We start from the raw sequence: 55413 nt of genomic DNA, 5'->3' as shown, positions 1-55413 counted from the left end.
GACGGGCTTGCGGACGCTCTGCTGCGGACCGACGAGTACCTGACGCACCCCGTCTTCCACCAGCACCGCTCCGAAACCGCCATGCTGCGCTACCTGCGCCGGCTGGCCGACCGGGACTACGCGCTCGACCGGGGCATGATCCCGCTGGGTTCCTGCACCATGAAGCTCAACGCGACCACGGAGATGGAGCCGGTCACCTGGCCCGAGTTCGGGCAGCTGCACCCCTTCGCGCCCGCCGAGCAGGCCGGGGGGTACCTCACCCTCATCCGTGAGCTGGAGGACCGCCTCGCCGAGGTCACCGGGTACGACAAGGTGTCCCTCCAGCCGAACGCCGGGTCGCAGGGCGAGCTGGCCGGCCTGCTCGCCGTACGCGGGTACCACCGCGCCAACGGGGACGAGCAGCGCACGGTGTGCCTGATCCCGTCGTCCGCGCACGGGACCAACGCCGCGAGCGCGGTGATGGCGGGCATGAAGGTCGTCGTCGTCAAGACCGCCGACGACGGCGAGATCGACGTCGAGGACCTGCGGGCCAGGATCGAGCAGCACCGCGACGAGCTGGCGGTGCTGATGATCACGTACCCGTCCACGCACGGAGTGTTCGAGGAGCACGTCTCCGAGATCTGCGCCCAGGTGCACGAGGCGGGCGGGCAGGTCTACGTCGACGGGGCCAACCTCAACGCGCTCGTGGGGCTCGCCAAGCCGGGGCACTTCGGCGGTGACGTCTCGCACCTGAACCTGCACAAGACCTTCTGCATCCCGCACGGCGGCGGCGGTCCCGGCGTCGGTCCCGTGGCGGTGCGGGAACACCTCGCGCCGTACCTGCCGAACCACCCGCTCCAGCCCGAGGCGGGCCCGGAGACGGGGGTCGGCCCCATCTCCGCGGCGCCGTGGGGTTCCGCCGGCATCCTGCCGATCTCCTGGGCGTACGTCCGGCTCATGGGCGGCGAGGGGCTGAAGCGGGCCACGCAGGTGGCGGTGCTCAGCGCCAACTACATCGCCAAGCGCCTGGAGCCGCACTACCCGGTGCTCTACACCGGCCCCGGCGGGCTCGTCGCGCACGAGTGCATCATCGACCTGCGGCCGCTGACCAAGTCGACCGGGGTGAGCGTCGACGACGTCGCCAAGCGGCTGATCGACTACGGCTTCCACGCGCCGACGATGTCGTTCCCGGTGGCCGGGACGCTGATGATCGAGCCGACCGAGTCGGAGGACCTGACCGAGCTGGACCGGTTCTGCGAGGCGATGATCGCCATCCGTGCGGAGATCGAGAAGGTCGGCTCCGGCGCGTGGCCCGCGGACGACAACCCGCTGCGGGGCGCCCCGCACACCGCCGGGACGCTCGCCGGGGAGTGGGAGCACGCCTACAGCCGTGAGGAGGCCGTCTTCCCGGCCGGGGTCTCGGTCGCCGACAAGTACTGGCCGCCGGTGCGCCGCATCGACCAGGCCTTCGGCGACCGGAACCTGGTCTGCTCCTGCCCGCCGCTGGACGCGTACGAGGACTGACCGGCGGGCCGGTCGTGTGAGGGGCTCCGTGGTGCGGGGCCCCTCCCGTCATTCGGCGGCGAGGGACACCTCGGTCGACTTGATCAGGGCGATGACGGGGGTTCCGGCCGCCAGGGCGAGGTCGTCCGCGGCGTCCCTGGTGATCGCGGCGGTCAGTTCACCGCCCTCGACGGTGATCCGCACGGACGCCATCGCGTCGCCGGTGGCGACGTCCGTGACCGTGCCGGGGAGCCGGTTGCGGATGGACAGGCCCTCGACGGGGGCGGTGGCCAGCGAGACCTCCGTCGACTTCACCAGGGTTCTCTAGGGTTTTGATGGCTGTGGTGTGACATTGCGCCTGTTGCTGTCGTTTGAGTTATGACGACGGTTCTCGGGGGGTGTGGCTCTTGTAGTGGATCGTTGCGATCGACATACGGAGCATGGGAACAGATGTACGGAACATTCCTTGTCTTGATGCCCTCGGGTACTCGGTACTGGACCGTGGTGGACGACGAGCTGGAGGTCGTCCAAGAGGCGGACCGCTTCCTGAGGGAGCTGCGCCTGGCTCGGGGGCGGGCAGAGACAACGACGAAGGCGTACGCCGAGGGGGTGACCTTGTTCCTGCGCTGGTGCGCGGGCACAGGCCGGGACTGGTCGACAGCGGCCCGGGACATGGGGCTGTTCATGGTGTGGCTGCGGTGGGCGCCGGGCAACGGTGGCCACCGCCAGGGCGTGGTCCCGGGGCCGGGCGGCAAGCCGGTCCGAGGGGATGCGCGAATCAACAAGGTGCTGACCGCAGTACGGATGTTCCTGCTTCACGCGGTGGTCAACAAGGTCGCGCCAGCCTGGGTCCTTGAGCAGCTCTACGAGCTGGGGGATGACCGTGACCTGCCGGTGGAGGCACGGGGCGAGAGCGGTGGGATGCGGTATCGGCTGCGGGCCCGGCACCGACTGCAGGAGCCGGAGACGGAAGTGGACCGGGCCAGTGACGAGGAAGTCGTGGCGATGCTGCGGGCCTGTCGGTCAGCTCGGGACAGGTTGATCGTGCTGCTGCTGTCCCGGGTGGGGCTGCGTCCGGGCCAGGTCGCGGGGCTGCACCGCTGTGATGTCCACCTGCTGATGGATTCGCGCTCGCTGGGGTGCGATGTCGAGGAGGCCCATCTGCACGTGATCCGGCGGGAGAACGTGAATGGCGCCTGGTCGAAGTCGAGGAAGTCGTGGGTGATGCCGGTGGACTTCCTGGTGGTGCAGGCCGCCGACCAGTACGCGGTGGAGCGTTACGAGATCCTCGGGGAGGGAGAAAACAACTTCCTTCTGGTCAACCTCTTCCGCCCGCCATTTGGCTCGCCGGTGACCACCGGCGCGATCGGAGAGCTGTGCGAGTCGCTGTCGGGACGGGCGGGGCTGGGCCGCCAGGTTGGGCCGCGGATGTGTCGGCATGCGATGGCCAGCAACGTCGTGGATGCCGGCGGCACGCTGGATGAAGTCCAGGCCCTGCTGGGCCAGAAGAACCCGGCGTCACCCCGTCCCTACCTGCATCCGGACCGCTCACGCCTGCGCGCGGCCGTTGAGCGCGTGCCCTCGCCCCGCCTGACTAAGGAGGAGGGCCGGTGAACCTGGCACTCGCAACGCCCCAGCACGGGGCGGGAGGAGACACAGTCACCGCTGGGCTCATGGGCGCCGTCCAACCGGAGTTTCTGCAGCTGCTCAGCTGGGATCCTCACGTCCGGGTTGTGCTGCTGCCTCGCTCGCACCCGCAATTCAGCGGCGAGGACTGCCTGGTGGCTGGCTGCGACAAGATGTCGTACTTCGCCCACCAGAAGGGAATGTGCACCGGTTGCACCGAGCGGTGGAAGAAGAGCGACCTGCCCTTCGACGAGTTCGTCACCATCAGGCGATCGGGCCGGATGGTCGGCTTCTCCCCTTGCCAGGTCGCGCACTGCGAGCGGCCGGGCAGACGCGCGACACTGCTGTGCTCGTCGCATGACTACCAGAGGCGCAAGGTCTACGGGCTCACGCTGGAGGACTTCCTCGCTCACCCCGAAGTACAGCCGCTGCCCGCTCTGGGGCCTTGCCAGGTCGCTGCCTGTGACCGGCAAGGCGAGACCGGGAGCGGGTACTGCCTGCCTCACGCCGACCAATGCCGTGACCTCCGCCAAGCAGGCGCCTTGGGGGACGAGGATCTTTGGCGGCTGACCACCCCGGCCATCGCAGAGTCCCGCAAGGCCAGTCTGCGCGGGCTGCCCGACCAGGTGGTCGCCGAGATCCTCTACGGCCTCCAGGAACGGATCGCCCAGGGGCTCCTGCACAAGGACTACCTGCTGCGCAATTTGTCGAACAACGCCCGTGTCCAGCAAATCACTTCACTCGATGAGCTCGACCTGGACGTCCTCACCCGCACCGACAGGACCCAGGCCAGGGGCTTCCTCAAGCACATCCGCCGTTTCGGCCTGAGCCCGGAGACCGAACGCCACAAGGACGTCTGGGACGCGAGCGTCTTCGGCCTCGGCGGCACCTTCTCCTTCACCGGGATCACGCAGCCCTGGCTGAGGGAAGGAGCCAAGGCCTGGGCCCTCGACGACATTCCCCGACGCCGCGGAAAGAGTGCCAAAACCACCGTCCAACGCACCCTGAAGTCGCTGAGCCGCTTCTCCACGAGCCTGCACCTGAGCCGGGACGACCACGGCGTGGACCTGCCTGTGCTCGGCCGCGTCGACATCACTGCCTTCCTGGGCCGACTGGGCTTCCTCCACGAACGCGGCGACATCTCCGGCTGCACGCAGTACATGACCGTCCGCGACACCCGACGCGTGCTGACCCGGCTGAGGACCCTGGGCCTGACCAAGCCCGGCCAGCCCCTGCACGGCCTGGCGGACGACTTCGCCCTCCGCCAGGAGGACATCCCCGACGACCCCGAGGACTCCGAAGCTGGCCGCGACCTGCCCGCGGAAGTCATGCGGCAGCTGTGCGCCAACCTCGACTCCCTTGAGACCATCAGTTCCACAGGCGTCCGTACGGCCATCGAGCTGATCATCGACACCGGCAGGCGTCCCAACGAGATCTGCAAACTGCCATGGCACTGCCTTGACCGCGAAAGCGACGGCAGCCCCGTCCTTGTCTACGACAACACCAAGAACCTTCGGCACGCTCGCCGACTACCGATCCCCGGCGCGACCGCCGCGCTCATCGTCAAGCAGCAAGAGCGCGCCCGAGCGCGCTTCCCCGACACCCCGGCTGACAAGCTCAAGCTCTTTCCCGCCACCCTGGCCAACCCCCACGGCACGAAGGCGACAACCTACGAGTTGGTGTCGGCAAGGCACCGAGCCTGGGTGAAAGGCCTGCCCGACTTCCTGGTCCCCACCGTGATTGTCGAAGACGGCAACCGGGTCACCACGATGCTGCCCTTCGACAGGAACAAGATCTACCCCTACGCCTACCGACACACCTACGCACAACGGCATGCCGACGCCGGCGTCCCCCAGGACGTTCTGCAGTCGTTGATGGATCACCGCGAAGCCAGCACCACGCAGCGGTACTACCGCGTCGGCGAGAAACGCCGGCGCGAAGCGGTCGAGCGGGTCACCACCATGCAGTTCGACCGGCACGGCACACGCGTCTGGCGTCAGGCCAAAACCCTGCTCGACTCCGAACACGCCCGCCGCGCCATCGGTTCCGTCCAAGTCCCCTACGGCACCTGCACCGAACCATCCAACGTTGCGGCCGGCGGCCACGACTGCCCCGTGCGCTTCCGCTGCGTGGGCTGCGGACACTTCCGCACCGACGTCTCCTACCTCCCCGACCTTGAGGCATACCTGGCCGACCTGCTGCGCAACCGTGAACGTCTGGCCGCCTTCGCCAACGCCGACCCCTGGGCCAAGGCCGAGGCCACACCATCGGACGACGAGATTGCCCGTGTCCGCCGCCTGGTTCAGCGGGTGCGCCAGGACCTCGACGACCTCACCGACGAGGACCGGGCCCAGATTCGCGAGGCAGTTGCGCTGGTCCGCCGCAGCCGCGGCGTCTCCCTGGGCATGCCGCGCGTCCGCCAGCCCCTGCCCGACCTTCGCCCGGAGAGAACCGTATGACAAGCATGACCGACGGGCGGCGGGCCGACTCGGCCCGTCGCCGCGAACGCGTTCTCAAAGCCCTCGATGTCCTGCTGCGAAGCGACCAGGACATCACAGTCTCCGGACTGGCCCGCGCCGCACGAGTGGACCGCACCTATCTCTACCGGCACCCCGACCTCCTCGAACGCGTCCACGCCGCCGCCGCGGCCCCACCGGAAGAGGGCCGGATCGCGGCCGTCAGCCGGGCCTCGCTGCGGGCAGACCTGACCAACGCGCTGGAGCGGAACAGACGGCTGACAGTCCGCGTCCGGCAGTTGGAGAAGCGTCTGTCCGAGAGCCTCGGTGAATTCGCATGGAAGGAATCTGGCCTTGGCGCGTCCGCCGACATCGACCAGCTTCAACGCCGCATCACGTTGCTCGAACAAGACCTGGCTGACATAAGGGGCCAGCTCGAAGAGCGGACCGAGGAACTTGATGCCTCGCGGGCGGCTAACCGAGAACTGACCCGGGCACTGAACCAGACCCGCTGACGCATCTGCGGCAGAGTGGTGACGGGCCGTTGTCGGCGTACACCTGAATTCCGTACGCCGGCAACTGGCTTCGCGAACGGGCTGAGCGCTGGCCCCGCAGCACTAATCCGCACCTGATCGTCACGCAGGTCACCGCCGTCGACCCCAACGGCCCTCCGGTGTCCAAGGACGGGCTGCGGTTGATCTTCAACAAGTTCGGGATCCAGCCCCGGACGCTCCGCATCGACCGGCTGCTCGATGAGGCACACGAAACTGCCGACCCCGTGCACTTGATGCGCGTCTTCGGATTCTCCGACACGACCGCATTGAAGTACGTCAGAACAGTCCACCCCCACCGATTCGGGTCAGAGCCAACCGTGGTTCTGGATCACTTTCATTCTGTGTCAAGTTCAGGTGTGTTGCCTTGGATAGCGCTACGAGATGTTGCTCTGAGCGCGAGTCATCCTGGCGGCCAATCTGCTCTCCGACGTGACCGCAAACATCACCGGCGTCGACTACGTCATCGACGACGGCGCAGTCAAGGCGCTCTGCCCTCGAAGCGGGTCCGGCGAACACAGGAGGAGGCTGCTGACCGCACGCACCCGTGCGGGAGCCGAGCACCGTCACAGCTCCGGATGACGCTTCCACCAGTCCGTCGCCCTCTCATAGCGCGCCGCGACCGACACCATCCGCGCGTCGGCGTAGAGCGGCGCGACGATCTGGAGCCCGACGGGCAGCCCTTCGGCGGTGAATCCGCAGGGCAGCGACATGGCGGGCAGTCCGGCATGACTCGGTGACTCGGTCATGCGGTGAAGATTGATCCCTGGGTGAGGGACGTCGTGCCCGTCCACCCGGGCGGGGCCCCCTGTGTCTCCGACGTGGGGGAAGGCGGGGACCGGAGTCGTGGGGCAGACCAACACGTCGGCATGCTCGAAGACACCGGCATAGGCCTCATAGATGCGGGTCTTGGTCTCCCGCAGCGCGGAACTGACCCGGGCGGCTGGGAGGGACCTGGCGCGGGCGACGATGTCCTCGATCAGCGGCCAGATTTCCAGGCCCTGCGCACGCATCTCGTCGGCGACCATGACGTACTCGGGACCCCAGTAGTCGACGAAGTACTCGAGAGGGTCGGGCAGCTCGATCGCCGTTTCCTCCACCACCGCACCGGCGGCCCGCAGGTCGTCCAGCGCGGCGGTGAAGACCTTGCGGGTCTCCGGGTCGACGGGCCCCAGTCCGAAGTCGACACTCGCCGCCACCCGGACACCGGTCAGGTCACCGTCCGCCCTCGCCGCCTCGGCGTAACACTCACCGGTGGCCGGGAGGGCGAACCGGTCGCGCGGATGCGGACCCACGGTGGCGTCGAGCATGAGGGCTGCGTCCACCACCCGGCGGGTGAGTGGCCCCTCGGTCGTGTCGGGGTCGGTGTTGCCCGCGTGCGGAATGCGGCCGACGGACGGCTTGATGCCCACTGCTCCGCACAGCGAGGCCGGGACGCGGATGGACCCACCGCCGTCGGAGCCCCAGGCCAGGGGGCCGATTCCGGCCACTGTGGCGGCCGCGGCCCCGCCGCTGGACCCGCCGGCCGCGCGAGTGGGGTCCCACGGAGTGCCGGTCGTGCCGGTGAGCTTGCTTTCCGTGACGCCCAGCAGTCCGAACTCGGGCGTGGTCGTCTTCCCCAGCAGGATGGTCCCGGCCGCCTTGAGCCGGGCCCAGGCCGGCGCGTCCTCCGACGGCACGTGATCGCGGTAGGCCACGCACCCGTAGGTGGTGCGCACCCCGGCGGTGTCGGTCAGGTCCTTGACGGTGATCGGTACCCCGTACAGCGGTGGCAGGTCGTCGCGCGCCGCGAAGCGTCTCTCGGCCTCGCGGGCCTGCTCACGGGCGGTGTCCGCGGTGACCGTGACCATCGTGTTCAGGACACCGTCCACCTGCTCGATGCGTGCCAACGCTGCATCCACCGCCTCGACCGGTGAGACGTCCTGGCTGCGATAGAGGCGGCCGAGCTCATCGGCGCCGAGCCACAGAATGCGGTCGTCCACCATCATGCGCCTCCTGAAGACATTGTGAAACGGTTGCTATATGAACGCCCGGCCGGGTCGATGTCAAGAGCCCGTCCCTGGCGAAAGTTACGAGCGGGAAAACCCGGAGATTGCGCATTGCCTGTTGTACATCACTCGCTATACATTCGCCGTCAACTGGCTCGAAAGCGGCCACAGGCTGCGACGAAGGGGCGACCCGATGGCTACACGACACATCCAGAGGACCGCGGTGCTCAGCCTCGTACTGGCCGCGGCCACGCTCACGGCGTGTTCCGGCGCCCCGTCGGGCGGGCAGAAGCCGGTCTCCGCCGACGACCTGGTCCCCGCGCTTCCCGCCGCACAGGGGGACGTGGACCGGATCACCTGGAACCTCACAGGTGGCGAGCCGGACACGCTGGATCCGGCCAACGCGGTGACCACACAGAGCGGTCAGGTGGTCCGCAACCTCTGCGACTCCCTGCTCACTCTGGACGCGAACTTCAACCTCAAGCCCAATCTGGCCAGTTTCCGGCAGGAGTCGGCGACGAAGCTCGTGCTCACGATCCGCCGGAACACCAAGTTCTGGGACGGGTCCACCGTCACCGCGGAGGACGTCGCCTACAGCCTGCGGTGGTCGGCCGATCCGTCGAAGGTCTTCAGCTTTCTCTTCGCCAACGTCGACTCGATCAAAGCGACCGCCGCCGACAAGGTGACCGTCACGTTCAAACGGCCGGACGAGATGTTCACCAGCGAACTGGCCAACATCGTGGTGCTGAAGAAGACGTTCGCCGAGAAGGCCGGTGCCAAGCTCGGCACCCCGGGCGGCGGCCTGATGTGCAGCGGGCCGTTCAAACTCGACAAGTGGACCAGCGGCGACAGCATCACGATGAGCCGCAACGACGCCTACTGGAACCCCGACCGGCGCCCCTTCGCCAAGTCGGTGAAGTTCACTTTCGTCACCGACGCCACCGCCCTCGCCCAGTCGCTGAACGCCGGCGAGATCGACGGCGCCTACGAGCTGTCCGCCTCCTCGGTGCCGGCTCTGCAGAAGTCCAAGAAGGGCCGGCTGGTTTTCGGCCTGTCCTCCCAGTCGATGAACATCTACGTCAGCCGCCCGGACGGCGTGATGGCCGACCCCGACCTGCGCGCCGCCCTCCAGCGGATGATCGACCGCCAGGGCCTCGCGAAGGCGCTGTACCACGGGGCCGCCACCCCCATGTACACCATGATCGCCCCCGCGGCCTGGCCGACCGCCCAGCGCGCGGTGTACGAGAAGGCGTACAAGTCCTTCGAGACCTCGCGCTCCTACGACATGGACGCGGCGAAGAAGCTGGTCAAGGCCTCCTCCTACAAGGGCCAGGAGATCGTCCTGGCGATCGCCGCCGGCGACGACGCGCAGTCACGCATCGCACAGCTGCTGCAGCAGCAGGGCCGCGAAGCCGGCCTCACCATCAAGATCCAGAGCATGCAGCCGCTGGTCTACGCCCAGGCCGGCTACGACGCCACCAAGCGCAAGGGCGTCGACCTGTACCTGTCGTCCAACTTCAGCGCCGCCCCTGACCCGTTGGAGACCATCGGCTTCCTGTATCTGCCCAAGCAGACCTACAACTACGTCGACTACGACGACCCGAAGGTCATCAAGCTCTTCGACACGGCACGCAGCACCTTCGACGGAGCGAGCCGAGCCAAGACGATCGTCGAGATGCAGGGCATGTACGAGAAGGCGAACACAGTGATCCCGCTCGTCTCGACGAACACCACGACCTTCCTCAACGACCGGCTCACCGGGGCGATCACCTCGTTCGCCTACTGGTCCATGCCGCAGATGGCCTACGTCGGCGCCGCGAAGAAGTAGGAGCGACGACATGTCCGTGTCCACCTCCACGTCCGCGGGCGGTGCCCGGGCCAAGGTCCGTGTCCCGGGCCTGGCCATGACGATGACCTACGTGGCGGGGCCCCTCGCCACGATCCTCTGCGCCTCCTTCCTCCTGTTCGCCCTCCTCGGCCTGGCTCCCGGCGACCCGGTGGCCCAACTGCTGGGCCCGCATGCCTCGGACGCCGCCCGCGCCGCGACGCGGAGCAGACTCGGTCTGGACGACCCGCTGCCGGTGCGCTACTGGCACTGGCTGACCGGCGCCCTGCACGGAGACCTCGGCACGTCACTGACCTACCGGCAGCCGGTCTCCGACCTGCTCGCGCCCCGCCTGCTCACCACGTTCCTGTTGGTAGGCATGTCCGCGGTCCTCATCCTGCTCGCGGGCCTGCTCCTCGGGGGCATCGGCGGGACGAGCCCGCGGTGGCGCCCGCTGGTCAACGCCCTGACCGGGCTGGGCATCGCCGTCCCCGCCTTCGTCGCCACGACCATCCTGATCGCGGTCTTCGCGGTGAACCTCGGCTGGTTCCCCACCAGCGGCGCGGGCAGCGGCTTCACCGACCGGCTCTGGCACCTCGTTCTCCCGGCGGTCGCCCTGTCCATCGGATACGCCGCCTACCTGGCCCAGTTGACCTCCAGCGCGATCGGTGAAGAGGCGGGGGCTGAGCATGTGCTGACCGGCCGGGGCCGGGGACTGCCCCGCGCCTTGATCTTCCGGCGGCACATCCTGCGCAACGCGGCCCTGCCGATCCTGACCGCCTCCGGCCTGACCATGGCCGGACTGGTGGCCGGCTCGGTGGTGGTGGAGCCCGCCTTCGGTATCGACGGCATCGGCTCGCTGCTGATCAAGAGCGTCTCCGCGAAGGACTATCCCGTGGTGACCGCGGTGAGCGCGCTGATCGTCACGGTCTTCGTCGTCGTCACCACGCTGCTGGACGCCGGTCAGCACCTCCTCGACCCGCGCCTGAGGAAAGGACGCTGACCCATGGCGACACTCACAGCTCCCCTCCGCCTGCGCAGCACGGGGCCCAGGCGCTACGGCGATCCGCTGCTCCTGATCTCGGCAGTACTGGCCACAGGCTTGGTGGTCCTGGCGGTGATCGGCCCCTGGATCGCGCCCTACGACCCGGCGGCCACCGACATCCTCGCCGCGAGCCAAGGCCCCAGCGGCGCGCACCTGTTCGGCACCGACTCGCTGGGCCGTGACATCTTCTCCCGGGCCCTGACCGGAGCCCGGCTGAGCTTCGCGGGCCCGGGGATCATCGTGCTGGGCAGTGCCGGTCTCGGCACGCTGCTGGCGCTCGCGGCCGCCTGGTACGGCGGCTGGATCGACCGACTGCTGAACCGGGCACTGACCTTGCTGTTCGCGATTCCCGGCGTGCTGGTGGCCGTCGTCGCCGCGGCCGTCTTCGGCGCCGGCTTCTGGGCACCGGTCCTGGCCCTGACCCTCGTCTACACGCCGTATGTGGCCCGGGTGGTGCGCAGCGTCGCGGTACGGCAGCGGCAACTGCCGTATATCGAAGCCCTGGAACTGGCCGGACTGTCGACCTGGCGGATCTGCGCACGGCATCTGCTGCCCAATGTGACGCCGATCGTGCTGGCGCAGGCAACCATCGGCTTCGGGTCGGCTCTCGTCGACTTCGGCGCGGTGTCGTTCCTGGGGCTCGGCATCCAGCCGCCCGAGGCGGAGTGGGGGCTAATGGTGGCCGACGGCCGGTCCGAGGTGCTGGACGGCGCCGTGCAGCAGAGCCTGGCGACGGGCCTGTGCATCGTGGTCACCGTGGTGGCGTTCAACGTGCTGGGCGAGCGCCTCACCCAGCGGTTCGGAGGGAAGCGATGAGCACCGTGGTCCGGAAGGAGCCGAAGAACGCCACTCCGCTGCTGGAGCTGCGGGGCGTCGGCATCACGGCCGGGGACCGCCGCGACCGGCGCACGCTGGTCCGCGACGTGGACCTGACCGTGGAAGCCGGCGAGACCGTGGGCCTGGTCGGCGAATCAGGCTCGGGCAAGTCGATGCTGGTCAAGTCCGCCATGCGGCTGCTGCCCCGGCATGCCGTAACGTCAGGGCGGATCGACTTCGAGGGGCGTTCGGTGCTCAGGTTCTCCCGCCGCGAGCTCGCCGCCTACCGGTCCCGGGACGTCGCGCTGATCCACCAGGATCCGCGCGCCCACACCAACCCGCTGCGCACGGTGGGCGACTTCCTTGTCGAGGGGGTCGTGGCGGCCAAGCTCCTCGCCCCGCGCGACGCACGTGACCGCGCCTGCGCGCTCATGGCGAGCGTCGGCATCACCGACCCCGAGCACCGTCTGACCCAGTACCCGCACCAGCTCTCCGGCGGACTGCTGCAACGCATGATGATCGTGGCGGCGCTGCTGCCCTCCCCCAAGCTGGTCTTCGCGGACGAGCCGACGACGGCACTGGACGTGACCGTGCAGTCGGAGGTGATGGCGATCCTCCAGGAGCAGATCCGGGAGCGGAACCTCGGTCTGCTGTTCATCTCCCACGACCTGGACCTGGCCGCCGCCGTGACCGACTCGCTGGCCGTGATGTACGCGGGCACGATCGTCGAACGGGGGGCCACCGCGGAGGTCCACTCCCGTCCGCTGCATCCGTACACGGCCGGCCTGCTCGCCTGCCGACCCAGCGCCAGGGCCGTGACGCGGCTGCAACCGATCCCCGGGCGGCCGGTCTCGGCGTACGAGGTGGGCCCGGGCTGCGCGTTCGCCGCGCGATGTCGCTTCGCCACCGAGGAATGCCGGACGGACCGGCCTCAACTGCGCACTGTGGAGGACCGGTTGGTCGCCTGTCATCGAGTCGAACAGATCGGCGCTGAGTTCGCCCAGGCGGTGCGCTCATGACCGGGACCGTCACGCCTCCTGCCCTCGTCGTGGAGGGTCTGCGCAAAGAGTTTCCCGCCCGGTCCCGGGACGGCAAGGCGGTCGTCGCCGTCGACGACGTCAGCTTCACCCTGGAACGCGGTGGTTCGCTGGCCGTCGTGGGCGAGTCCGGCTCCGGCAAGTCCACGACCGCGCGCATCGTCGCCGGACTGGACGCGGCCACCGCGGGGACGGTCACCGTCACCGGCAGCCGCGGAAAGGCCGTACGCCCCGTGCAGATGGTGTTCCAGGACCCCTTCGCCTCCCTGGATCCCCGCCAGCGCATCGGCGCGGGCCTGACCGAACTCCTGCGCGTGCGCATCGGGCTCGGGCGCACCGCCGCCCGGGACCGGGCGGTGGGCCTGCTGGGCGAGGTCGGCCTCGACGAGCAGCACGCCGACCGGCTGCCGCGCGACCTGTCCGGCGGCCAGCGGCAACGTGTGGCGATCGCTCGGGCGTTGGCGCTGCAACCGGAGATCCTGATCCTCGACGAAGCCGTCGCCGCCCTCGATGTCAGCGTGCAGGCGCAGGTGCTGAACCTGCTGTGCGACATCCGCGAACGCACCACGGTGGCTTTCCTGTTCGTCTCTCACGATCTGGCGGTGGTACGGCAGGTGACCGACCACTGCCTGGTCATGCGGCACGGCCGCGTCGTCGAGCGGGGCCGTACCGCCGAAGTGCTCGATCACCCCCAAGACCCCTACACACAGGCACTGTTGGACGCGGTGCCCAGGCCCGGCTGGCAACCCCGGCGTCGCTCCGTCTGAGCGCGTCGGCCCGCCGTTGTCCGAGCGGACGTACGCCTTCGTAATAAAGCAGTCGATACATAAAGGAGCACGATCATGGGCATCATCTCCGTGGAGGGAGCCACGAGCCTGAGCGTCCCCCACCCCTCCCAGGCGCCGGCCCTGCTGGGCGGGACGTTCATCACGCCCTGGTTCGTCGTCGACGACGACCGCACGAAGGACTTCGAGAAAGCGTCGTACCACGAGGAGTACCAGCACGCCTACGGCGGCGAGGACGGATACGGCGAGGGCCTGGTGGAGGGCTTCCACCTGCTCAGCCTGCTCGACATGCTGTGCAACCGCTCCCTGTGGTGCGAGGGCCCGTGGATCGCGTGGAACTACGGCCTCGACAACGTGCGCTTCGTCTCCGTGATCCGCACCACCGACCCCTTCCGCGTGCACGGCCACGTCCGCGAGGTCATCGACCGCGGAGACCAGGGCCACCTCCTTGTCACCGACCTGCGCGCCGAGGTCAGGGGCCGGGAGCGGCCCGGATTCGTCGCGACATTTCGCGTCCTTTGGTCCACCTTCTGACCGTCGTAGAAAGGCATTGACCATGGAACTCAACGCACACCAGCAGCATCTGCTCGACAAGACCATCCCCGAGGCCCTGGACTATGCGGCCGAACAGTGGCCGGACAACCTCGCGCTCACTCACATCGAGGGCGGAGGCCCCACGCTGACGTGGGCGGAACTGCGCGAGCGGATCAGCCGGGTGCGCAGCGGCCTCGAACGTCTCGGCGTCGCCCCCGGTGACAAGGTGGGCATCATGCTGGGCAACCAGGTGGAGTTCCCGCTGACCTGGCTCGCGGTCATCGAGGCGGGCGCGGTCGCGGTGCCGATGAACCCCAAGTGCACGCCCCGGGAGATCGACTTCGTGCTGAGCGACGCGGGCGCGCGCTGGCTCGTGGCCGGTGCCGGGGTCGTGACCGGCAACTTGGCCGAGGGCCGCGTCGGTCCGGTACCTGCCGAACGGATTGTCGCCGTGGGCGAACCGGTCGCCGGCGCAAGGGACTTCGCCTCCCTGACCTCGCAGGCTCCGACGCCGCGTACCCACCGACCCGATCCCGGAGACGTGGTCAACATCCAGTTCACCTCCGGCACCACCGGACTGCCCAAGGGATGCCTGCTGACCCACACCTACTGGCTCCACGTCGGCGTCTACTTTGCGGCGATCGGCGACGCACAGCGGATCCTCGCGGACCACCCCTTCTACTACATGCAGAACCAGGCCTATCTGATGATGGCGCTCACCGTCGGAGGGGGCCTGTACGTCACGCCGGGGCTGAGCCGGCGCAAGTTCATGAACTGGCTCGTCGACCACCAGATCGACATGGCGTGGATCGACGAGGGCATGCTCGACTTCCCGGAGAGCGAGGCCGACCGCAAACTGGCCCTGAAGAAGGCACCGGTGGACGCTCTGCCGCCCTCCCTGCACGAGCCGCTGGAGCGGCGCTTCGGCCTGCGGGCGCGCGAGGTGTACGGCAGCACGGAGGTCGGCGACGGCACCTACGTCCCGTACGAGCGCACCGACACCGTCGGCACCGGCTCCATGGGCTGGTGCTTCCCCAACCGCGAGTCGAAGGTCATCGACCGCAACGGTGACGAGGTCGAGCCCGGCCGCTCGGGCGAACTGTGCTTTCGGGGCCCCGGCATGATGCTCGGCTACCACAACCGCCCGGAGGCCAACGCCGAACTCTTCCTGCCCGGCGGCTGGTTCCGCACCGGCGACATCGTCCGCAAGGACGCCGACGGTCAGCACTACTACGAGGGCCGCGTCCGCGATGTCATCCGCCGCAGCGGGGAGAACATCGCCGCCGCCGAGGTCGAACTGCAGATCATGGCCTTGCCCGAGGTGGCCGAGGTCGGCGTCATACCGGTCCCCGACTCGCAGCGCCACGAGGAGGTCAAGGCAGTCGTCGTGCTCAAGCCAGGTGCGACCCTGACCGCCCAGGAGATCGAGGCCTGGTGCCTTCAGGGGCTCGCCCGCTTCAAGGCGCCTCGCTACGTCGAGTTCCGCGACCGGCTGCCGCACACCTCCAGCGGCAAGATCGCGAAGGCGGAGCTTCGTGCAGAGCCGCCCAGTGACCGCGTCGTGGACCTGCGTGCCTCCTGAGGAGGAGCGGCGGACCGACCGGACGCCGGCCGGTCCGGCCGCTCGTTCCCTCCGCTCAGCCGGCAGGGAGTTGTGCGGACGACAGCATCGCGAGGAAGCGCTTCAGCGCGGCGTGCTGGCGCTCGGGCGTCCAGATCTCCGGGTGCTCGACCACGGACAGCGCTATGCCGGACACCCAGACCCGGACCATGTCGACCGTGCCGTCCAGTTCACCGGCCGGCACCAGCCCATCGAGGCCCCGCCTCAGCACCGACCGCATCGCCGGCTCCGTGCGCTCCAGGTGCTGCCGGATCACGGGTTCAGCACCCTGGTGCGTCAGAAGCGCCACCCGGGCACGCTCCTCCGTCAGCGTCTCCTCGGTATCCGGGAGGAACCACTCCAGGGCGACCCGCAGCCGCTCCCACGGGTCCTCGATGCGGTCCAGTTCCTCGTGGATGTCGTCCGCGTCGGCCAGCGTGTACTTCAGCACCGCGTCGAGCAGGGCCTCACGGTTGGCGAAGTAGTGCGTGATCAGCGTGATGGACCCGCCCATGCGCTGCGCGATCTTCCTGAGCGTCAGCTCAGCGAGTCCTCCCTCGCTGAGGGCCTGCCAGGAGGCCGCGACGATGTCGCGCACCCGTTCCTCCGGATCCACATACCGCGGCACCGAGAATCCCCGCCCTTCCGAGCCGACCATCGCCCGACGCGACCGCCACACGCTGTTATATAACAAGCGAAATATATCTCGGGGGTCCGTGAGCTTCACCATCATCCAGACCACGACGTCGGAGCCGCCGTCTGACCACACCCGGGAACACATGGTCGCCGTGCGCGACGGACCCTCCGGTACGCGACCCGCTGGCGTCGCTGGTACGGCAGCGCAACGCCTCGACTCGGCATCGACCAGGCGATCATCGCGGCGGCAGAGACCCGGCCGGAGCCGCGGCCGCAGACTCTCGCGACCGGGGTGATCCCGCGTCGTCCCCAGGTGCGGCACGTCGGCGGCCTGCGGGTCAATCAGAGCCCCACTAGCGTCGGCAAGTCACTCAGTTGCCATCAGAGACACTCCAACCAGCGATAGCACCACAGCTGTTGCACTAGCTAGAGTTCGACCACGAGCGGCTGAGCTGCACAAACCCGAGTTGCACACCACCACGACAGCCTCACTTCCCCAGAGAAGTTGGGCCCGCACGGCGGTGCCCGGCGCGAGGCCGAGGTCGTCGGCCGCCTCGCGGGTGATCGCCGCGGTGAGGGCCTGGCCGCCGGTGAGGCGGACCCCGACCGTCGCCATGGCCTCGCCCGGCGTGACGGCGGTGACGGTGCCGGGAAGCTGGTGGCGGATGCTCAGGCTCATGGCTGCACGGTAGCCCGACGAGCTCCTTATGCCGGGTATGCGTGCGTCTGCGTCGCCTTGACCGCCGCCCATACCGGGGCGCCGGGACGCAGGTCGAGTTCGGCCGCGGCGACCGTGGTGAGGTCGGCCGTCAGGGCGAGTTCGCCGGTGAGGTCCGCGCGGATCTGGTCGCCGTGCGTCTCCAGGCCGGCGACCTCGCAGCGCCACAGGTTGCGGGCGCTGGAGCCGGTGGGGCGTTCGCGGTACAGCGTCACGGCGCCGGGCGGGAAGGCCACGAAGGCCGGGCCGGAGAGCTCTTCCGTGGTCGTGATGGCCGGGCCCGCGTCCAGCCGGACGGTGTGGCCCTCGGCCCGTCCCCGGTAGAGGTTGAGGCCGACGAGCCGGGCGATGTAGTCCGTGCGCGGATGCCGGGCGATGTGGGAGGGCGTGCCCTCCTGGACGACGCGGCCGTGCTCGACGACGACCAGGCGGTCGGCCAGCACCATGGCGTCCAGCGGGTCGTGCGTGACCAGGACGGCCACGGCCTCGAACTCGGCGAGATGGCGCCGGAGCTGGGCGCGCACCTCCAGACGGGTGCGGGCGTCGAGCGCGGCGAGGGGTTCGTCCAGGAGCAGCAGCCGGGGACGGGTGGCCAGGGCCCGGGCCACGGCCACGCGCTGGGCCTGGCCTCCCGACAGGCGGCGGGGCTTGGCGCCGGCACGGTCGGCCAGGCCCATCCGGTCCAGCCACTCGGCGGCCTGGGCACGGGCCTCGGCCTTGCCGGCGCCCCGGCAGCGCGGCCCGAAGGCGACGTTGTCCAGGGCGGTCAGATGAGGGAAGAGCAGGTAGTCCTGGAAGACGACGCCGACCGGGCGGGACTCGGGCGGCGTGGCGTCCAGCGGGGTGCCGTCCAGCCGTAGATGACCCGATGTGAGAGGGGTGAGCCCGGCGAGGGCGCGCAGGGCGGTGGTCTTGCCGGCGCCGTTGGGGCCGAGCAGGGCGACCACGTCGCCGGGGGCGGCGGTGAGCGTGATGTCGAGGCTGAAGGTGCCGCGCCGCACGACGAGGCGGGCGTCGAGGCCTTCGGCGAGGACGCCGGTCGTGGTGTTGTCGTCGAGGTCGGTCACAGGGGTTCGTCCAGGGGTCAGGAGGCCGTCATCCAGCGGTCGCGCAGGGCTGCCAGGACCGTGATGGACACGGCCAGCAGGACCAGGCTCAGGGCGATCGCCGCCGCCGGGTCGTTCTGCAGGGCCAGGTAGACCGCCAGCGGCATGGTCTGGGTGCGGCCCGGGAAGTTGCCCGCGAAGGTGATCGTCGCGCCGAACTCGCCCAGGGCCCGGGCCCAGGCCAGGACGGCTCCGGCCGCGATGCCCGGCGCGATCAGCGGCAGGGTGACCCGGCGGAACGCGGTGAAGCGGGAGGCGCCCAGGGTCGTGGCCGCCTCCTCGTAGCGAGGGTCGGCGGCCCGCAGGGTGCCCTCCACGCTGATGACGAGGAACGGCATCGCCACGAACGTCTCGGCGAGGACGACACCCGTCGTGGTGAAGGGCAGGGTGATCCCGAACCAGGAGTCCAGCCACTGCCCGATGACGCCGCCTCGCCCGAAGGCGAGCAGCAGGGCCACACCGCCCACCACCGGCGGCAGCACCAACGGCAGCGTCACCAGGGCCCGTACGAAACCCCGGCCGGGGAACCGCGTGCGGGCCAGCAGCCAGGCCAGGGGGACGCCGACGACCAGGCTCAGGCCCGTCGCCGCCGTGGCGCAGACGAGTGACAGCCGGAGTGCCTCCCACACCTCGGCGCTCGTCAGCTGCTCGGGGAGGCTGCGCCAGGGCGCCCGTACGAGCAGGGCGAGCAGGGGCAGGAGGAGGAACGCCAGGCCGATCAGGGCGGGTACCAGCAGGGGCACCGGCACCGGCCGGGTCCTGCCGCGGTGGCGATCGCGGCGGGGGCGGCTTTCCAGTGTGTCGGTCACGGCTTGAGGAACCCGGCCTCGGACAGCACCTTCTGGCCCTCGGGGGACCGCACCAGTGCGACGAAGGCCTTCGCCGTCACGGGGTTGGGTGCGTTCTTGAGCAGGGCGATCGGATAGTCGTTGACGGCCTGGGCCGACTCGGGGAAGTCCACGCCCGTCACCTTGTCACCCGCTGCCCGCACGTCGGTCCTGTAGACGACGGCCGCGTCGGCCTCCTTCAGCTCGACCTTCGTCAGGGCGCTCTTGACGTCCTGTTCGTACGAGACGGGGGTCAGCTTCAGGCCGCCGGCATCCAGCGCCTTCTGGGCGGCGGCACCGCACGGCACGGTCTTGTCGCACAGGACGACCTTGAGACCGGCCTTCGTGAGGTCCTTCAGGGAGGAGATCCGGTCGGGGTTGCCGGGCGGCGTGGCGATCTCCAGCCGGTTGCGGACGAAGGTGACCGGCGTGGCCGCCGTGTCCTGCCGGTCCGTCACGGTCGCCATGGTCTTGGTGCTGGCGGCGGCGAAGACATCGGCCGGGGCACCGCCGGTGATGCCGGCGGCGAGGGTGTCGCTGCCGCCGAAGCTGAAGGTGACCTTCGTGCCGGGGTGCTGTTTCTCGAACGTCTTGCCCAGGGCCGTGAAGCTCTCCTGCAGGGAGGCGGCGGCGAAGACGGTGATCGTCCCGGAGGGTTTCGCCGGCGAGGAGCCCTTGCCCGAGCCCGTGGCGGAGGAGCAGGCGCTCAGCGTCAGCAGCGCGGCTGCGCAGACCCCGGCGACCTGGAGGATCCGGCGTGTCCGGTGCGCGGAACGGGTCATCTGGGTGCCACTCCCTCGGTGTGCGGGGGAGGAGCCCGCAGACTCCTCCGATACGTCGATCATACTGACGCATCTGCGAGGGGGAAGTCCGCTGTGGATTCGCATGAGCGAGGGTGAGAGGGACCGTGGGTGTGTATGTGCGTTTCCATGGCCCTCAGACCCGGTCGATATGGACGTTCGTCGACTTCACGCGGGCCGTCGCCTCCATGCCGACCTCCAGGCCCAGTTCCTCGACGGCCTCGCGGGTGAGCAGGGAGACGAGGCGGTGCGGGCCGGCCTGGATCTCCACCTGGGCGGCGACGTCACCGAGCTTGATCGCGGTGACGATGCCGGGGAAGGCGTTGCGGGCCGAGGTGTACGGGGTGTCCTCCTCGGGGGCGCCGGATTTGGCGAGTTCGACGGAGAACGCGGCCAGGTCCCGTCCCTCGACGAGCCGCCGCCCGGCCTCGTCGCGGTGGGTGGTGATGCGGCCCGCGTCCGCCCAGCGCCGGGCGGTGTCCGGGCTCACGCCGAGCAGTCGTGCTGCCTGGCCGATCGTGTAGGACTGCATGCCGGTCACGATAGGGGCGCGCGGCGGGAACGGCGGATGCAGGGTTGGCCGTTGGGTATAACGCGATATAGCGTTAGTTCTCGAGTGGGCGGGCCGGATGCCGTGCCCGGGGAGATCGGGGTGATGTGATGGCGTGGGACCTCTCGCGTACCGGTGGACCGCCCGAAGTAAGGGCCTCGCACGCGGACCGGGACAGGGTGGTGGACATGCTGCGCGTCGCCGCGGGTGACGGCCGGCTGACGTGGGAGGAGCTCGACGAGCGGCTGGAGATCGCGCTGTCCGCCCGTACCGTGGGCGAACTCGCCGTGCTGACCGCTGATCTGCCCGAGGCGGTGGGTGAGTCCGGCGTCGAGGCGCAGGAGGTCGTCCGGATCGCCCAGGAGGGATCCTCGACCCGGCGCGGTGACGGCTGGGTGGTGCCGCGGCGGCTGGAGATCCGGTCGGCGTGGGGCGAGGTGACGCTCGACTTCACCGACGCGGTGATCATCCGGGACACACTGGACATCGACCTGGACCTGCTGGCCGGCTCCCTGAAGCTGCTGACCCGGCCGGGGGTCGTGGTGGACACCGGCGGGCTGGTGACGAACTACTCCCGGATCAAGGCGCGTGGGGCGGCGGCCGACGCTCCGGTCGTGCTGCGCGTGCGGATCACCGGCGAGATCGACTACGGGCAGATCGTGGTGCGCCCGCCCCGCAGGGGCTTCGGCCGGCGCAGACCGCAGGGCTGACTCAGCCCACGTGCACCTTCGGCCGCCGCTTGCGGTCCGGTTCCGCCTCGCGCAGGACCTCGCGGGTCACCGGGGCGACCTCGCCCTGCCCGAAGAGGAAGAAGCGCAGGAGATTGGCGAAGGGGCCCCCTTCGGTCCACTCGAAGTAGATGTGCGGGATGCGGCCGGTCGTGTCGCGGACATACAGCACAAGCGCGGCCAGGGCGTTGGGGACGGAGGAGGACTCCAGGGTCAGGACGCGGTAGCGGCCGTGGAGCACCTCGCCGCGCACGGTCAGAGCCGCCTCGAACTCGGACGGGTCGGTGACCGTCACCTCGACGAAGACGAAGTCCTCCTGTCCGGGTACGTCGTTGTCGTGCCGAATCTGCTCGACCTTGTCGCGGTACTCCGCGATGTCGCGACGGTCGGGCTCGTTGGCGATGAACCGTATCCGGCGGCCGGCCATGTCCCGGACGAAGCGTTCCGCCATGTCGTCCAGCGCCACGCCGGTCACGCGGAGCTCGAACGACCGGGCCAGCCGGGACAGCAGGGAGACCAGGATGATGCCGGCGATGAAGCAGGCGCCGATCTTCACACCGTCCGGACGCTCGATGACGTTGGCGACGGTCGTGTAGAGGAACACCGCGGAGATGACCGCGAAAGCGATGGTCCAGCTCCGCTGCCGGGCCTTGCGGGCGGCGATGGTCACCGCGATCGCGGCGGAGCTGATCAGCACCAGCACACCGGTGGCGTACGCGCCGCCCTGCGCGTTGACGTCCGCGTCGAAGATCCAGGTGACGAGGAAGGCGATCAGTGTGAAGACGATGACCATGGGGCGGACGGCCCTGGCCCAGTGCGGGGCCATCCCGTAGCGGGGGAGGTAGCGCGGCATCAGATTGAGCAGACCGGCCATCGCGGAGGCGCCGGCGAACCACAGGATGGCGATCGTCGAGGCGTCGTAGACGGTGCCGAAGGTGTTGCCCAGATAGTCGTGCGCCAGGTAGGCCAGCGCGCGCCCGTTGGCCTGGCCGCCCGGCTCGAACTCCTTCTCGGGGATGAGGAGGGTGGTGATGAAGCTGCTGGTGATCAGGAAGCCGCTCATGACCAGGGCGGCCGTGGTGAGCAGCTTCTTCGTGTCGCGGATGCGGCCGGCCGGCCGGTCCTCCGTGTCGTTTGGGTCGCCCTCGACGTGCGGCATCACGGCCACGCCGGTCTCGAACCCGGAGAGGCCGAGCGCCAGCTTCGGGAAGACGAGCAGGGCCACGCCGATCATGACGAACACATTGCCGTGCTGGGTGGTGAGGGCGTCGGCCCAGTCGGTGACCACATGGCCCGCGGTGACGACGTGGTAGAGGCCGACGACCACCACGACCACGTTGAGCGCCAGGTAGGCGCCCACCAGGGCGACCGCGACGCCGATCGCCTCCAGGAAGCCCTTGAGGAACACCGCGCCGAGCAGCGCCACGAGGACGAGCGTGATCAGCATCTGGCGGTCGTGCAGGACGCCGGTCAGATGCGGGTTCTCCACGAGGTGGGTCGAGGCGTCGGCGGCCGACAGGGTGATGGTGATCAGGAAGTCGGTGGCGGCAAAGCCCAGCAGGGTCAGCACGAACAGCTTGCCCTGCCAGAAGGAGAGCAGCCGCTCCAGCATCGCGATCGAGCCCTCGCCGTGCGGACTCTCCTCCGCCACCCGGCGGTAGACCGGCAGGGCGCCCGCCAGGGTGACGATCACCAGCACGATCGTCGCGACCGGCGACAGCAGCCCGGCGGCGAGGGCCGCGATGCCCGGCTGGTAGCCGAGCGTGGAGAAGTAGTCGACGCCGGTCAGGCACATCACCCGCCACCAGCGCCGGCCCTGGTGCGGGGGCTCCGGTGCGGCGTGGGGTCCGGTGTGGCCGCCGCCCTTGCCCATGTCGGACAGGCCCTCCAGCATCCAGTCACGCAGGCGACTGGATGCAGAGGGCTCCGTACGGCTGAGTGACGGGTGCTCAGTGGTGGCCATCGACGTGCTCCGATGTGCGGTTCAGCGGGGTTTCCGGCCATCACTGGACGGGCCCGGTCAGCCTAAGCGGAGCGTGATGCGGTGGCCTGTGGATGAGGTCACTGCGGGCGTCAAGCTTCCGTTAAGACCGAGGACCTCGGTCTTCCGCTGGATATCGGCCTTCTTGTCGCCGGAGTCGGCGACACCTACAGTGCGTCTTCGTAACGTTCGCGAAGCCAGTCGAAACATTCGTAGCCTTCCCCGACTCTCGTCGAAGGGACTGGTGCTGCTGGAGGGGCTGTCGCAAGTCACGCCTCGTGCGTCGGCGAGAGATTCACCGTGCACAAGGGGTTGCCAGTGTTTGGCGCCTGTCTCTAGGGTGCGGCATCAACGAAGCTTTCTGGATCTCTTCCGAAACTTTCGATCCAGTGGACGGACGCGGGAGCGCCGTCCCGTACCCAAGGAGCGCATGATGGGCGACCCGGCACTGTCCCGCCGCGGCTTCCTGGCGGCCTCCGCCGCTGCCGGTCTCGGAATGACGACACTGAGCGCATGCGGCGGGGACTCGGGCGGAGGGTCGTCGGGGACGACCACGATCGAGTGGTGGAACATCTCCACCACCGAGCCGGCCAAGACCGTCTGGGCCGCCCTCGCCCGGAAGTTCGAGGCGCAGAACCCCAAGGTCAAGGTAAAGATCGTCCAGATGGAGAACGACGCCTACAAGTCGAAGATGACGGCCCTGACCTCCTCCGGGAAGCTGCCCGACATCTTCCACACCTGGGGCGGCGGCGTGCTCAAGCAGCAGGTCGACGCCGGACTCGTCGAGGACCTCACGGACCGGACCAAGCCCTGGGGCGACGCCTTGCTCCCGGTTGCCAGGGAGCCGTACCTGATCGACGGCAAGGCCTACGGCATCCCGTTCGACATCGGCATGATCGGCTTCTGGTACAACAAGGCGCTCTTCGCGAAGGCCGGCATCAGCGGACCCCCGACCACCTGGAACGGCTTCCTCGACGCCGTACGCAAGCTGAAGTCCGCCGGCGTCACGCCCCTGGCGCTGGCCGGCAAGGAGAAGTGGCCCGGCATGTACTACTGGGCCTACCTGGCGATGCGCACCGCCGGCGCCGAGGCCCTGGAGAAGGCCTACACCGACAAGGACTTCACCGGCGCCCCCTTCGTCGAGGCGGGAGAGCACCTCAAGGAGCTCGTCGGCCTCCAGCCGTTCCAGAAGGGCTTCCTCGGCGCCGCCTACTCCAGCCCCACCGGCCAGGCCGCCGCCGTCGGCAACGGCAAGGCGGCGATGGAGCTCATGGGCCAGTGGGCGCCCGTGGTGCAGGCCGACGCGGGCAAGGGACTCGGCAAGGACCTCGGGTTCTTCCCCTTCCCCGCGGTAGAAGGCGGCAAGGGCGCCATCACCGAGGTGTTCGGCGGAGGCGGCGGGCACGCCCTGCGCCGGGGCGCCCCGCAGGAGGCCGTCGACTTCCTGAAGTTCTTCGCATCCGAGGCCACCGACCTGGAACTGGTCAAGAAGACCGGCACCCTCCCCGTGGTCCCGGCGGCCGAGAGCGCCATCGTCGACCCCAACATCAAGGCCGTACAGCAGCAGTTGAAGAAGGCCACCGGCTTCCAGCTCTACCTCGACCAGGCGTACGCGCCCGCCGTCGGACAGGAGGTCAACGACAGCGTCGCCGCGCTCATCGCCGGTTCCCGTTCTCCGGAGCAGGTCGCCCAGTCGATCACGAAGACCACGAAGGAAGAGCAGTAACCGGCGATGACCTCCACGTTCCTGCCGGACAAACGGACCAGCCGCGACGCCGGCCCCCGGCCCCCGGCCACGGACAGGTCCCGGAGCCGGGCCCGGCGGCGGGCGCTGAACTGGCTGACCGCGGCCGGCTTCCAACTGCCCGCCCTGGTGCTGTTCATGGGGTTCGTCCTGCTGCCGATGCTCTTCGCGCTGTACGCCGCGTTCTTCCGCTGGGGCGGCTTCGGCATGCCCTCCGATTACATCGGCGGCGAGAACTTCACCCGGCTCTTCCAGGACGACGTCTTCCTGGGCGACCTGTGGCGCTGCCTGGTCCTGGTGGTGCTGTCGCTCCTCGTCCAGCTGCCGTTCGCGCTCGCGATGGCCGTCCTGCTCAACCAGCGGATGCGCGGCCGGGCGGTGTACCGGATGCTGTTCTTCGCCCCGTACGTCCTGTCCGAGGCCATCACCGGAATCCTCTTCGGCATGATCTTCGCCCCTGACGACGGCTTCGCCGACCAGGTCCTCGGCAAGGTCGGCCTTGACGGGCTGGGCGGGGAGTGGTTCGCCGATTCGTCCACCGTCATGGCGACGCTGTTCCTGGTCATGACCTGGAAGTACTTCGGCTTCCACATGATGCTGTACCTGGCCGGGCTGCAGGCCGTCCCCAGGGAGCTGACCGAGGCGGCGCTCATCGACGGGGCCGGCCCCTGGCAGCGCTTTTGCAACGTGACGCTGCCGCTGCTCGCGCCCACCCTGCGCATCAGCGTCTTCCTGTCGGTCATCGGGGCCATCCAGCTCTTCGACCTGGTCTGGGTGACCACCGCGGGCGGACCGGACCACCACTCCGAGACCATGGCCGTGACCATGTTCCAGTACGGGTTCAAGCGCTACCAGGTCGGCTACGCCAGCGCGATCAGCGTGGTCATGTTCGGCATCAGTCTCGTCTTCGCCCTCGCCTACCAGCGGTTCGTGCTCCGGCGCGACCTGGAAGGGGCCACGACCACCATGCGGGGAGAGGGAAAGTGACGCACAGTCGGACATCCCGCAGGGGCAGCAACCTCCCCCTGCACCTCGTCCTGGTCCTCGTCGGCGCGGTCATGGCCGTCCCGCTGCTGTACGCCGCGCTCTCCGGCTTCAAGACCACCGACGAGCTCTCCCGCAACCCGGTCGGCCTGCCCGAGTCGTGGGTGACCTCCAACTACACCCAGATCCTCGGCTCGGGGGACTTCTGGCGGCTGATCGGCAACAGCACGCTGATCGCGGTGGGCACGACCGTCCTGGTCGTCGCGGTCTCCGCGCTGTCGGCCTTCTCCTTCGCGCGGTTCGCCTTCCGGGGCCGTGAGGTGATGTTCACCCTGTTCACGATGGGGCTGATGTTCCCCTTCGCGGTGGCGGCCCTGCCGCTGTTCCTGCTGCTGCGCTCCCTGGGCCTGCTGGACAACCCGCTGGGAGTGATCCTCCCGCAGGCGGCCTACGGGCTGCCGATGACCATCATCATCCTGCGCGGCTTCTTCCGGCAGATCCCGGGTGAGCTGGAGGAGGCGGCGACGCTCGACGGCTGCAGCTCGTTCGGCTTCTTCTGGCGGGTGCTGCTGCCCATGGCGCGGCCCGCGCTCGGCACCGTGTCCGTGCTGGCCGTCGTCACCAGCTGGAACAACTTCTTCCTGCCGCTGCTGGTGTTCACCGATTCACAGTGGTGGACCCTGCCGATCGGCGTGCAGCAGTTCCAGGGGCAGTACTCCGCGGAGTACGCCAAGGTCTTCGCCTATCTGGTGCTGGCCATGGTCCCCGCCCTCGCTTTCTACTCGGTCGCCGAGCGTCAGCTCGTCGGCGGGCTCACCGCGGGCGCGACGAAGGGTTGACGCGCGCCCGCGGAACGTACGGCGCACATCCCCCTGCTCCCGGCGCAGCCCGCGAGCAGGGGACTCCCATCCCGATCGTGAGGAGTCGCACCATGCGCAACATCGCCACACGGCTCAGATTCACCGGGGCGCTCGCCGCCGCGCTGATGCTCGCAGGCATCGCCACCGGCCCCGCGGCCCAGGCCGCCGAGGAGCACGGCAAGGAACCGACCCTCGCCGACCTCGCCCAGCGGCACGGCCGCTACTTCGGCAGCGCGACGGACAATCCCGAGCTCGGCGACGCGCCCTACACGGCCCTGCTCGGCAGCGAGTTCGACCAGATCACCCCCGGCAACGGCATGAAGTGGTACGCGACCGAGCCCCGGCAGGGCGTGTTCGACTTCTCCCAGGGCGACGAGATCGTGAACCTCGCCCGCGCCAACCGGCAGAAGGTGCGCGGCCACACCCTCGTCTGGCACAGCCAGCTGCCCGAGTGGCTCACCGAGCGGGAGTGGACGGCCCCGGAGCTCAGGGCCGTGCTGAAGAAGCACATCCAGACCGAGGTACGGCACTACCGGGGCAAGGTGTTCGCCTGGGACGTCGTCAACGAGGCGTTCAACGAGGACGGTACGTACCGCGAGTCGGTCTTCTACAAGACGCTCGGGCCCGGTTACATCGCCGACGCGCTGCGCTGGGCGCATCAGGCCGATCCGCGCGTCAGGCTGTACCTCAACGACTACAACATCGAGGCGACCGGCCCGAAGAGCGACGCGTACTACAAGCTGGCCAAGGAACTGAAGGCCAAGGGCGTCCCGCTGCACGGCATCGGCCTCCAGACCCACCTCGCTCTCCAGTACGGCTATCCCTCCACCCTGGAGGACAACCTCCGCCGCTTCTCCCGGCTCGGCCTCGACACCGCGCTGACCGAGGTCGACATACGGATGCAGCTGCCCGCGACCGCGGAGAAGCTGACCCAGCAGGCCGAGTGGTACCGGGACCTGACCGAGGCCTGCCTGGCGGTGCGCCGCTGCGTCGGCGTCACCCTCTGGGACTACACGGACAAGTACTCGTGGATCCCGGCGTTCTTCCCGGGCGAGGGCGCGGCCCTGCCGTGGGACGAGCAACTGGCCCCGAAGCCGGCGTACTTCGCGCTGCGGGAGGCACTCGGGGGGCGGTAGGGGGATGGGTGGCGCCCCGGTGTACGGGGCGATGTGGGGCGGGGCGCCATCCAGACCGGGTCGGGGGGACTTCCTACGGCCACACCGCGCCGCTTCGGCGGGGGGTGGGCGTGGCTGGGGGGCGGGGGCCGGAGGCCGGCGTGGCCCGGGGGGAGGAGCGGCGTGGCAGGAGGCGGTGCGGGCGGCGTGGCAGGAGGCGGTGCGGGCTGAGGGGGGCATGGCCGGAGGTGGTACGGCGGGGGCGGCGTGGCCGGAGGTGGTGCGGGGGAGGCGCCGTGGCCGGAGGTGGTGCGGGGTTGCCGCAGGCCACGCCTGGCGGAAGGCCGCGGCGGCATTGCGCCGACCAGTGGGGGCGCAGCGCGCCGTGCCGGGGGAGGTGGCCTCGCTGCCGTGGGGGTGTCGGGCCGGAGAGCTGCCCGCAGCCACACCCACGGCGCGAGGGGCCGGCCCCGCCACGCCCCGCGCTTCGCGGTTCAGCAGGGCTTCTTCAGCTCGTACCGCCGCGCCCATTCGTGAGGTGCGTGCCGCCGGAGGTGCCCTCCCCGTTCTGGCCACCGGGGTCGGTTCGTCAGGTGTGTGCCGCCGGAGGTGCCGTGCTGGCCCTCACCACCAGGTGTGTTCCCAGTTCGACCCGAGGGGAGGCCGGGTGATCGTCGTGGGTCGGGTGGAGCACCGTGCGGACGGCCAGTTTGCCCATGTCGGCCAGGGGCTGGCGGACGGTGGTCAGGGGCGGGGCCGACCAGCGGACTTCCGGGAGGTCGTCGAAACCGACCACGCTCATGTCCTGCGGCACCCGCAGCCCGCGCCGGCGCAGTGCCTCGATCGCGCCGAGTGCCATCTGGTCGCTGGCCGCGAACACGGCGGTCGGCGGCTCGGGCAGGCCGAGCAGGGCCTCGCAGGCGGTGAAGCCGGACTCGGGGCGGAAGTCGCCGGGGACGACGAGGGACTCGTCCCTCGCGATGCCGGCGCCTTCCAGAGCCGCGCGGTAGCCGTCCAGCCGGGCCCGTGAGCACAGCAGTCGCGTCGGCCCCGCGATCAGGCCGATCCGGCGGTGGCCCAGGGACAGCAGGTGTTCCGTGGCCGCCATGCCGCCCGACCAGTTGGCGGCACCGATCGTGGGAGCCTCCAGGGCGGGGGAGCCAACCGGGTCGACGACCACCAGCGGGACGCCGAGTATGCGCAGTTCCTCGTGGAGCGTCGGTTCCAGGGCCGAGGTGACGAGGATGACGCCGTCCGAGGCCCGGGCCCGGAGGTTGCGCATCCACTCGCGGGCGTCGCCCGAACGTCCGTGGATGGCCGACACCACCGTGCCGACCCCGGCGGCGTGCGCGACTTCCTCGACCCCGCGGATGATCTCCACGGCCCAGGGGCTGTCGAGGTTGTTGAACACCAGGTCGAGCAGGCCGGCCCGGGTGCCCGCGGCCGCGGGGCGCTTGCGGTAGCCGTGCCGGCGCAGCAGGTCCTCGACGCGGGCCCGGGTCTGCGGTGACACGTCGGACCGGCCGTTGACGACGCGGGACACGGTCGGTACGGACACGCCGGCCTGCCGGGCGATCTCCGTGATCGTGACCTTGCCCCCGGCCACGGCCTCATGTGCTGCCACTCGCCCCACCTCCGTCGAAGGGTGCCCGAAACTTCCAGGAGTCTTCCGGAAAGCGGCCATCCGTGGGAAGGCGTACCGTCCCGTTCATGGCGGTGACGGTGAGTGACGGCCCCCGGACACGCGTCGGGGCCGGTTCGCAGGGTCTCCTGCGGCCGGCCCCTCATATCTGCGGGCGGGAGGTCACGCCGCCCGACGGCCTCAGGCGGCCGTCATCACCTGGCTGGAGGCCAGCGGACGGTGCGGGGCGATGACCCGGCCGTCCGGCAGGAGCTCGCCGGTGTCCTCGAAGAGCAGCACACCGTTGCACAGCAGGCTCCAACCCTGCTCCGGGTGGTGCGCCACGAGACGGGCGGATTCCCGGTCGGCGGAGTCGGCTGACGGGCACGGAGTCTGGTGCTGGCACATGGGTGGGATCTCTCGCTGAGTCGTGGTGGATGGCGTGGCTGAGTCGGCTGTCGTGTCTGTTCCGCGGCTAGAAGTATCGTTCATGGCCGCCCCCCGTTGTGATAAGTCGTCGGAACCCAGTGTTGCCCCACGGGCGTCGATCCGCAGGGATTTCGCGGCACGGCTTCTCACAGCTTAATGACGCATCACCCGCGCGGACGGTTCACCCCAACTGGACTGTCACTTCGGATGGTTCGTGGGGGTCGAATGAGGCTAGTCCGGTCGGGCAGGTGATCCTTTCCGGCTCGTACGAGCTATTGAGTACTCGTATGAGCGAATAAGGGTGACGGGACAAAAGAGCGCGACCCCGCCGCCGGTGAATTCGGCGACGGGGCGCGGAGCGCTTCGGCGTATGGAGAGCTTCGGGGCGCGGCGCTTCAGGCGGGTGAGCCGAGCAGTCGCGTGGGAGCCACCCGGTGGGTGAGCACCGGGAGCAGTTCGGCGACGCGGTGCGGGCGATGGGCCGCGATGCCGGGAGGCGCGGGGGCCAGTGGGACGAGCAGGTCGGTGGCGGTGGGGTGGCCGGCGGCGCCGTCGGCGGTGCAGTCCTCGTGCAGCCAGAGCGTCAGCATGTACAGGCCCGGCACGGACAGCAGGCGGGGCTGGTACGGCTGCGACATCGTCTCGGCCTGGCGCAGGGCGCGCTCGGTGGAGGCGATGTACGGGCCTTCGAAGAAGCGGGAGAAGGCCCAGCCGTCGGGAGTCAGCATGGTCTCCGCCGCGGCCACCGCACGGTCGCCGCTGCGGATCAGGAAACGCCACCCGGCGAGCCGGGTGGCCGCCACACCCTCGGCCGTGACGCGGTCGAGGACATGGACGGGCAGGGGCAGCTCGGGGGTGACGGGTCCCTGGGCGCGGAGCAGGGAGGGGGTCCGGGCCTCGCGGACCACGGTGGGAGAGGAGAGCGCAGTCAGGACGGAACGGAGTGCGGGCGCGGGAGCCGGGGGGACATGCAGCGGCATGGTGGGTCGCCTCTCAGTTCAAGGCACGGTGGCACGAGGGCGGGGGCGGACGGCGCTGTCAGCTCACGGGGGTCGGAGAGGCAGGGGCCGGGGTCTCAAGAACGAGAGGGGGGTGGGCCCGCCGAACATCGCCTCGACGGCATGACCCATCGACCGTGGGCGCCAACCTTCTGCCTTCTTCGCGGAGTTTATACGACACGGGTTCAGGCTGTGTTTCGTCTAGCCGTTTCCGGTGAGTAGAACAAGAGTACATTCGGTCGGCGATACGCGAGAATTATCCCGATTCCCCGCGGGGGTGCGCGGCGATGACCTCGGCGAATGCTCCCACGGCGGTCGGCCCATTCTCGTCGGCGTTTTTCACGAGTTCGCGCAACCCCGAAACCCCGGCCGTCGCGTCATGCCGAGTGAATGTGCCACCGGTCATCCGTGACCAGCGTAGCGGCCGACGGGCCCGCCCGGGACGTTATCGATCGCTTTCGCTGGGCATCCTCCACCTGACCGGGACCCCGGCGGCCGGATCTTCGGCCCGCATCATCCGAGGAGGGACGCTTCGATGGGGGAGAAGGTCGTGGCAGGCGGGTTCGACCTGTCCGATCGCCAGCGCTACCGCGACAAGCTCCGTCGGTGCCTGACGGGCTTGGAGCGACTCCTGGCGGAGAAGCGGTTCGATCGCCCCAAGAACCTCATGGGGCTGGAGATCGAGTTGAATCTCGTGGGCACCGACGGCATGCCGAAAATGTTGAACGCGCAAGTCCTGGAACGTATCGCGAGCCGTGATTTCCAAACAGAACTCGCCATGTTCAACCTGGAAGTCAACATTCCCCCACACCGTGTGGGTGGCCGGGTATTCGACCGGCTCGCGGAGGAACTCCGCACGTCACTGGCATATGCCGACCGGAAAGCCGGTGAGGTCGACGCGGGAATCGTGATGATCGGTATTCTGCCGACCCTCGACCGGGACGACCTGGTGTCGTCGAACCTCTCCGACGTCGACCGCTACACCCTCCTCAACGACCAGATCGTGGCCGCCCGGGGCGAGGACTTCACCCTCGACATCGCCGGCGTGGAGCACCTCAGCTGCACCTCCAAGTCCATCGCGCCGGAGGCCGCCTGCACCTCCGTGCAACTGCACCTCCAGGTCACCCCGGCCCGCTTCGCCGACGTGTGGAACGCGGCCCAGGCGGTCGCCGCCGCGCAGATCGCCGTCGGGGCCAACTCGCCGTTCCTCTTCGGCCGTGAGCTGTGGCGCGAGTCGCGGCCCCCGCTGTTCCAGCAGTCCACCGACACCCGCCCGCCCGAACTCCAGGCCCAGGGGGTCCGGCCGCGCACCTGGTTCGGGGAGCGCTGGATCACCTCGGCGTACGACCTGTTCGAGGAGAACCTGCGCTACTACCCGGCGCTGCTGCCGATCTGCGACGACGAGGACCCGCTGGAGGTGCTCGACCAGGGAGGCGCCCCGTCCCTCGCCGAGCTCGTCCTGCACAACGGCACCATCTACCGCTGGAACCGCCCCGTCTACGGCATCGCCGACGGCGTCCCCCACCTGCGCGTGGAGAACCGCGTCCTGCCCGCCGGGCCCACCGTCGTCGACGTCGTCGCCAACGCCGCGTTCTACTACGGCCTCGTCCGCGCCCTCGCCGAGGAGTCCCGGCCGGTGTGGGCCCGGCTGCCGTTCGAGGAGGCCGCCGCCAACTTCGACGCCGCGTGCAAGGACGGCATCGACGCCCGCTTCACCTGGCCCCGGCGCGGCCGCTACGGCGGCACCGCACAGGTCGACGCGGTGAGCCTGGTCCGCGACGAACTGCTGCCGCTCGCCGAGGCCGGGCTGGACGCGTGGGGCGTGGAGCCGGCCGACCGCGATCTGTACCTGGGCGTGATCGAGGAGCGGTGCCGGCGCAGGGTGAACGGGGCGAGCTGGCAGGCCGCGACCTTCCACAAGGCACTGGACGCGGGCCACCCGAGGGAAGCCGCGCTGGCCGCCACGACCCGGCGCTACCGCGAGCTGATGCACAAGGGGGAGCCGGTGCACACCTGGCCTGTGGGGTCGCCGGAGCCGGTGCCGTTGGGCTGACGCGCCGCCGGGCCGATGTCCCGCTGCCCTCATACTGATCCGACAGGTCGGTGAAGTGGAGGCAGGTGTGCAGGCGGAGGCGAGCCCGGGGGCCGACGATTCCATTCCCCAGCAGCGGCTCTCGTTGCGGATGCTCCGCAACGAGACGCTGCTCGTACTGGCGCTGTCGCTGGGGGCGAGCGCGGTCTCCGCCCTGATCAGCTTCCTCGGGTCGGTCACCAAGCCCGGCGGGCTGAGGGACCAGGCGGCCACGATGAACGCCTCGGCCGCGCCCGGCCGTCCCTGGCTCGACCTGGCCTGGCAGCTCTTCGGGATCACGACGGCCCTCGTGCCCGTCGCGCTCGTCGCGCACTTCCTGCTGCGCGAGGGCGCGAGTCTGCGCACCATCGGGTTCGACCGCACCCGCCCCTGGCCCGACCTCGGCCGCGGGGCGGCGATCGCGGCGGTCATCGGCAGTACCGGGATCGCCTTCTACCTGGCCGCCCGCGGCCTCGGCTTCAACCTCACCGTGGTGCCCGAGGCGCTGCCCGGCGTGTGGTGGAAGTACCCGGTGCTGATCCTCTCGGCGATCCAGAACGCGGTGCTGGAGGAAGTGATCGTCGTCGGCTACCTGCTGCGCCGCCTCGGCCGGCTGGGCTGGACCCCGACGGCCGCGCTGGTGGGCAGCTCGGTCCTGCGCGGCTCCTACCACCTCTACCAGGGCATCGGCGGCTTCGTCGGCAACATGGTCATGGGTGTGGTGTTCGTCTGGCTGTACCGCCGCTGGGGCCGGGTGGGCCCGCTGGTGGTGGCCCACTCGCTGCTCGACATCGGCGCCTTCGTGGGGTACGCCCTGCTGGCGGGCAAGGTCGGGTGGCTGCCGACGGCGTGAGCCACCGGGGGAGGGCTCGTCTCAGGCCAGCAGCTCACCCTCGATGACGGTGACCGCCCTGCCGGACAGCAGGGTGCGCTCGCCGCGCAGTTCCGTGCGGACGCGGCCGGAGCGTGGCGAGGCCTGCAGGCCGGTGAGGCGGGGGCTGCCGAGGCGCTCGGACCAGAACGGGGCGAGCGCGGTGTGGGCGCTGCCGGTCACCGGGTCCTCGTCGATGCCGACGTTCGGGAAGAAGCAGCGCGAGACGAAGTCGTAGCCCCGGCCGGGGTCGTCCGCCCGGGCCGTGGCGATGACGCCGCGCTCGGACTGGGCGGCGAGGGCCTTGAGGTCGGGGGCGAGACCGCGCACCGTCTTCTCGTCGGCGACCTCGACCAGCAGGTCGCCGGTGTTCGGGCCGGTGTCCAGGACCGTGCGCGGCTCGGCGCCCAGGCACTCGGCGAGGCCGTCCGGCGGGTCGATCCGGGTGAGCGGAGCGGTCGGGAAGTCGAGCGTGACGGAGCCGTCCTCGGCGGGCGTGGCGATGAGGACGCCGCTGCGGGTGGCGAACCGTACGGGGCCCTCGTGGGCGCCGGTGGTGTGCAGGACGTGGGCGGTGGCCAGGGTCGCGTGGCCGCACATCGCGACCTCGGTGGCCGGAGTGAACCAGCGCAGCGCCCAGTCGGCCTCGCCGCCCTCGGGGAGGGGGTGGGCGAAGGCCGTCTCGGCGTGGTTGACCTCCAGGGCGACGTTCTGGAGCCGGGTGTCGTCCGGGAAGGCGCCCGCGTCGTTCAGGAGAACGACCCCGGCCGGGTTGCCGGAGAAGGGGCGATCGGTGAAGGCGTCGACGATGTGAATCCGCATGCCCCGACGCTAGAGGCTCGCCGAAGCGGCGAACCAAGGCCAATACGCGAGTCCTGGACCGATTCAGTGGAGCCTGCTCGTCATCCGCGACGCGATGGACGGGGCGCGTTCGTTCACCGGGTTCCGGCGGCGGACCGGCATCGCCCGCAACATCCTCACGGACCGCCTGCGCAAGCTCACCGCTCACGGGGTCCTCGCGCAGCGCACCGCACCCTCGGGCCGCCGCCGGGAATACGTACGCACCGACGCCGGCCGCGACCTCTTCCCGGTCATCGTCACCCTGCGCCCAGATCCAAAGGGCAACCTCCGTCGCGACGGTTCAGCGAAGCAGTGCTGCACGCAGGGTGATGCCGTGCCGCGTACGCAGCCGCCGCAGTTCCCACAGCGCCACGGCGGTGACGGTCAGCGGGGCTCCCAGAATGAAGGCCACCCGTACCCCGAACGGCACACCGTCGTAGGCGCCCCGGAACACGTCGAAAAGAGTGACTTCCCAAACGAGCAGCGTCGCCAGCAGCGGTGGAACCGTCTCGTGGACGTCTGCTGTCCGGAAGACATGCACGAGTGACTGCGCGATGCCGTAGAAACCAAAGGGAGCGAGCCACAAACAGAAGGCGCCCAGGGCAAACAGAAGCACCACCCGCCCTGCCGACGCCGTCCAGTCAGTGTCCTCGGTCACGTAACCCAGCCCTGTGATCAGTCGTGGCACAGCAAGCGTGACGACCAGCGCGAGCAGCGCCCCGGCGGGCTTGACCGCGCGGCGCAAGAACAGGCGCCGGTTGGGTGGGCGGGCCGCCGCGATGAAGACGGCGACGGCGACCGGGAACGTCACCGCCAGCACAATGAGGGTGGTACGGATCTGGCCGAAGCGGTCGTTCATCACGGCGTCGGCGTCTGACGCCAGCCCGTAGGACAACAGCATCCACGTGACAGCGACCAGGCCGACGACCGTCCGAAAGACCTGCACCTTCTTCACCACCGGGTCGTCCACACGGTTCGGACGGGACGGCGTGAACACCGCCCGCCCCACAGCGATGGGATTGAAGAGACGTCCGAAGGTCAGCGGGCGCGCCGGAGCCGGCGGCCAGGGGCCCGCCGGCGGCACGGGTGGCCAACCCGGTCCCGGCGGTTGTCCTCCGCCGTATGGATTCCACGGCGCCCCGCCCCCGCTGCCACTCATCCCCGCGTCCTTCCGGTCGTCGTTTCCAGAGGCCACGAGGAGGATCGCAGATATCAGCGCGTGAAAACGCCTGGTTCCCAATGCAATTGCGCTGCAGTCGTGTGCCAGCCACCGGGCCACCACCGCTGGGACTCTCGAACACACCATCTCCAGCCGATCGCGGACACGGCGGCCAGGCAGGCACGCGGTCCGCTGCCGAAACACCCTGACCTGCAAACGGGCCTTGCCATGCGAGCACTACCGATATATCGTTGAGGCATCGCGACAGATCAACGATGGAATGGAGAGTGTTTGCGATGCATACTCACGGATTCGAGCACGGGCATGGCCACGGCGGACCCCGTCACGGCGGCCGGGGTGGCTTCGAGGCGCTGCGTGCGGCCTTCGGGCCCTTCGGGCCGGGTGGTCCCGGTCCCGGCTGGGGCGGGCCCGGCGGTCCGGGCTTCGGTCCCGGACCCTGGGGCGGGCGAGGGCGCGGCGGGCCGAGGGGAAGGGCGCGGCGCGGTGACGTGCGGGCCTCGATCCTGGCCCTGCTCAAGGATCGCCCGATGCACGGCTACGAGATGATCCAGGAGATCGCCGAGCGCAGCGGCGGGGCGTGGAAGCCCAGTCCCGGCTCGGTGTACCCCACCCTTCAGCTGCTGGAGGACGAAGGTCTGATCACGAGTGAGTCCGAGGGCGGCAAGAAGCTGTTCGCACTCACCGAGGCGGGCCGCGCCGCGGCCGGGGAAGGGCCCGAGGCGCCCTGGGAGGAGGCCTCCCGCGGGGTCGACTGGGAGGCTCTCGGGGAGATCCGCCAGGCCGGCTTCGGTCTCATGGAGGCCTTCGGCCAGGTCTGGAAGACCGGCAGCAAGGAGCAGCGGGAGAAGGCGCTCGGCGTCATCAACGAGGCCCGCAAGAAGCTGTATCTGATCCTCGCCGACGAGGACTGATGACCGCGAGGGCCGGACGGGCGCCCTGTGGAGTGATCCGCGGGGCGCCTCGGCTTGTGCCGGTTGTGCCGGTTGTGCCGGTTGCGCCGGACCGCCTGGCGTCGGCGTCAGCTCACCAGCCCGTCCAGCTTGCGCAGCGACTCGTTCAGGGCGGCCGTGGCCGAATCCTTGAGCCTGCCCGCCATCAGCGACACCGTCGCGCCCGTGAACTCGCCGTCGATGCGGACCGTCGTCGCGTCGCCGTCGGGTGTGAGGGTGTAGCGCGTCGCCACGGTCACGCCCATCGGGCCCTTGCCGCGGATGGCGAGCACCCGGGCCGGTTCCAGTGCCTCGACGGTCCACTCCACCTCGGCCGGGAAGTTCATCAGCCGCATGTTCTCCCGGAACGTCGCGCCGATCTCAAGGGGTTCGGGGCCGCCCTCCGGGAAGCTCGTGTGGGTCGCGTTCCACTCGCCGTACGAGGACCAGTCCGTGAGCCCGGCCCACACCTTCCCGGCCGGTGCCCCGATGCGTGCCTGAGCGCTGACTTCGGCCATGCGACCACCTCTTCACGTCGGGCTGGATGTCGCGGAACGTAGCCGTGACGGGCGCAATGTTCAATACTGACGAACTGTCAGGCATGCCGGGATCGTGGCGCGCCACAGCCTGATGTCCTCCCCAAGGAGGAGATTCCGGCCGGCGATGTCCACTTCCTGTGGGACGCGAGAATGCTTCCCTCCGGGGATGTCCCGGGCGCCCGGGGCTGATGGGGTAGGGGTGTGCAACCCCCTATCCCTCGCCAGTCGGCCCATGAGCACGGCATCCACCGCGCGGATGATGACGCCGGGCTCAGTGACGAGCTGGCATCGGTGGTCACCGGTGCCCGCCGGAGGGCGGTCAGGGACGCGGATCGCCAGATCGACACGGCCCATCTGCTCCACTCGCTGCTGGAGTCCGACCCGCAGGCGCGTGCCGTCTTCGGTGAGGGGCCGCAGCTCGCGCGGCTGCTCGGCTACCTCGTCCAGCGCAGCATCGGCTACGGCCTGCGCTGGCAGAACGGCGTCGAGGACTCCGGCGCCGCCCCCGTCGTGACGGGCACCGCGGGCTTCTCACCGCTGGCCGCCGCCTCGATGGAGTACGCCCGCGAACGGGCCGCGCGGCACGGCGGCCCGGCCCGCGGCGTGGACCTGCTCGGGGCGATCGTCGTCGACCCTCAGGCGCGCGCGGTCGAGGTGCTCCGACGCGCCGGGCTCGACCCGCACGCGGTGCTCGCCCGTATCGACGGCTGGACCGACCGGCCTCAGGAGTGCGCGTCCGAGCAGTGCGTCTCAGGTGGCGAAGCCGGTCACTGACCGTGCCTTCGCCGCGCCGCTCGACGTCCAGACAGTGAGACAGGTGCCATAGGGGATGACGCTCCTGTCAGGGCCTGCCATCATGTGCCGGTGCGTACGTCTGACAGCAGTCCCGGCAGGCACGGCAAGGGCGTAGGGCTCGGCCTCGCGCTCCTGTCCGCGATCGCCTTCGGCGGCTCCGGTGTCGCGGCCAAGCCGCTGATCGAGGCGGGCCTGGACCCCCTGCACGTGGTGTGGCTGCGGGTGACCGGGGCGGCCCTGGTGATGCTGCCACTCGCCGTGCGCCACCGGGCGCTGCTGCGCCGCCGGCCCGGGCTGCTCGCCGGGTTCGGGCTGCTGGCCGTCGCCGGCGTCCAGGCCTGCTATTTCGCCGCGCTCTCCCGTATCCCCGTCGGAGTGGCGCTGCTCATCGAGTACCTGGCGCCCGCCCTCGTGCTGGGCTGGGTGCGGTTCGTGCAGCGGCGGCCCGTGACGCGTGCCGCGGCGGTCGGTGTCGTCCTCGCGGTCGGCGGGCTCGCGTGTGTCGTCGAGGTGTGGTCGGGGCTCCGCTTCGACGCCCTGGGGCTGCTGCTCGCCCTGGGCGCGGCCTGCTGCCAGGTGGGGTACTTCGTCCTCTCCGACCAGGGCAGCGACGCCGGGGACGAGGCGCCCGACCCGCTCGGCGTCATCGCCTATGGCCTGCTCGTGGGTGCGGCCGTACTGACCGTCATCGCCCGGCCCTGGAGCCTGGACTGGTCCGTGCTCACCGGTACCGCGCGCATGGACGGCACGCCCGTCGCCGCGGTCGCCCTGCTGGCCTGGATCGTCCTCGTCGCCACGGTCGTCGCGTACGTGACCGGCGTGCTCGCCGTGCGCCGGCTCTCCCCGCAGGTCGCCGGGGTCGTGGCCTGTCTCGAAGCGGTCATCGCCACCGTCCTGGCCTGGATCCTGCTCGGCGAGCACCTGTCGGCGCCGCAGCTCGCCGGTGGCGTGATCGTGCTGGTGGGCGCGTTCATCGCGCAGTCCTCGACGCCCGCCAGGGGCTCCGAGCGGCCGGTGGCGAGCGGCGGCCCGGAAAGGAAGTTGTCCCGGCCCGGAACGCCCGCATAGGGTGCCGATCATGTCTTCGAACGCGCTCGTTCTTCCGCCTCCGGCCGCCTGAGGCGGGCCCTCCGGAAACCGCGCCCGGCGTTTCACCACCGGGCCGAACGGTGCTGCCCGCAGACGAAGTCCGCGGACCCCGCTGATCCGACATGATCCGCTGATCCGACATGATCCGCTGATCCGATGTGATCCGTTGATCCGATGTGATCCGGGGTTCTTCCCGAACTTCCGCGCACCAGCCGCCGCCGATCCCGCGCGGCGTGCCGTGCGCGTCTGCGGAGAGAACACGTGTCGAACACTGCCTCCGGCCTGCCCGTCGGGCGAGGCCTCCTCTATCTGATCGTCGCCGGTGCCGCCTGGGGCACCGCGGGCGCGGCCGCCTCACTGGTCTACCGGGCCAGTGACCTGGGTCCCGTCGCCCTCTCCTTCTGGCGCTGCGCCGCCGGTCTCGTGCTGCTGCTCGCCGCCCGCCTCGTCCGGCCGGGCGTCCAGGCCGCCGTACGCGGGCCGCTGGGCCGCAGGGCGCTGCGCTCCGGGGTCACCGGGCTCGGGCTCGCGGTGTTCCAGACGGCCTACTTCGCGGCCGTCTCGGCCACCGGCCTCGCCGTCGCCACGGTCGTCACCCTCGGCGCCGGGCCCGTGCTCATCGCGCTCGGCGCCCGGCTGACGCTCGCCGAGCGCCTCGGCCGGGGCGGAGCCGTCGCCGTGGCGGGTGCCCTCGCCGGACTCGCGGTCCTCGTCCTCGGCGGCGGGGACACGACCGTACGCCCGGGGGGTGTGCTGCTCGCGCTGCTGTCGGCGGCCGGGTACAGCGCCATGACGCTGCTCACCCGGCGGTGGGGCCGCGACGGCGAAACCGACGCCTCCCGGACGACCGTCTGGGCGTTCGCCGTCACGAGCCTGTGCCTGTTGCCGTTCGCCCTGGCCGAGGGGCTGCTGCCGCACACCGGGGAGCCCGGCCGGCTCCTGGTGCTGCTGGCGTACGTCGCCGCCGTCCCCACGGCCCTCGCCTACGGCCTGTACTTCGCGGGCGCGGCCGTCGTACGGTCGGCCACCGTCTCGGTGATCATGTTGCTGGAGCCGGTGAGCGCCGCGGTGCTCGCCGTCGTCGTGCTCGGCGAGCACCTCACGGTGGCGACGCTGGCCGGCACCGTGCTGATGCTGGGCTCGGTCGTGGGGCTTGCGGTCGGGGAGGCGCGGGGCGCCAGGGCGAGTAGCCGGTGATGCCGGTGTGAGATCACCGGGCCCTCAGGTGCCGCAGTGGCCTCACCGTGCCGTCAGGTAGGCGGGCGGTTCGATGCCGGGGGCCAGGTCGTGGTTGGCGACCGGGGTGCCGTAGCCCTGGTGCAGGGGGATGACACCGGCCCAGTGGGGGAGGGCGAGGTCCTCGGGGTCGTCGTTGGCGCCGCCGGTGCGGACCTTGGCGGAGACCTCGTCCAGGTCCAGGCGGATCACCGCGGTGGCGGCCAGCTCCCTCTTGTTGCCCGGCCGCGAGTCGGCGGAGCGGCCCGGGACGACCTGGTCGACCAGGGCGTCCAGGGCCTGCCGCTTCTCCTCGGGGTCCGTCACGTCATGGGCGACGCCGTGCACCACCACGGAGCGGTAGTTGATCGAGTGGTGGAAGGCCGAGCGGGCCAGGACCAGCCCGTCCACGTGTGTGACGGTCAGGCAGACCGGGAGACCCGGGTCGGCCTGGCCGGCCTCCCGCAGCGGGCGCGAGCCCGTCGAGCCGTGCACATAGAGCCGCTCGCCGACCCGGGCGTACAGGGTGGGCAGCACGACCGGCGCGCCGTCGCGGACGAAGCCCAGATGGCAGACGTAGGCCCCGTCGAGTACCGAGTGCACCAAGTCCTTGTCGTACGAGGCCTTGTGTGCGGCGCGCGTGGGGACGGTGCGGTCGGTCGGGGTGTAGGCGTCGGGCTGCGACGGCGTCTGCGTGGTCCCCTGCATGGTGCTCTCCATTGCATTAGTGCATAATAAGCTTTGTGCTAGGAGAGTATCGGATCAGCGGGCGCCGCGCAGCGGAGATCTCCGCGAGCATCGAGCAGGCGGTGGGGAGCGGTGAGTTGCCGCCGGGTCGACTGCTGCCGCCCATGAGGGAGTTGGCGGAGCGGCTGGGAGTGAATCCCAACACCGTCGCGGCCGCGTACCGGATCCTGCGCGAGCGCGGGGTGATCGAGACCGCGGGCCGGCGCGGCAGCCGGGTGCGGCCCGCGCCGGCCACGACCGGGCGGGACCGCATCAGGGTGGACGTCCCCGAGGGCGTGCGCGACATGGCGAACGGCAGTCCGGATCCGGCGCTGCTGCCGCCGCTCGCCGGGGCGTTCGCGGCGGCGGCGGCCGAGGGCGACCGGGCGCCCGTACTGTACGGGGCCGACCCGCTGGAGCCGGAGCTGGCCCGGACGGCCCGTGCCGGGCTCGACGCCGACGGGGTGCCGCAGGGGCCGCTCGCCGTGGTCTTTGGGGCACTCGACGGCGTCGAGCGGGTGCTCGCGGCCCACCTCAAACCCGGGGACACCGTCGCCGTGGAGGACCCCGGCTGGGGCCGCACCCTCGACCTCGTGCCCGCGCTCGGGCTCAGGACCGCTCCCGTCGGGGTCGACGACGAGGGGCCTCTCGCCGACGACGTGCGGCGGGCGCTGGAGTCCGGGGCGCGTGCGCTGATCGTCACGGACCGGGCGCAGAACCCGACCGGCGCCGCGGTGAGCGCCGGGCGCGCGCGTGCCCTGCGGTCCGTGCTCCGGGAGCACCCGGAGACCCTCCTCATCGAGGACGACCACGGGCACGGCATCGTCGACGTGCCCCTTCATCCACTGGCCGGCGTCACCCGGCACTGGGCGTTCGTACGCTCGGCCGCCAAGGCCTACGGACCCGATCTGCGCCTCGCCCTGCTCACCGGGGACGTCGTCACCGTCGACCGGGTCCGCGGCCGGCAGCGGCTCGGGCCCGGCTGGGTGAGCCTGCTGATGCAGCGGGCGCTGGTGCGGCTGTGGACCGACGGGGCGGTGGACACGGGCGCGGTGGCGGCAGCGTACGGGCGGCGCAGGGACGCCCTGATCGACGCGCTCGGCCGGCGCGGAGTCGTGGCGCGCGGGCGCAGCGGTATGAACGTGTGGGTGCCCGTGCCGGACGAGACCGGTGCCGTCGCGCGGCTGCTGCACGCCGGCTGGGCCGTCGCCCCCGGCGCCCGCTTCCGGCTGAGCGCACCGCCCGGCATCCGCGTGACCGTCTCGACCCTCACCGACGACGAGACCGAGGCGCTGGCCGACGCGATCGCCTCGGCCCTCGGCCCGGCTCCGGCACGGAGTTATGTCTGAGGCTTCCCGGCTGGATGGGCGGGGCTCCCTCACACCCGGGGCCTCGGCCGTACCTGCGTGAGTGCGGCGCCGACCAGGACGACGACCGCTCCGACCGGTGTCGACCAGGTGAGCGACTCGCCGAGGAGGGTGACGCCGGCGGCCGTGGCGATGACCGGGATGAAGTACGTCACCATCTGGGCCGTCGTCGGGCCGACCTCGGCGACCAAGCCGTACTGGAGGAGGACGGCGAGGCCCGTGCCCAGTGCGCCCAGGGCGGCGATCGCCAGCAGCGGTGCGACGGACAGGGTGGTGGGCAGAGCCGTGAACAGCGGGGTGACGGCGGCCAGTTGGACCGTCGCGAGCAGCAACTGCGCGCCCGTCATCGACAGGTGCGAGTGGCCGGTGCCGGCCAGGGTGCGGCGGACGTAGATCCAGCCGATCGGGTAGCTGAGGGAGGCCAGCAGGGCCAGCGCCGTGCCGCCGGCGTCCAGACCGTGGAAGCCCTGCCAGGCGCCCAGTACCGTGAGCACGCCCAGGAAGCCGAGCCCGAGCCCGGCGACCCGCACCCGGGTCGGACGGTCCTCCGACAGGGCGACCAGCGACAGTGCCATGCCCCACAGCGGCGAGGTCGCGTTGCAGATGCCCGCGAGCGTGGACGGGATGGTCAGCTCGGCGTACGCGAACAGGGAGAACGGCAGGGCGTTGAGCAGGAACGCGGCGACCGCCAGATGCCCCCATGTGCGCGCCCCGCGCGGCAGCCGCTCCCGGCGCACCGCCATCGCGGCGGCCAGCACCGCCGTACCGAACACCAGCCGGCCGAGCGTGACCTGGAACGGCGCATACCCTTCGGTGCCCACCTTGATGAGGAGGAAGCTGAAGCCCCAGATCAGGGACAGGGCGGCGAAGCGCAGACGCCAGTCGAGGCGGCGACGGGGGCGGTCGCCCGAAGCGGTGGCGAGGCGGCCGGGGGTGGTGACGGTGCTCATGGAGGACACGATGCCGGGCAGAACCTCGTAGCACAATCGATATTTCGCATCCGGTATCGCTTAGAATTGCTTACATGTTGAACCTGGAGCGCCTGCGCACCCTCGATGCCCTCGCCCTGCACGGCTCGGTCAGCGGCGCGGCCGAGGCGCTGCACATCACGACGTCGGCCGTCTCCCAGCAGATGTCCAAGCTGGAGCGGGAGGTCGGCCAGCGGCTCCTCGCCAAGAACGGGCGTGGCGTGCGCCTGACCGACGCGGGCCGGCTGCTCGCCGAGCACGCCGCGCGCATCCTGTCCCAGGTCGAACTGGCCCAGTCCGACCTGGAGGCGCAGCGCGGAAAGGTCGTCGGCGAGCTGAGGCTCTCGGCGTTCCCGACGGCCGCCCGCGGCCTGTTCCCGCTCGCGCTGCCCGCGCTGCGCGAGCGGCATCCCGCCCTCCGGCTGCGCTCCTGCGAGCTGGAACCGGAGGCCGGCATCGCCGGGGTGGTGCGCGGCGACCTCGACCTCGCCGTGGTGCTCGACTGGTACAACAAGCCGATGGCGCTGCCCGACGGCCTGGTCAAGGCGTCGATCATGGACGATCCCGCCGATGTCGCCATGCCCGCCGACCACCGGCTCGCCGGGCGGGACGAGGTGGACCTCGCCGAGTTCGCCGACGACGAGTGGATCACCTGGGGCAAGGGGGAGTTCTGCCACGAGTGGCTGATGTTCACGCTCCGCTCGAAGGGCATCGAGCCGCTCGTCGGCCACCGCGCCGCCGAGACCCACACCCAGCTCGCGCTGGTCGCCGCCGGCCTCGGCGTGTGCGTCGCCCCGCTGCTCGGCCGCCGTCCCGTGCCCGCCGGCGTCGTGACCGTCCCCGTCAGACAGCGGGTCCGGCGGCATGTGTACGTGGTCTGGCGCGCGGACGCCGACCGCCGGCCGTCGATCCGTGCCGCGGTGAAGGCCCTCCAGGAGGCGGGGGAGAGCCTCGGCTGAGCCCGCGCCGCCGTTCTCTACCGCGCCGCCAGCTTGCGGAAGTCCCAGGAGACGATCTTCTGCGGCGTCAGACGTATCCAGGCGTGCCGGCCGTCGTGCGGCATCTCCTCCATGCGGAAGTTCTTCCGGGCGAACAACATCTCCGGGACGTCGAGTTCGGCGCGCAGCTCGCCGGTGCGCGGGATCTCGCCCACGAACTCGACGGTGCCCGACAGCTCGACGCCGCGCAGGTCGTCGTACTCCTCGCCGGTGTCGACCACGATCGCCACCCGCGGATCGCGCCGCAGGTCGATCCACCGTTTGCTGCGCACGACCGAGTACAGCCACATCGAGGTGCCGTCCCAGGCGAACCACAGCGTGCTCACATGCGGGGCGCCGTCGGCCGACACCGTGGCCACCCGGCAGGTGCGCTGCGTGGTGAGGAAATCGTCCAGCTCGCCAGGCGTCATCATGATCTTCCGGCCCCGGCGCTGCTGAGTGACGGTCATGCTCCCCCTCTTTCCTTCTTCTCTCACGTCGTGCCAGAGGAGATCCTCTGACATCACGTCAGAAAAGAATGAGTTCTCTTCCGTCCGCGCGCAATGGTGGCTACGCTCGCGCGCCCAGCCGCCGGCGCCCAGGGGGAACCGTGCCCGCGAACACAGAGCTCAGCGAACTCCTCGATCCGCGGACCACCGTGCTGCTCACCGTCGAGTGCCAGGAGGGCGTCGTCGGACCGGACAGCGCACTGCCCGAACTCGCCGGGCAGGCACGCGCCGGCGGGGTCCTCGGCAACGTCGCCCGCCTGGTGGCCGCCGCCCGCGAGAGCGGTGTGCAGGTCGTGCACGCCGTCGCCGAACGCCGCCCCGACGGCCGCGGGGCCAGCCGCAACGCCCCTTTGTTCCGGGCCGCCGAACGCCTGCCCGTCCAGCAGTTGACCGGCACGCCGGCGGTGCGGGTCGCGGCCCCGATCGAGGTCGCCGAGGAGGACCTCGTCGTACGGCGCCTGCACGGGCTGTCGCCCCTCCAGGGCACCGATGTCGACCCGCTGCTGCGCAACCTCGGCTGCCGCACCCTGATCGTCACCGGGGTCTCGGCCAACGTGGCCGTTCCCAACGCCGTGTTCGACGCCGTGAACCGTGGCTACACCGCCGTCGTCCCGGCGGACGCCATCGCGGGGGTTCCGTCCGACTACACCCCCGCGATGATCCGTCACACCCTCGCGTGGGTCGCCACGGTCGCGACCACGGACGAGGTGCTGGCGTGTCTGGAGCGCCCGCGGGGGCTCAGGCGAGCGTGATGGAGTCGCCGTTCACGCTGATCTTCTTCGCCTCCAGCGGTTCGACCGCAGGGCCCTTCTTCACGCTCCCGTCGAGGACGGAGAACTGACTGCCGTGGCAGGTGCAGGAGATGACGTCGTCCTTGAGGTCCACCATCGGGCAGTTGCGGTGGGTGCAGAGCGTGGAGAAGGCCTTGTAGTCGCCCGCCGCCGGCTGGGAGACCACGACCTTCTCGTCCTTGAAGATCTTGCCGCTGCCCTCGGGGATGTCGGAGGTCTTGGCGAGCGCCGCACCACCGGCTCCTTCGTTCGTCGCGCCGCCGCCGGTGGCCGCGCCCTGTTCGGTGGACGAACCGGACGCCTCGTCCTGCGATCCGCACGCCGTCAGCGCCACGGTGAGCCCTGCCGCGCCCACCGCCGCCACGACGTTTCGGCGGCTCGGTCCCGACGTGGGCTGAACTGATTCGCTGGTCATGCTGACGTTCCTTCCGGGGATTCGTGATCTGCCGAGAGGTACGGCCCCTGGGGACCGGCTGTTCAGACAGTGCAGAAATCCTGCCTGGTGCGCGCTGCGGCGTGGGTAAAGCAGGGCTGTCGGTTCCCTGTCGGGTTCCGGGCTCGCCCGCTTATCGAAAATGGTTGTTGTCGACCTTGCGCAGCGTGGCCCCGCACCTCCGACGAGGCCAGGACAGGCCACCCACGTAAAATGGGTGCGTCAGAGACACCCCTCGCGCGGGGCAGGCGTCGGCCGCCCGCGGTCGCGGGGACGGACTGACCGATCGATCTGGAAGGTGCCGTCATGGCCAAGCGGATCACCTACCGCCGAGTCTATGAAGAGACCACCCCCGAGGACGGCAAGCGGGTCCTTGTCGATCGCGTCTGGCCACGGGGCATGCGCAAGGCCGACGCGCACCTGGACGAGTGGCTGCGCGATGTCGCTCCCTCGACCGACCTGCGCCGTTGGTACGGCCATGAGCCCAGCCGCTTCGCCGAGTTCCGCCGCCGGTACCTGTCCGAGCTCAAGGACGCCGGGCACCAGCAGGCCGCCGAGCAGTTGCGCAACCTCGCCGCCCACGACAGGCTCACGCTCCTGACCGCCACCAAGGACGTGGATCACAGCCAGGCGGCCGTACTCGCTGAATGGCTGACGGGGACGCGCCGGTGATCAGCTGCCCGCGGCGGAGCGGGACCGGATCTGCATGCCGGGGCGTCGGCGGTGAACGGTGAGATAGGACAGGCCCTCCGGGCCCGCGGTGATGCGGCGGGCCGAGCCGTGGGGAAGCCAGAACAGCGCGCCACCTGTGAGGGGTTCGGTCCGGTCGCTGGTGCCGAGGACGCCGTGTCCGGCGACGACGAGCAGAAGCACGTCGAGATCGGGCTCGGTGTGGGTCTCGACGCACTGGTCAGCCGGCAGGTGGACCAGGTTGGCGTCGAGCTGACGGCCGGACTCGGTGAGCTTCCACACGGCACCCGCCGTCGCCGGATCGGCCTGGGCGAGAGCATGGATGTCGCACAGCAGGCGCGGCACCGGCGCGGGAGCGGACCCGGGGGAGGACACGGCAACGTCCGCGTCGCTCACCCCGGGGGTACCGGGGGGTGGGGTGTCGGGCATCGACGGCCGCCTTTCCGATCCGTACCCGCCGGACCTCCGGGCGGGTTCGAGGTGGTCCCCGGTGTGGGTGCCCGGGTGGGGCCTCGAACTCACGCGCGTGCGAAGATCCACGGGTCCCGCCTAACGCGCGGGTCACCCGGATTGTGCCGTCTGTGGCGCCCGTTCGGTAATCCGCTGCCTCCCGGCCACGGCGTTCACGCCGCGTGGGAGCCGCGACGCAGGTGGATCAGTTCGGCACTCTGCACCGTCTGTTCGTCGCTTTCCTGCAGAGGCGTGAGCCGGATGCCGACGTGGTAGTCCTGGACCAGCGTCCAGCCCAGGAAGCCGGCCCCGAGCGTGCAGGCCAGTCCGGCCGAGGACAGGGCGAGTCCCGCGGTGACGCCGGTCGCCGGGCCGTCCCAATGGGTGGCGTAGATGCCAAGGCTCGCGCCGAAGAGGCCCAGCGCGACGACGTTGAGACCGCCGTGGGCGATGCCGACGGTCCTGGCCGCCGACCGGCGGGGGATGCCGAGGGCCAGATCGGCGATGCCGGGCAGGGCCGCCAGCAGTGCCGTGCCGACCCCGGCGATGTTGAGGGCGATGGCCAGGTTGAGCCAGAACTGCTGCCCGTTGGACGCGTAGACGGCGTAGCCCACCAGCGTGCCGGTGTAGCAGGCGATGGGGAAACCGACGAGCATCGGGTGAATGGGATGGCCGGCGACGGTGATCTTGCTGTACATGGCACCTCCAGGCCGGGTTGGTCCGTGCTACGCCTTTCCAGCCTCTCCCTCGATGTTCGGGAGCGCCAACGCTGGCCGATCAGCGGTGCGCGCGTTTGCGGCGGCAGACGGGCTCCGGCGGTGATGGCGCCGCCGACACGCCGTTCGCGATCGCTGCGCGCACACTGGCGGGAGGGGTTGTCTCTCGGGAGGCGGCGCGTGGAGGAAGCCATTCCCCTCAGACTGCTGGCGGATGTCACGAACGCCCTCAGAGCGGGTCGGGGCTGGGAGGGAAGCCTGCGGAGGCTGGCGGAACTCCTGGTCGAACGGCTCGCGGACTGGTGTGTGATCGACCTGCTGGACGACAGGGGCCGGGCTCGCCGGGCCGTGGTGACGGGGCGCGGGGCGGGCCGCTCGGACAGCCCCCGTCCGGGAGAGCCGTCCCGGCTGCTCCCGTCATGGCCGCAGGGCTCCGCCGCGCCGCTGGCCCAGGTCCTGCGCCGGGGCACCGCACTGCTGATCTCCGACGTGCCGTCGCCCGAACGAGCAGCGGATCCCTTGGAACGCGCGCAACTGGAACTGCTGGCCCGGTTGGGCGCGACGACCGCGATCGCCTGTCCGCTGGAGGCCGGTGGGCGTCCCTTCGGCGTGATCATCGTCGCCCGCACCGAAGCCGGTCGTCCCTTCACCGAAGCCCAGGTCCCGTTGATCGAGAGCCTCGCGCATCAAGGCGCGCTCGTGGTGGACAACGCGCGTCTGTACGGTCAGCAGTACGACATCGCCATGCACCTGCAGCGCTCCCTGCTGCCGGACACCCTGCCCGACGTCCATCCGTTCCGCCTCGTCGCCAGGTACTCCCCGGCGCACTCGTACGCCGAGGTGGGAGGTGACTGGTATGACGCCATCGCCCTCCGGGACGGGAGCCTGGCGTGCACCGTCGGTGACGTGGCCGGGCACGACGTGCGGGCGACTGCCCGGATGAGCCAGTTGCGCCACATGCTCCGCGCCCTCGTCCTCGACCGTCCCGGCCCGCCGGACGAGGTGGTGCGCCGCCTGGACCGAGCCCTGGAGATGCTGAACGAGCCCGGCGTCACGGCCACGCTCGTCTTCGGTGTGGCGCGGCAGCCGGCTGCCGGCCCCTCCTCGCTCGCCTGGTCCAATGCCGGGCACCCGCCTCCGCTGCTCGTCCACCCGCGGGGCCGGGCACGATTCCTGACCGGTGGGGAGGGCCTCCCCCTCGGAGTGGACACCGACGTGCCCCGGGGAGCGGCGGCCACGGCGCCGCTCCTCCCGGGCAGTCTCGTCCTGCTCTATACCGACGGCCTCATAGAGCGGCGCGGTGAGGACCTGTCGATCGGTTTCGAGCGGCTGCGCGGCGAAGCCGGGAACCTGCGCGGGCTTGCGCCGGACCGCTTCCTGGACGCGTTGGTGGAGCGGGTCGCACCCGCACGTGACGACGACATCGCGCTGTTGGCGTTGTGGAACCACTGAGGACCAGAACGTCACCGAAGACCAGGCCCGCCGGCCCGTGGCTGTGTGCGGATTGCGGGCTTCCGGCCGTCGGGGCGACGATGGAGCGACAGGCAAGCTCTGGTGCGGGCCGCGGGTGAGCAGCGAGAAGCCTTGAACTGCTCACCCCGCCGGGCGCACGGGAGGAGCGGGCGGCGTCATGAATCCCTTGAACACACTGAGCGATGCCGGAGTGTCGATCTGGCTGGACGATCTCAGCCGGGAGCGGCTGGTGTCCGGAAGCCTGGCGGACCTGGTCGCCCGGGACCGGGTGGTGGGGGTGACCACCAATCCGACGATCTTCGACAAGGCCATCACGGGCGGCGACGCGTACGACGCGCAGATCCAGGACCTGACGGCCCGCGGAGTCGGGGTCGGCGAGGCGCTGCGGGCACTGACCACCACCGACGTCCGGTGGGCCTGCGACGTGCTGCGCCCCGTCCACGAGGCGACGGACGGCGTCGACGGCCGGGTCTCCATCGAGGTCGACCCCCGGCTCGCGCACGACACGGCGGCGACGATCGCGGAGGCGCGGGCGCTGTGGTGGCTGGTCGACCGGCCCAACCTGTTCGTGAAGATCCCGGCCGCCCGCCAGGGACTGCCGGCGATCACCGCGTGCCTGGCCGAGGGCATCAGCGTCAATGTCACGCTGATCTTCTCCCTCGCCCGCTACGACGAGGTCATGGATGCCTTCCTCGACGGGATGGAACGCGCCCGCGACGCGGGCCGGGAGCTTACTGGCATCGGCTCGGTGGCTTCGTTCTTCGTCTCCCGTGTCGACGCCGAGGCGGACGCGCGCCTGGACAAGACCGGCACCGCGCAGGCCGCCGAGCTGCGCGGCCGGGCGGCGATCGCCAACGCACGGCTGGCCTACCAGCACTACGAGCGGGTGTTCGCCGCACCCCGCTGGCAAGCCCTTCAGGAGGCGGGTGCCCACCCTCAGCGTCCGCTGTGGGCTTCGACCTCCGTCAAGGATCCCGCCTACCCCGATACCCGCTACGTGACCGAACTCGTCGCACCCGGCGTGGTCAACACCATGCCCGAGGCCACCTTGCGCGCGGTCGCCGACCACGGCCGAGTACCGGCCGACTCGGTCCGCGCCCACTACGACGACGCCCAGCGGGTCCTCGACGGGCTGCGGGCCGTCGGCGTGGACTACGACGACCTCGTGCAGACCCTCGAGGACGAAGGCGTGTCGAAGTTCGACGCCAGTTGGGAGCAGCTCTCCGAGCAGCTCGCCGCAAGGCTGCGGCGCCGTCCCGCGGCCAGGGAAGGGGACTGACGATGTCCGCGAACGACGCGTGTGTGATCGTCGGCGCTTCCCTGGCCGGGGCCAAGGCCGCACAGGCCCTGCGCGAGGAGGGCTTCGACGGACCGCTGGTCCTGATCGGGGACGAGAGCGAACGTCCCTATGAGCGGCCGCCGCTGTCCAAGGGCTACCTGACGGACAAGGACGCGCGGGAGCAGATCTACGTCCATCCGCCGCAGTGGTACGCCGAACACGACGTGGACCTGCGGCTCGGCACGGCGGTCACCGCCGTCGACCCGGCCGCGCGCGAGGTGACACTCGCCGACGGCGGCCGGGTCGGCTACGGCAAACTGCTGCTGACCACCGGATCCTCCCCGCGCCGCCTGCCCGTCCCGGGCGCGGACCTGGAGCGGGTGCTGTACCTGCGGCGGGTCGAGGACAGCGACCGGATCAAGGAGGCGTTCCGGTCCGCCGCACGTGCGGTGGTCATCGGTGCGGGATGGATCGGTCTGGAGACCACTGCCGCCGCCCGCGCGGCCGGTGTGGAGGTCACGGTGCTGGAGATGGCCGAGTTGCCGCTGCTGCGGGTCCTCGGCCGCGAGGTGGCTCAGGTGTTCGCGGACCTGCACCGCGACCACGGCGTGGATCTGCGGTTCGGTGCGCGGGTCGCCGAGGTCACCGGCAGCGGCGGCGCGGCGGACGGGGTGCGGCTGTCCGACGGCACCCGCATCGGCGCCGACGTCGTCATCGTCGGGGTCGGCATCATGCCGGACACCGCCCTGGCGCAGGAAGCGGGCCTGAAGGTCGACAACGGCATCCGCGTCGACGAACGGCTGCGAACCTCCTACCCGGACATCTACGCCGCCGGTGACGCCGCCAACGCCTTCCACCCGCTGCTGGGCAAGCACATCCGCGTCGAGCACTGGGCCAACGCGCTGCACCAGCCGCAGACCGCGGCCAAGGCCATGCTCGGCCGGCACGACGCGGTGTACGACAGGGTGCCGTACTTCTTCACCGACCAGTACGACCTGGGCATGGAGTACGCCGGGTACGTCGAGCCGGGCGGCTACGACGAGGTCGTCTTCCGCGGTGACGTGGCCGGGCGCGAGTTCATCGCCTTCTGGCTCGCCGGCAACCGGGTGCTCGCGGCCATGAACGTCAACATCTGGGACGTCAACGACCAGCTCCAAGCCCTCGCCCGCACCGCCCGGCCAGTCGACCCGGACACGCTCACCGACCCGCAGGTGCCCCTGGAGTCTCTCCTGCCCTGACCTGCCCGGCACTCCTCGCCCGCGATCACCCTCGGTTACTATGCTCACTTCATGCCGGAGGCCGAAAGCAAGGGACATGCTGGAAGAGGTCACCGCGACCCGCTACATCACGCCGCTGCGTGAGGGCGGTTCGCTGCCGGGGCTCGTCGAGGCCGACGACTCCGGGACGTACGTCCTGAAGTTCAGCGGCGCGGGGCAGGGGCGCAAGACGCTCGTCGCCGAGGTGGTCTGCGGGGAACTCGCCCGCCGGCTGGGGCTGCGCGTGCCCCGCCTGGTCACGGTCGAACTCGACGCGGAACTGGGCCTCGGCGAACCCGACCAGGAGGTGCAGAGCCTGCTCAGGTCCAGCGGCGGCACCAACCTCGGCATGGACTTCCTCTCCGGCGCGCTCGGCTTCGACCCGCTGGCCTTCCCGGTCGGTCCCGGGGAGGCCGGGCGGATCGTCTGGTTCGACGCGCTGGTCAACAACGTCGACCGGTCCTGGCGCAACCCCAACCTCCTGATGTGGCGGGGCCGGCTGTGGCTCGTCGACCACGGCGCGACCATGATCTGGCACCACAACTGGCCCGGCGCGCAGGCCTCCGCGGCCCGCCCCTACGACGCCGCCGACCATGCCCTGGCACCCTTCGCGCCCGATGTCGCCGCCGCCGCGGCCGAGTTGGCGCCCCGGGTCACCGAGGACCTGCTCGCCGACGTCACCGCGCAGATCCCGGACGCCTGGCTGACGGGCGAGCCCGGCTTCGACACACCGGACGACCTGAGGCGGGCCTACGCGCGGCCGCTGCTCGCCCGGGCCGCCGTCATCCACGACCGCGTCCAGGGGATCACGTGAGCGACCGGCACATCATCAAGGGCGGGCCGCGCGACCGCCAGATCTACGAGTACGCCGTCCTGCGCGTCGTCCCGCGCGTCGAGCGCGGCGAGTGCATCAACGCCGGGGTGCTCGTCTACTGCCGCGCCGAGTCCTACCTCGGCGCCCGTACCCACCTCGACGAGGCCCGCCTGCTGGCCCTCGACCCCGGGGCGGACGTGGCCGGCGTCCGCGCCGCGCTGCGCGCCGTGGAGGGCATGTGCGCGGGCGGACCCGCGGCCGGCCAGGCGGCGGACGACACCCCCGGCCGCCGCTTCCGCTGGCTGGTCGCCCCGCGCTCCACGATCGTCCAGCCCGGCCCCGTGCACACCGGCCTGACCACGGACCCGGCGGCGGAGACCGAGCGTTTGCTGGACCTGCTGGTGAGATGACGGACGCCGGCGGACGTCGGCGTCGACGGCGATTCAGTGGCCGGGCGGGCCGGAGGGTGCTGCCGGGCAGGGCGGGCGCGGGTAATGGATCACACCCCGAGCGCGCCCGTTGACACCGCGTGCCAGGGCTTCTAGCGTCACACCCACGGAAGGTACTAAGCGGTCGCTCACCTGAGGAGAAGCAGCCATGTCCACCACTGAGCAGCGGGTCGCCGTCGTCACCGGTGCCGCGCGCGGGATCGGCGCCGCCACCGCCGTACGGCTGGCCGCCGAGGGCCGCGCGGTCGCCGTGCTCGACCTCGACGAGGCGGCCTGCAAGGACACCGTCGAGAAGATCACCGCCGCCGGCGGCAAGGCCATCGCGGTCGGCTGCGACGTGTCGGACGAGGCGCAGGTCGAGGCCGCCGTCGCGCGGATCGCCGAGGAGCTCGGCGCGCCGACGATCCTGGTCAACAACGCCGGCGTGCTGCGCGACAACCTGCTGTTCAAGATGAGCGTCTCCGACTGGGACACCGTCATGAACGTGCACCTGCGCGGCGCCTTCCTGATGTCCAAGGCCTGCCAGAAGCACATGGTGGACGCGGGCTTCGGCCGGATCGTCAACCTGTCGTCGTCCTCGGCGCTGGGCAACCGCGGGCAGGTCAACTACTCGGCCGCCAAGGCCGGCCTCCAGGGCTTCACCAAGACCCTCGCCAAGGAGCTCGGCAAGTTCGGCGTCACCGCCAACGCCGTCGCCCCCGGCTTCATCGCCACCGAGATGACCAAGGCCACCGCCGACCGCGTCGGCATGGGCTTCGAGGACTTCAAGGCCGCCGCCGCCACCCAGATCCCGGTGGCGCGTGTCGGTGAGCCGGAGGACATCGCCAACGCCATCGCCTTCTTCACGGGCGAGGCGGCCGGGTTCGTCTCCGGCCAGGTGCTGTACGTGGCCGGCGGACCGCTCGACTAGGGATCACAGGAGCCCACGGACATGACTGAACTCTCCGGCAAGGTCGCGCTCATCACGGGCGCCAGCCGCGGCATCGGCTACGGCATCGCCGAGGCGCTCGTCGCGCGCGGCGACCGCGTGTGCATCACCGGCCGCAACGAGGACGCCCTCAAGGAGGCCGTCGACAAGCTCGGCGCCGACCGGGTGATCCACGTCGCGGGCAAGGCGCACGACGTGGCCCACCAGGCCGTCGCCGTCGAGCGCACGATGGAGGCCTTCGGCCGCCTCGACTTCCTGGTCAACAACGCCGGCACGAACCCGGTGTTCGGGCCGATCGCCGACCTCGACCTGGACGTCGCCCGCAAGGTCTTCGAGACCAACGTGATCTCGGCGCTCGGCTTCGCCCAGAAGACCTGGCACGCCTGGCAGAAGGACAACGGCGGCGCGATCGTCAACGTCGCCTCCGTCGCCGGCCTCTCGCCCTCGCCGTTCATCGGCGCGTACGGCGTCAGCAAGGCGGCGATGATCAACCTGACCGTGCAGCTGGCGCACGAGTACGCGCCCAGGGTGCGGGTCAACGCGATCGCCCCGGCCGTCGTGAAGACCAAGTTCGCCCAGGCCCTGTACGAGGGCCGGGAGGAGGAGGCCGCCGCGGCCTACCCGCTCGGCCGGCTCGGCGTGCCCGCCGACATCGGCGGCGCGGCGGCGTTCCTCACCTCCGGGCAGTCCGACTGGGTCACCGGCCAGACGCTCGTCGTGGACGGCGGCATCTTCCTCAACGCCGGCACGGGCTGACTTCGGCGGTGACGGCACGGCCCGGCACGGGCGCCCCTGCGGACAGGTGGGCGCCCGTGCCGGCGTAAAGGTGCCGCGAAGGGCGATGACAACGTAGTCAAAGGTTTATCGATCAAGAGGTCATGTCCCGGGGCGGGTCAGCGGGCTCGGCACTGCGGTATGGTCTGCCGACCCTTGGTATGGCAGATCGAGGAGCGTGCGCGTGTTCAACCGGAACCGATGCCTGCGGCGGGTGGCGGCCATCGCGTCCATATCGTCCCTGCTCGCCGGGTGCGGCGTGCTGTCGTCCGACACCCCGGAGGACGAAGGGCCGATCGTCGTGGGCACCACCAGTTCGCCCAGCACGCTCGACCCTGCCGCCTCCTGGGACAGCTCCTGGGAGCTGTTCCGGAACATCTACCAGACGCTCCTGAGCTATCCGACCGGCGCGAGCGAGCCCCAGCCGGACGCCGCCGAGAGC

Annotated in this window: 54 protein-coding genes and 2 pseudogenes (2 of these 56 only partly in view); 35 read left to right on the top strand and 21 right to left on the bottom strand. The window is 70.6% G+C overall.

The features are described from left to right. Positions 1-1503 carry the 3' portion of an aminomethyl-transferring glycine dehydrogenase gene (gcvP, locus tag ACFZDA_RS20520; protein ID WP_391083191.1) on the top strand. 1383 nt of this gene lie to the left of the window's left edge, so only the last 1503 of its 2886 coding nucleotides appear in the window; its start codon lies off the left edge, out of view; the stop codon is at positions 1501-1503. Positions 1504-1551: 48 nt separating this feature from the next. Here the strand turns inward: gcvP and ACFZDA_RS20515 are convergent. Next, positions 1552-1806: pseudogene (locus ACFZDA_RS20515) on the bottom strand (TOBE domain-containing protein); the annotation flags it as partial. Between the two features lie 180 nt (positions 1807-1986). Between ACFZDA_RS20515 and ACFZDA_RS20510 the strand changes: the two are divergent. The 3 genes from ACFZDA_RS20510 to ACFZDA_RS20500 are packed head-to-tail and all read left to right on the top strand — an operon-like array spanning position 1987 to position 6079. Continuing rightward, positions 1987-3096, top strand: coding sequence for a tyrosine-type recombinase/integrase (locus ACFZDA_RS20510; RefSeq protein ID WP_391083188.1), 1110 nt, complete (start codon positions 1987-1989; stop codon positions 3094-3096). After that, positions 3093-5567 (top strand): tyrosine-type recombinase/integrase, encoded by a 2475-nt coding sequence (locus ACFZDA_RS20505; protein ID WP_391083185.1) that lies wholly within the window; start codon positions 3093-3095, stop codon positions 5565-5567. Before ACFZDA_RS20510 ends, ACFZDA_RS20505 begins: the two co-directional genes overlap by 4 nt. Then, entirely contained in the window at positions 5564-6079 is a 516-nt protein-coding gene (locus ACFZDA_RS20500) for a DUF6262 family protein (protein ID WP_391083182.1), read from the top strand. The genes ACFZDA_RS20505 and ACFZDA_RS20500 overlap by 4 nt, the downstream gene beginning before the upstream one ends. Before the next feature lie 602 nt (positions 6080-6681). Here the strand turns inward: ACFZDA_RS20500 and ACFZDA_RS20495 are convergent. After that, positions 6682-8103 (bottom strand): amidase family protein, encoded by a 1422-nt coding sequence (locus ACFZDA_RS20495; protein WP_391083179.1) that lies wholly within the window; start codon positions 8101-8103, stop codon positions 6682-6684. Positions 8104-8296: 193 nt separating this feature from the next. On the opposite strand from ACFZDA_RS20495, the gene ACFZDA_RS20490 reads away from it, so the two are divergent. The 7 genes from ACFZDA_RS20490 to ACFZDA_RS20460 all read left to right on the top strand — a co-directional run bounded on the left by ACFZDA_RS20490 (position 8297) and on the right by ACFZDA_RS20460 (position 15727). Next, positions 8297-9931 carry an ABC transporter substrate-binding protein gene (locus ACFZDA_RS20490; RefSeq protein ID WP_391083176.1) on the top strand — a complete coding sequence of 545 codons (1635 nt, stop codon included), beginning with the start codon at positions 8297-8299 and terminating at the stop codon, positions 9929-9931. A gap of 10 nt (positions 9932-9941) precedes the next feature. Continuing rightward, positions 9942-10931, top strand: coding sequence for an ABC transporter permease subunit (locus ACFZDA_RS20485; protein ID WP_391083173.1), 990 nt, complete (start codon positions 9942-9944; stop codon positions 10929-10931). A gap of 3 nt (positions 10932-10934) precedes the next feature. Then, complete coding sequence (locus ACFZDA_RS20480; RefSeq protein WP_391083170.1) at positions 10935-11789, top strand: ABC transporter permease subunit; 855 nt, start codon at positions 10935-10937, stop codon at positions 11787-11789. After that, entirely contained in the window at positions 11786-12808 is a 1023-nt protein-coding gene (locus ACFZDA_RS20475; RefSeq protein ID WP_391083167.1) for an oligopeptide/dipeptide ABC transporter ATP-binding protein, read from the top strand. The genes ACFZDA_RS20480 and ACFZDA_RS20475 overlap by 4 nt, the downstream gene beginning before the upstream one ends. Continuing rightward, positions 12805-13593 (top strand): ATP-binding cassette domain-containing protein, encoded by a 789-nt coding sequence (locus ACFZDA_RS20470; RefSeq protein ID WP_391083163.1) that lies wholly within the window; start codon positions 12805-12807, stop codon positions 13591-13593. The genes ACFZDA_RS20475 and ACFZDA_RS20470 overlap by 4 nt, the downstream gene beginning before the upstream one ends. Before the next feature lie 75 nt (positions 13594-13668). After that, positions 13669-14145, top strand: a complete 477-nt coding sequence (locus ACFZDA_RS20465; RefSeq protein ID WP_391083162.1) for a hypothetical protein — start codon at positions 13669-13671, stop codon at positions 14143-14145. Between the two features lie 22 nt (positions 14146-14167). Then, on the top strand, positions 14168-15727 hold the full coding sequence (locus ACFZDA_RS20460) for an AMP-binding protein (protein ID WP_391083159.1): 1560 nt from the start codon (positions 14168-14170) through the stop codon (positions 15725-15727). A gap of 55 nt (positions 15728-15782) precedes the next feature. Here the strand turns inward: ACFZDA_RS20460 and ACFZDA_RS20455 are convergent, their stop codons facing one another. The 6 genes from ACFZDA_RS20455 to ACFZDA_RS20430 all read right to left on the bottom strand — a co-directional run bounded on the left by ACFZDA_RS20455 (position 15783) and on the right by ACFZDA_RS20430 (position 20364). After that, positions 15783-16373, bottom strand: a complete 591-nt coding sequence (locus ACFZDA_RS20455; RefSeq protein ID WP_391083156.1) for a TetR family transcriptional regulator C-terminal domain-containing protein — start codon at positions 16371-16373, stop codon at positions 15783-15785. 375 nt (positions 16374-16748) lie between these two features. Next, positions 16749-17060 carry a TOBE domain-containing protein gene (locus ACFZDA_RS20450; protein ID WP_391083153.1) on the bottom strand — a complete coding sequence of 104 codons (312 nt, stop codon included), beginning with the start codon at positions 17058-17060 and terminating at the stop codon, positions 16749-16751. Between the two features lie 26 nt (positions 17061-17086). Further along, on the bottom strand, positions 17087-18166 hold the full coding sequence (locus ACFZDA_RS20445; protein WP_391083150.1) for an ATP-binding cassette domain-containing protein: 1080 nt from the start codon (positions 18164-18166) through the stop codon (positions 17087-17089). Between the two features lie 17 nt (positions 18167-18183). Then, positions 18184-19014: an ABC transporter permease gene (locus ACFZDA_RS20440; protein WP_391083146.1), complete on the bottom strand. Its 831-nt coding sequence runs from the start codon at positions 19012-19014 to the stop codon at positions 18184-18186. Then, entirely contained in the window at positions 19011-19814 is an 804-nt protein-coding gene (modA, locus tag ACFZDA_RS20435) for a molybdate ABC transporter substrate-binding protein (protein WP_391083143.1), read from the bottom strand. Before modA ends, ACFZDA_RS20440 begins: the two co-directional genes overlap by 4 nt. A 154-nt stretch (positions 19815-19968) precedes the next feature. Beyond that, positions 19969-20364, bottom strand: coding sequence for a TOBE domain-containing protein (locus ACFZDA_RS20430; protein ID WP_391083140.1), 396 nt, complete (start codon positions 20362-20364; stop codon positions 19969-19971). A gap of 128 nt (positions 20365-20492) precedes the next feature. Here ACFZDA_RS20430 and ACFZDA_RS20425 point away from each other — a divergent pair, with 128 nt between their 5' ends. Continuing rightward, positions 20493-21092, top strand: a complete 600-nt coding sequence (locus ACFZDA_RS20425) for a DUF1707 domain-containing protein (RefSeq protein ID WP_391083137.1) — start codon at positions 20493-20495, stop codon at positions 21090-21092. A 1-nt stretch (position 21093) separates the two neighbouring features. On the opposite strand, the gene ACFZDA_RS20420 is transcribed toward ACFZDA_RS20425, so the two are convergent. Further along, a complete protein-coding gene (locus ACFZDA_RS20420) occupies positions 21094-23073 on the bottom strand; it encodes an amino acid transporter (protein WP_391083134.1) in 1980 nt (659 codons plus the stop codon). Positions 23074-23524: 451 nt separating this feature from the next. Here ACFZDA_RS20420 and ACFZDA_RS20415 point away from each other — a divergent pair, with 451 nt between their 5' ends. The 4 genes from ACFZDA_RS20415 (at position 23525) to ACFZDA_RS20400 (ending at position 27815) form a co-directional block, all read left to right on the top strand. Then, on the top strand, positions 23525-24817 hold the full coding sequence (locus ACFZDA_RS20415) for an extracellular solute-binding protein (RefSeq protein ID WP_391083131.1): 1293 nt from the start codon (positions 23525-23527) through the stop codon (positions 24815-24817). 6 nt (positions 24818-24823) lie between these two features. Further along, positions 24824-25822, top strand: coding sequence for an ABC transporter permease subunit (locus ACFZDA_RS20410; protein WP_391083128.1), 999 nt, complete (start codon positions 24824-24826; stop codon positions 25820-25822). 71 nt (positions 25823-25893) lie between these two features. Further along, the gene (locus ACFZDA_RS20405; protein ID WP_391083277.1) at positions 25894-26658 is read left to right on the top strand and encodes an ABC transporter permease subunit; all 765 of its coding nucleotides are present in this window, start codon (positions 25894-25896) and stop codon (positions 26656-26658) included. Between the two features lie 92 nt (positions 26659-26750). Beyond that, the gene (locus tag ACFZDA_RS20400; RefSeq protein WP_391083125.1) at positions 26751-27815 is read left to right on the top strand and encodes an endo-1,4-beta-xylanase; all 1065 of its coding nucleotides are present in this window, start codon (positions 26751-26753) and stop codon (positions 27813-27815) included. Positions 27816-28383: 568 nt separating this feature from the next. Here the strand turns inward: ACFZDA_RS20400 and ACFZDA_RS20395 are convergent. From ACFZDA_RS20395 to ACFZDA_RS20385, 3 genes are all read right to left on the bottom strand, one after another. Continuing rightward, on the bottom strand, positions 28384-29418 hold the full coding sequence (locus ACFZDA_RS20395) for a substrate-binding domain-containing protein (protein ID WP_391083122.1): 1035 nt from the start codon (positions 29416-29418) through the stop codon (positions 28384-28386). A 198-nt stretch (positions 29419-29616) separates the two neighbouring features. Continuing rightward, positions 29617-29823: a DUF5999 family protein gene (locus ACFZDA_RS20390; RefSeq protein ID WP_356923886.1), complete on the bottom strand. Its 207-nt coding sequence runs from the start codon at positions 29821-29823 to the stop codon at positions 29617-29619. 416 nt (positions 29824-30239) lie between these two features. Further along, complete coding sequence (locus ACFZDA_RS20385) at positions 30240-30824, bottom strand: hypothetical protein (RefSeq protein WP_391083117.1); 585 nt, start codon at positions 30822-30824, stop codon at positions 30240-30242. Between the two features lie 553 nt (positions 30825-31377). Between ACFZDA_RS20385 and ACFZDA_RS20380 the strand changes: the two genes are divergently transcribed. Then, the gene (locus ACFZDA_RS20380) at positions 31378-32895 is read left to right on the top strand and encodes a glutamate-cysteine ligase family protein (RefSeq protein ID WP_391083114.1); all 1518 of its coding nucleotides are present in this window, start codon (positions 31378-31380) and stop codon (positions 32893-32895) included. A 67-nt stretch (positions 32896-32962) separates the two neighbouring features. After that, complete coding sequence (locus ACFZDA_RS20375) at positions 32963-33766, top strand: type II CAAX prenyl endopeptidase Rce1 family protein (RefSeq protein WP_391083274.1); 804 nt, start codon at positions 32963-32965, stop codon at positions 33764-33766. 21 nt (positions 33767-33787) lie between these two features. Here ACFZDA_RS20375 and ACFZDA_RS20370 read toward each other — a convergent pair whose 3' ends face one another. Then, entirely contained in the window at positions 33788-34606 is an 819-nt protein-coding gene (locus ACFZDA_RS20370; RefSeq protein ID WP_391083111.1) for a PhzF family phenazine biosynthesis isomerase, read from the bottom strand. Positions 34607-34670: 64 nt separating this feature from the next. On the opposite strand from ACFZDA_RS20370, the pseudogene ACFZDA_RS20365 reads away from it, so the two are divergent. Then, positions 34671-34896 (top strand): annotated as a pseudogene (locus ACFZDA_RS20365) (winged helix-turn-helix transcriptional regulator); the annotation flags it as partial. A gap of 29 nt (positions 34897-34925) precedes the next feature. Here ACFZDA_RS20365 and ACFZDA_RS20360 read toward each other — a convergent pair. Then, complete coding sequence (locus tag ACFZDA_RS20360) at positions 34926-35621, bottom strand: hypothetical protein (RefSeq protein ID WP_391083108.1); 696 nt, start codon at positions 35619-35621, stop codon at positions 34926-34928. 458 nt (positions 35622-36079) lie between these two features. Between ACFZDA_RS20360 and ACFZDA_RS20355 the strand changes: the two genes are divergently transcribed. Next, positions 36080-36715, top strand: a complete 636-nt coding sequence (locus ACFZDA_RS20355; RefSeq protein WP_391083106.1) for a helix-turn-helix transcriptional regulator — start codon at positions 36080-36082, stop codon at positions 36713-36715. Positions 36716-36822: 107 nt separating this feature from the next. Here the strand turns inward: ACFZDA_RS20355 and ACFZDA_RS20350 are convergent, their stop codons facing one another. Beyond that, positions 36823-37251, bottom strand: a complete 429-nt coding sequence (locus tag ACFZDA_RS20350) for an SRPBCC family protein (RefSeq protein ID WP_391083103.1) — start codon at positions 37249-37251, stop codon at positions 36823-36825. Between the two features lie 222 nt (positions 37252-37473). Between ACFZDA_RS20350 and ACFZDA_RS20345 the strand changes: the two genes are divergently transcribed. The 3 genes from ACFZDA_RS20345 to ACFZDA_RS20335 all read left to right on the top strand — a co-directional run bounded on the left by ACFZDA_RS20345 (position 37474) and on the right by ACFZDA_RS20335 (position 40353). Next, entirely contained in the window at positions 37474-38046 is a 573-nt protein-coding gene (locus ACFZDA_RS20345) for a Clp protease N-terminal domain-containing protein (protein WP_391083099.1), read from the top strand. Between the two features lie 84 nt (positions 38047-38130). Further along, complete coding sequence (locus ACFZDA_RS20340; protein ID WP_391083096.1) at positions 38131-39135, top strand: EamA family transporter; 1005 nt, start codon at positions 38131-38133, stop codon at positions 39133-39135. Between the two features lie 282 nt (positions 39136-39417). Further along, positions 39418-40353 carry an EamA family transporter gene (locus ACFZDA_RS20335; RefSeq protein ID WP_391083093.1) on the top strand — a complete coding sequence of 312 codons (936 nt, stop codon included), beginning with the start codon at positions 39418-39420 and terminating at the stop codon, positions 40351-40353. Between the two features lie 42 nt (positions 40354-40395). Here the strand turns inward: ACFZDA_RS20335 and ACFZDA_RS20330 are convergent, their stop codons facing one another. Further along, positions 40396-41079 carry a pyridoxamine 5'-phosphate oxidase family protein gene (locus tag ACFZDA_RS20330; RefSeq protein WP_391083090.1) on the bottom strand — a complete coding sequence of 228 codons (684 nt, stop codon included), beginning with the start codon at positions 41077-41079 and terminating at the stop codon, positions 40396-40398. Between the two features lie 35 nt (positions 41080-41114). On the opposite strand from ACFZDA_RS20330, the gene ACFZDA_RS20325 reads away from it, so the two are divergent. Continuing rightward, a complete protein-coding gene (locus ACFZDA_RS20325) occupies positions 41115-42446 on the top strand; it encodes an aminotransferase class I/II-fold pyridoxal phosphate-dependent enzyme (RefSeq protein WP_391083087.1) in 1332 nt (443 codons plus the stop codon). Positions 42447-42475: 29 nt separating this feature from the next. Here ACFZDA_RS20325 and ACFZDA_RS20320 read toward each other — a convergent pair whose 3' ends face one another. Next, complete coding sequence (locus ACFZDA_RS20320) at positions 42476-43414, bottom strand: EamA family transporter (RefSeq protein ID WP_391083085.1); 939 nt, start codon at positions 43412-43414, stop codon at positions 42476-42478. A 74-nt stretch (positions 43415-43488) separates the two neighbouring features. On the opposite strand from ACFZDA_RS20320, the gene ACFZDA_RS20315 reads away from it, so the two are divergent. Next, positions 43489-44391 (top strand): LysR substrate-binding domain-containing protein, encoded by a 903-nt coding sequence (locus ACFZDA_RS20315; protein ID WP_391083082.1) that lies wholly within the window; start codon positions 43489-43491, stop codon positions 44389-44391. A 17-nt stretch (positions 44392-44408) separates the two neighbouring features. On the opposite strand, the gene ACFZDA_RS20310 is transcribed toward ACFZDA_RS20315, so the two are convergent. Next, positions 44409-44879 carry a pyridoxamine 5'-phosphate oxidase family protein gene (locus ACFZDA_RS20310; protein WP_391083080.1) on the bottom strand — a complete coding sequence of 157 codons (471 nt, stop codon included), beginning with the start codon at positions 44877-44879 and terminating at the stop codon, positions 44409-44411. Between the two features lie 140 nt (positions 44880-45019). Here ACFZDA_RS20310 and ACFZDA_RS20305 point away from each other — a divergent pair, with 140 nt between their 5' ends. Continuing rightward, positions 45020-45670: an isochorismatase family protein gene (locus ACFZDA_RS20305; RefSeq protein ID WP_391083077.1), complete on the top strand. Its 651-nt coding sequence runs from the start codon at positions 45020-45022 to the stop codon at positions 45668-45670. On the opposite strand, the gene ACFZDA_RS20300 is transcribed toward ACFZDA_RS20305, so the two are convergent. Further along, complete coding sequence (locus tag ACFZDA_RS20300; protein ID WP_391083076.1) at positions 45657-46124, bottom strand: Rieske 2Fe-2S domain-containing protein; 468 nt, start codon at positions 46122-46124, stop codon at positions 45657-45659. The genes ACFZDA_RS20305 and ACFZDA_RS20300 overlap by 14 nt on opposite strands. Positions 46125-46448: 324 nt before the next feature. On the opposite strand from ACFZDA_RS20300, the gene ACFZDA_RS20295 reads away from it, so the two are divergent. Then, positions 46449-46814, top strand: coding sequence for a DUF488 family protein (locus ACFZDA_RS20295; RefSeq protein WP_391083074.1), 366 nt, complete (start codon positions 46449-46451; stop codon positions 46812-46814). Here ACFZDA_RS20295 and ACFZDA_RS20290 read toward each other — a convergent pair whose 3' ends face one another. Together ACFZDA_RS20290 and ACFZDA_RS20285 are read right to left on the bottom strand one after the other, a co-directional pair. Next, complete coding sequence (locus tag ACFZDA_RS20290) at positions 46815-47261, bottom strand: cupin domain-containing protein (protein ID WP_391083071.1); 447 nt, start codon at positions 47259-47261, stop codon at positions 46815-46817. It lies immediately after the preceding gene. A gap of 194 nt (positions 47262-47455) precedes the next feature. Continuing rightward, positions 47456-47980 (bottom strand): DUF2231 domain-containing protein, encoded by a 525-nt coding sequence (locus ACFZDA_RS20285; protein WP_391083068.1) that lies wholly within the window; start codon positions 47978-47980, stop codon positions 47456-47458. Between the two features lie 198 nt (positions 47981-48178). Between ACFZDA_RS20285 and ACFZDA_RS20280 the strand changes: the two genes are divergently transcribed. The 8 genes from ACFZDA_RS20280 to ACFZDA_RS20245 all read left to right on the top strand — a co-directional run. Next, positions 48179-49450 (top strand): SpoIIE family protein phosphatase, encoded by a 1272-nt coding sequence (locus tag ACFZDA_RS20280; protein WP_391083065.1) that lies wholly within the window; start codon positions 48179-48181, stop codon positions 49448-49450. Positions 49451-49628: 178 nt separating this feature from the next. After that, a complete protein-coding gene (tal, locus tag ACFZDA_RS20275) occupies positions 49629-50750 on the top strand; it encodes a transaldolase (protein ID WP_391083062.1) in 1122 nt (373 codons plus the stop codon). A gap of 2 nt (positions 50751-50752) precedes the next feature. Next, positions 50753-51988: an FAD-dependent oxidoreductase gene (locus ACFZDA_RS20270; protein ID WP_391083059.1), complete on the top strand. Its 1236-nt coding sequence runs from the start codon at positions 50753-50755 to the stop codon at positions 51986-51988. A gap of 76 nt (positions 51989-52064) precedes the next feature. Continuing rightward, the gene (locus tag ACFZDA_RS20265) at positions 52065-52820 is read left to right on the top strand and encodes a HipA family kinase (RefSeq protein ID WP_391083056.1); all 756 of its coding nucleotides are present in this window, start codon (positions 52065-52067) and stop codon (positions 52818-52820) included. Beyond that, a complete protein-coding gene (locus ACFZDA_RS20260; RefSeq protein ID WP_391083053.1) occupies positions 52817-53230 on the top strand; it encodes a DUF3037 domain-containing protein in 414 nt (137 codons plus the stop codon). Before ACFZDA_RS20265 ends, ACFZDA_RS20260 begins: the two co-directional genes overlap by 4 nt. A 187-nt stretch (positions 53231-53417) precedes the next feature. Continuing rightward, on the top strand, positions 53418-54179 hold the full coding sequence (gene fabG / locus ACFZDA_RS20255) for a 3-oxoacyl-ACP reductase FabG (RefSeq protein WP_059418653.1): 762 nt from the start codon (positions 53418-53420) through the stop codon (positions 54177-54179). Between the two features lie 21 nt (positions 54180-54200). Next, a complete protein-coding gene (locus tag ACFZDA_RS20250) occupies positions 54201-54953 on the top strand; it encodes a glucose 1-dehydrogenase (protein ID WP_391083050.1) in 753 nt (250 codons plus the stop codon). A 202-nt stretch (positions 54954-55155) separates the two neighbouring features. Then, on the top strand, positions 55156-55413 hold the 5' portion of the coding sequence (locus tag ACFZDA_RS20245; RefSeq protein WP_391083047.1) for an ABC transporter substrate-binding protein. 1329 nt of this gene lie beyond the right edge of the window; 258 of the gene's 1587 nt are visible here — the first part of the coding sequence; it begins with the start codon at positions 55156-55158; its stop codon lies off the right edge, out of view.

This window comes from Streptomyces sp. NPDC007991, from assembly GCF_042958445.1.
Lineage (GTDB): Bacteria > Actinomycetota > Actinomycetes > Streptomycetales > Streptomycetaceae > Streptomyces.
The sequence above is the reverse complement of the archived record's forward strand: the minus strand, read 5'-3'. Positions and strand labels throughout refer to the sequence as shown.

Coding starts and splice junctions, on each gene's coding strand:
- ACFZDA_RS20500 (WP_391083182.1), top strand. CDS start 5,564: ATGACAAGCATGACCGACGGGCGGCGGGCCGACTCGGCCCGTCGCCGC.
- ACFZDA_RS20495 (WP_391083179.1), bottom strand. CDS start 8,103: ATGATGGTGGACGACCGCATTCTGTGGCTCGGCGCCGATGAGCTCGGC.
- ACFZDA_RS20490 (WP_391083176.1), top strand. CDS start 8,297: ATGGCTACACGACACATCCAGAGGACCGCGGTGCTCAGCCTCGTACTG.
- ACFZDA_RS20485 (WP_391083173.1), top strand. CDS start 9,942: ATGTCCGTGTCCACCTCCACGTCCGCGGGCGGTGCCCGGGCCAAGGTC.
- ACFZDA_RS20480 (WP_391083170.1), top strand. CDS start 10,935: ATGGCGACACTCACAGCTCCCCTCCGCCTGCGCAGCACGGGGCCCAGG.
- ACFZDA_RS20475 (WP_391083167.1), top strand. CDS start 11,786: ATGAGCACCGTGGTCCGGAAGGAGCCGAAGAACGCCACTCCGCTGCTG.
- ACFZDA_RS20470 (WP_391083163.1), top strand. CDS start 12,805: ATGACCGGGACCGTCACGCCTCCTGCCCTCGTCGTGGAGGGTCTGCGC.
- ACFZDA_RS20465 (WP_391083162.1), top strand. CDS start 13,669: ATGGGCATCATCTCCGTGGAGGGAGCCACGAGCCTGAGCGTCCCCCAC.
- ACFZDA_RS20460 (WP_391083159.1), top strand. CDS start 14,168: ATGGAACTCAACGCACACCAGCAGCATCTGCTCGACAAGACCATCCCC.
- ACFZDA_RS20450 (WP_391083153.1), bottom strand. CDS start 17,060: ATGAGCCTGAGCATCCGCCACCAGCTTCCCGGCACCGTCACCGCCGTC.
- modA (WP_391083143.1), bottom strand. CDS start 19,814: ATGACCCGTTCCGCGCACCGGACACGCCGGATCCTCCAGGTCGCCGGG.
- ACFZDA_RS20430 (WP_391083140.1), bottom strand. CDS start 20,364: ATGCAGTCCTACACGATCGGCCAGGCAGCACGACTGCTCGGCGTGAGC.
- ACFZDA_RS20425 (WP_391083137.1), top strand. CDS start 20,493: ATGGCGTGGGACCTCTCGCGTACCGGTGGACCGCCCGAAGTAAGGGCC.
- ACFZDA_RS20420 (WP_391083134.1), bottom strand. CDS start 23,073: ATGGCCACCACTGAGCACCCGTCACTCAGCCGTACGGAGCCCTCTGCA.
- ACFZDA_RS20415 (WP_391083131.1), top strand. CDS start 23,525: ATGGGCGACCCGGCACTGTCCCGCCGCGGCTTCCTGGCGGCCTCCGCC.
- ACFZDA_RS20410 (WP_391083128.1), top strand. CDS start 24,824: ATGACCTCCACGTTCCTGCCGGACAAACGGACCAGCCGCGACGCCGGC.
- ACFZDA_RS20405 (WP_391083277.1), top strand. CDS start 25,894: ATGGCCGTCCCGCTGCTGTACGCCGCGCTCTCCGGCTTCAAGACCACC.
- ACFZDA_RS20400 (WP_391083125.1), top strand. CDS start 26,751: ATGCGCAACATCGCCACACGGCTCAGATTCACCGGGGCGCTCGCCGCC.
- ACFZDA_RS20390 (WP_356923886.1), bottom strand. CDS start 29,823: ATGTGCCAGCACCAGACTCCGTGCCCGTCAGCCGACTCCGCCGACCGG.
- ACFZDA_RS20385 (WP_391083117.1), bottom strand. CDS start 30,824: ATGCCGCTGCATGTCCCCCCGGCTCCCGCGCCCGCACTCCGTTCCGTC.
- ACFZDA_RS20380 (WP_391083114.1), top strand. CDS start 31,378: ATGGGGGAGAAGGTCGTGGCAGGCGGGTTCGACCTGTCCGATCGCCAG.
- ACFZDA_RS20370 (WP_391083111.1), bottom strand. CDS start 34,606: ATGCGGATTCACATCGTCGACGCCTTCACCGATCGCCCCTTCTCCGGC.
- ACFZDA_RS20355 (WP_391083106.1), top strand. CDS start 36,080: ATGCATACTCACGGATTCGAGCACGGGCATGGCCACGGCGGACCCCGT.
- ACFZDA_RS20350 (WP_391083103.1), bottom strand. CDS start 37,251: ATGGCCGAAGTCAGCGCTCAGGCACGCATCGGGGCACCGGCCGGGAAG.
- ACFZDA_RS20330 (WP_391083090.1), bottom strand. CDS start 41,079: ATGCAGGGGACCACGCAGACGCCGTCGCAGCCCGACGCCTACACCCCG.
- ACFZDA_RS20320 (WP_391083085.1), bottom strand. CDS start 43,414: ATGAGCACCGTCACCACCCCCGGCCGCCTCGCCACCGCTTCGGGCGAC.
- ACFZDA_RS20315 (WP_391083082.1), top strand. CDS start 43,489: ATGTTGAACCTGGAGCGCCTGCGCACCCTCGATGCCCTCGCCCTGCAC.
- ACFZDA_RS20310 (WP_391083080.1), bottom strand. CDS start 44,879: ATGACCGTCACTCAGCAGCGCCGGGGCCGGAAGATCATGATGACGCCT.
- ACFZDA_RS20300 (WP_391083076.1), bottom strand. CDS start 46,124: ATGACCAGCGAATCAGTTCAGCCCACGTCGGGACCGAGCCGCCGAAAC.
- ACFZDA_RS20295 (WP_391083074.1), top strand. CDS start 46,449: ATGGCCAAGCGGATCACCTACCGCCGAGTCTATGAAGAGACCACCCCC.
- ACFZDA_RS20290 (WP_391083071.1), bottom strand. CDS start 47,261: ATGCCCGACACCCCACCCCCCGGTACCCCCGGGGTGAGCGACGCGGAC.
- ACFZDA_RS20285 (WP_391083068.1), bottom strand. CDS start 47,980: ATGTACAGCAAGATCACCGTCGCCGGCCATCCCATTCACCCGATGCTC.
- tal (WP_391083062.1), top strand. CDS start 49,629: ATGAATCCCTTGAACACACTGAGCGATGCCGGAGTGTCGATCTGGCTG.
- ACFZDA_RS20270 (WP_391083059.1), top strand. CDS start 50,753: ATGTCCGCGAACGACGCGTGTGTGATCGTCGGCGCTTCCCTGGCCGGG.
- ACFZDA_RS20265 (WP_391083056.1), top strand. CDS start 52,065: ATGCTGGAAGAGGTCACCGCGACCCGCTACATCACGCCGCTGCGTGAG.
- fabG (WP_059418653.1), top strand. CDS start 53,418: ATGTCCACCACTGAGCAGCGGGTCGCCGTCGTCACCGGTGCCGCGCGC.
- ACFZDA_RS20250 (WP_391083050.1), top strand. CDS start 54,201: ATGACTGAACTCTCCGGCAAGGTCGCGCTCATCACGGGCGCCAGCCGC.